Source organism: uncultured Tenacibaculum sp. (assembly GCF_947498805.1).
GTDB lineage: Bacteria > Bacteroidota > Bacteroidia > Flavobacteriales > Flavobacteriaceae > Polaribacter.
The window spans coordinates 230686-288356 of record NZ_CANMLT010000002.1 but is presented as its reverse complement, the minus strand read 5'-3'; the positions used below and the strand labels follow the sequence as shown (position 1 = coordinate 288356).

The 57671-nt window shown below is 30.8% G+C and carries 56 protein-coding genes (2 of these 56 only partly in view); 37 read left to right on the top strand and 19 right to left on the bottom strand.

The window, feature by feature from the left end; genetic code table 11:
* The 3 genes in view from prmC to Q0873_RS04335 are tightly spaced (at most 15 nt apart) and all read right to left on the bottom strand, a layout consistent with a single transcriptional unit that may run on beyond the window.
* A protein-coding gene (prmC, locus tag Q0873_RS04345) for a peptide chain release factor N(5)-glutamine methyltransferase (protein WP_299104604.1) crosses the window boundary here: on the bottom strand, positions 1–128 show its start. Its footprint begins 790 nt before the window's first position; 128 of the gene's 918 nt are visible here — the first part of the coding sequence; it begins with the start codon at positions 126–128; its stop codon lies off the left edge, out of view.
* Entirely contained in the window at positions 125–604 is a 480-nt protein-coding gene (locus Q0873_RS04340) for a hypothetical protein (protein WP_299104603.1), read from the bottom strand. Before Q0873_RS04340 ends, prmC begins: the two co-directional genes overlap by 4 nt.
* A 15-nt stretch (positions 605–619) precedes the next feature.
* Positions 620–1111 carry a GNAT family N-acetyltransferase gene (locus Q0873_RS04335; protein WP_299104602.1) on the bottom strand — a complete coding sequence of 164 codons (492 nt, stop codon included), beginning with the start codon at positions 1109–1111 and terminating at the stop codon, positions 620–622.
* Between the two features lie 50 nt (positions 1112–1161).
* Here Q0873_RS04335 and Q0873_RS04330 point away from each other — a divergent pair, with 50 nt between their 5' ends.
* From Q0873_RS04330 to Q0873_RS04295, 8 genes are all read left to right on the top strand, one after another.
* A complete protein-coding gene (locus tag Q0873_RS04330) occupies positions 1162–1623 on the top strand; it encodes an LEA type 2 family protein (protein ID WP_299104601.1) in 462 nt (153 codons plus the stop codon).
* A gap of 3 nt (positions 1624–1626) precedes the next feature.
* A complete protein-coding gene (gene ribD / locus Q0873_RS04325) occupies positions 1627–2661 on the top strand; it encodes a bifunctional diaminohydroxyphosphoribosylaminopyrimidine deaminase/5-amino-6-(5-phosphoribosylamino)uracil reductase RibD (protein ID WP_299104600.1) in 1035 nt (344 codons plus the stop codon).
* On the top strand, positions 2654–3265 hold the full coding sequence (locus Q0873_RS04320; protein ID WP_299104599.1) for an HAD family phosphatase: 612 nt from the start codon (positions 2654–2656) through the stop codon (positions 3263–3265). The genes ribD and Q0873_RS04320 overlap by 8 nt, the downstream gene beginning before the upstream one ends.
* Positions 3262–4125 (top strand): EamA/RhaT family transporter, encoded by an 864-nt coding sequence (locus tag Q0873_RS04315; RefSeq protein ID WP_299104598.1) that lies wholly within the window; start codon positions 3262–3264, stop codon positions 4123–4125. The genes Q0873_RS04320 and Q0873_RS04315 overlap by 4 nt, the downstream gene beginning before the upstream one ends.
* The gene (locus Q0873_RS04310) at positions 4125–4736 is read left to right on the top strand and encodes a YigZ family protein (RefSeq protein ID WP_299104597.1); all 612 of its coding nucleotides are present in this window, start codon (positions 4125–4127) and stop codon (positions 4734–4736) included. Before Q0873_RS04315 ends, Q0873_RS04310 begins: the two co-directional genes overlap by 1 nt.
* 122 nt (positions 4737–4858) lie before the next feature.
* Positions 4859–6397: a sensor histidine kinase gene (locus Q0873_RS04305; RefSeq protein WP_299104596.1), complete on the top strand. Its 1539-nt coding sequence runs from the start codon at positions 4859–4861 to the stop codon at positions 6395–6397.
* A gap of 196 nt (positions 6398–6593) precedes the next feature.
* A complete protein-coding gene (rpsA, locus tag Q0873_RS04300; RefSeq protein ID WP_299104595.1) occupies positions 6594–8363 on the top strand; it encodes a 30S ribosomal protein S1 in 1770 nt (589 codons plus the stop codon).
* Between the two features lie 276 nt (positions 8364–8639).
* Positions 8640–10043, top strand: a complete 1404-nt coding sequence (locus Q0873_RS04295) for a M43 family zinc metalloprotease (protein WP_299104594.1) — start codon at positions 8640–8642, stop codon at positions 10041–10043.
* 63 nt (positions 10044–10106) lie between these two features.
* On the opposite strand, the gene Q0873_RS04290 is transcribed toward Q0873_RS04295, so the two are convergent.
* Both Q0873_RS04290 and Q0873_RS04285 read right to left on the bottom strand, forming a co-directional pair.
* Positions 10107–10637: a CPBP family intramembrane glutamic endopeptidase gene (locus Q0873_RS04290; RefSeq protein ID WP_299104593.1), complete on the bottom strand. Its 531-nt coding sequence runs from the start codon at positions 10635–10637 to the stop codon at positions 10107–10109.
* A 196-nt stretch (positions 10638–10833) separates the two neighbouring features.
* On the bottom strand, positions 10834–11355 hold the full coding sequence (locus tag Q0873_RS04285; protein ID WP_299104592.1) for a hypothetical protein: 522 nt from the start codon (positions 11353–11355) through the stop codon (positions 10834–10836).
* 87 nt (positions 11356–11442) lie between these two features.
* Here Q0873_RS04285 and glmM point away from each other — a divergent pair, with 87 nt between their 5' ends.
* From glmM to Q0873_RS04265, 4 genes are all read left to right on the top strand, one after another.
* Positions 11443–12834 (top strand): phosphoglucosamine mutase, encoded by a 1392-nt coding sequence (gene glmM / locus Q0873_RS04280; RefSeq protein WP_299104591.1) that lies wholly within the window; start codon positions 11443–11445, stop codon positions 12832–12834.
* A 128-nt stretch (positions 12835–12962) separates the two neighbouring features.
* Complete coding sequence (locus Q0873_RS04275; RefSeq protein ID WP_299104590.1) at positions 12963–14429, top strand: aminotransferase class V-fold PLP-dependent enzyme; 1467 nt, start codon at positions 12963–12965, stop codon at positions 14427–14429.
* A 2-nt stretch (positions 14430–14431) separates the two neighbouring features.
* Complete coding sequence (locus tag Q0873_RS04270) at positions 14432–15475, top strand: M14 family zinc carboxypeptidase (protein WP_299104589.1); 1044 nt, start codon at positions 14432–14434, stop codon at positions 15473–15475.
* Between the two features lie 87 nt (positions 15476–15562).
* Positions 15563–16042, top strand: coding sequence for a winged helix-turn-helix transcriptional regulator (locus Q0873_RS04265; RefSeq protein ID WP_299104588.1), 480 nt, complete (start codon positions 15563–15565; stop codon positions 16040–16042).
* Between the two features lie 49 nt (positions 16043–16091).
* Here Q0873_RS04265 and Q0873_RS04260 read toward each other — a convergent pair whose 3' ends face one another.
* The 3 genes from Q0873_RS04260 to Q0873_RS04250 all read right to left on the bottom strand — a co-directional run bounded on the left by Q0873_RS04260 (position 16092) and on the right by Q0873_RS04250 (position 18373).
* Entirely contained in the window at positions 16092–16796 is a 705-nt protein-coding gene (locus Q0873_RS04260) for a pseudouridine synthase (protein WP_299104587.1), read from the bottom strand.
* 89 nt (positions 16797–16885) lie between these two features.
* Positions 16886–17281, bottom strand: a complete 396-nt coding sequence (locus Q0873_RS04255; RefSeq protein WP_299104586.1) for a DUF6438 domain-containing protein — start codon at positions 17279–17281, stop codon at positions 16886–16888.
* 87 nt (positions 17282–17368) lie between these two features.
* Complete coding sequence (locus Q0873_RS04250; RefSeq protein ID WP_299104585.1) at positions 17369–18373, bottom strand: putative zinc-binding metallopeptidase; 1005 nt, start codon at positions 18371–18373, stop codon at positions 17369–17371.
* A 110-nt stretch (positions 18374–18483) separates the two neighbouring features.
* Here Q0873_RS04250 and Q0873_RS04245 point away from each other — a divergent pair, with 110 nt between their 5' ends.
* The 3 genes from Q0873_RS04245 to Q0873_RS04235 are packed head-to-tail and all read left to right on the top strand — an operon-like array spanning position 18484 to position 22535.
* The gene (locus Q0873_RS04245; protein WP_299104584.1) at positions 18484–18993 is read left to right on the top strand and encodes a sigma-70 family RNA polymerase sigma factor; all 510 of its coding nucleotides are present in this window, start codon (positions 18484–18486) and stop codon (positions 18991–18993) included.
* 47 nt (positions 18994–19040) lie between these two features.
* Positions 19041–19958 carry a FecR family protein gene (locus tag Q0873_RS04240; protein WP_299104583.1) on the top strand — a complete coding sequence of 306 codons (918 nt, stop codon included), beginning with the start codon at positions 19041–19043 and terminating at the stop codon, positions 19956–19958.
* Between the two features lie 3 nt (positions 19959–19961).
* A complete protein-coding gene (locus tag Q0873_RS04235) occupies positions 19962–22535 on the top strand; it encodes a TonB-dependent receptor (RefSeq protein ID WP_299104582.1) in 2574 nt (857 codons plus the stop codon).
* A gap of 54 nt (positions 22536–22589) precedes the next feature.
* Here the strand turns inward: Q0873_RS04235 and Q0873_RS04230 are convergent, their stop codons facing one another.
* Positions 22590–23915: a peptidoglycan DD-metalloendopeptidase family protein gene (locus tag Q0873_RS04230; RefSeq protein ID WP_299104581.1), complete on the bottom strand. Its 1326-nt coding sequence runs from the start codon at positions 23913–23915 to the stop codon at positions 22590–22592.
* Entirely contained in the window at positions 23908–24291 is a 384-nt protein-coding gene (locus Q0873_RS04225) for a BlaI/MecI/CopY family transcriptional regulator (RefSeq protein WP_299104580.1), read from the bottom strand. The genes Q0873_RS04230 and Q0873_RS04225 overlap by 8 nt, the downstream gene beginning before the upstream one ends.
* 190 nt (positions 24292–24481) lie before the next feature.
* On the opposite strand from Q0873_RS04225, the gene Q0873_RS04220 reads away from it, so the two are divergent.
* From Q0873_RS04220 to Q0873_RS04170, 11 genes are all read left to right on the top strand, one after another.
* Entirely contained in the window at positions 24482–24634 is a 153-nt protein-coding gene (locus Q0873_RS04220) for a hypothetical protein (RefSeq protein WP_299104579.1), read from the top strand.
* Between the two features lie 190 nt (positions 24635–24824).
* Complete coding sequence (locus Q0873_RS04215; RefSeq protein ID WP_299104578.1) at positions 24825–25922, top strand: type 1 glutamine amidotransferase domain-containing protein; 1098 nt, start codon at positions 24825–24827, stop codon at positions 25920–25922.
* 30 nt (positions 25923–25952) lie between these two features.
* Positions 25953–27014, top strand: coding sequence for an AraC family transcriptional regulator (locus Q0873_RS04210; protein WP_299104577.1), 1062 nt, complete (start codon positions 25953–25955; stop codon positions 27012–27014).
* A 205-nt stretch (positions 27015–27219) separates the two neighbouring features.
* Complete coding sequence (locus Q0873_RS04205) at positions 27220–27723, top strand: sigma-70 family RNA polymerase sigma factor (RefSeq protein ID WP_299104576.1); 504 nt, start codon at positions 27220–27222, stop codon at positions 27721–27723.
* Position 27724: 1 nt separating this feature from the next.
* On the top strand, positions 27725–27982 hold the full coding sequence (locus Q0873_RS04200; protein WP_299104575.1) for a hypothetical protein: 258 nt from the start codon (positions 27725–27727) through the stop codon (positions 27980–27982).
* A 63-nt stretch (positions 27983–28045) separates the two neighbouring features.
* On the top strand, positions 28046–28639 hold the full coding sequence (locus tag Q0873_RS04195) for a sigma-70 family RNA polymerase sigma factor (RefSeq protein ID WP_299104574.1): 594 nt from the start codon (positions 28046–28048) through the stop codon (positions 28637–28639).
* Positions 28636–29067 (top strand): hypothetical protein, encoded by a 432-nt coding sequence (locus Q0873_RS04190; RefSeq protein WP_299104573.1) that lies wholly within the window; start codon positions 28636–28638, stop codon positions 29065–29067. The genes Q0873_RS04195 and Q0873_RS04190 overlap by 4 nt, the downstream gene beginning before the upstream one ends.
* Before the next feature lie 64 nt (positions 29068–29131).
* A complete protein-coding gene (locus tag Q0873_RS04185; RefSeq protein ID WP_299104572.1) occupies positions 29132–29509 on the top strand; it encodes a hypothetical protein in 378 nt (125 codons plus the stop codon).
* A gap of 105 nt (positions 29510–29614) precedes the next feature.
* Complete coding sequence (locus tag Q0873_RS04180) at positions 29615–31378, top strand: serine hydrolase (RefSeq protein ID WP_299104571.1); 1764 nt, start codon at positions 29615–29617, stop codon at positions 31376–31378.
* A gap of 236 nt (positions 31379–31614) precedes the next feature.
* Positions 31615–33063 carry a serine hydrolase gene (locus tag Q0873_RS04175; RefSeq protein ID WP_299104570.1) on the top strand — a complete coding sequence of 483 codons (1449 nt, stop codon included), beginning with the start codon at positions 31615–31617 and terminating at the stop codon, positions 33061–33063.
* A 119-nt stretch (positions 33064–33182) separates the two neighbouring features.
* Complete coding sequence (locus Q0873_RS04170) at positions 33183–34184, top strand: metal-dependent hydrolase (protein WP_299104569.1); 1002 nt, start codon at positions 33183–33185, stop codon at positions 34182–34184.
* Between the two features lie 74 nt (positions 34185–34258).
* Here the strand turns inward: Q0873_RS04170 and Q0873_RS04165 are convergent, their stop codons facing one another.
* From Q0873_RS04165 to Q0873_RS04150, 4 genes are all read right to left on the bottom strand, one after another.
* Positions 34259–36478 (bottom strand): nitric-oxide reductase large subunit, encoded by a 2220-nt coding sequence (locus Q0873_RS04165; RefSeq protein ID WP_299104568.1) that lies wholly within the window; start codon positions 36476–36478, stop codon positions 34259–34261.
* 2 nt (positions 36479–36480) lie between these two features.
* Entirely contained in the window at positions 36481–37203 is a 723-nt protein-coding gene (gene ric, locus Q0873_RS04160) for an iron-sulfur cluster repair di-iron protein (RefSeq protein ID WP_299104567.1), read from the bottom strand.
* Positions 37190–37642, bottom strand: coding sequence for a hypothetical protein (locus Q0873_RS04155; protein ID WP_299104566.1), 453 nt, complete (start codon positions 37640–37642; stop codon positions 37190–37192). Before Q0873_RS04155 ends, ric begins: the two co-directional genes overlap by 14 nt.
* A gap of 102 nt (positions 37643–37744) precedes the next feature.
* Positions 37745–38185, bottom strand: coding sequence for an Rrf2 family transcriptional regulator (locus Q0873_RS04150; protein ID WP_299104565.1), 441 nt, complete (start codon positions 38183–38185; stop codon positions 37745–37747).
* 116 nt (positions 38186–38301) lie between these two features.
* Here Q0873_RS04150 and Q0873_RS04145 point away from each other — a divergent pair, with 116 nt between their 5' ends.
* Positions 38302–39429 carry a methionine aminotransferase gene (locus tag Q0873_RS04145; RefSeq protein ID WP_299104564.1) on the top strand — a complete coding sequence of 376 codons (1128 nt, stop codon included), beginning with the start codon at positions 38302–38304 and terminating at the stop codon, positions 39427–39429.
* 416 nt (positions 39430–39845) lie between these two features.
* On the opposite strand, the gene Q0873_RS04140 is transcribed toward Q0873_RS04145, so the two are convergent.
* Genes Q0873_RS04140 through Q0873_RS04120 form a run of 5 tightly spaced genes read right to left on the bottom strand, consistent with a single transcriptional unit; the run spans position 39846 to position 44183 of the window.
* Positions 39846–40757, bottom strand: a complete 912-nt coding sequence (locus tag Q0873_RS04140) for a metallophosphatase (RefSeq protein ID WP_299104563.1) — start codon at positions 40755–40757, stop codon at positions 39846–39848.
* Positions 40757–41503 carry a 5'-nucleotidase gene (locus tag Q0873_RS04135; protein ID WP_299104562.1) on the bottom strand — a complete coding sequence of 249 codons (747 nt, stop codon included), beginning with the start codon at positions 41501–41503 and terminating at the stop codon, positions 40757–40759. The genes Q0873_RS04140 and Q0873_RS04135 overlap by 1 nt, the downstream gene beginning before the upstream one ends.
* A gap of 21 nt (positions 41504–41524) precedes the next feature.
* Positions 41525–43204, bottom strand: a complete 1680-nt coding sequence (locus Q0873_RS04130; RefSeq protein ID WP_299104560.1) for an alkaline phosphatase PhoX — start codon at positions 43202–43204, stop codon at positions 41525–41527.
* A 2-nt stretch (positions 43205–43206) separates the two neighbouring features.
* Complete coding sequence (locus Q0873_RS04125) at positions 43207–43704, bottom strand: hypothetical protein (RefSeq protein WP_299104559.1); 498 nt, start codon at positions 43702–43704, stop codon at positions 43207–43209.
* Positions 43704–44183, bottom strand: coding sequence for a hypothetical protein (locus Q0873_RS04120; RefSeq protein WP_299104557.1), 480 nt, complete (start codon positions 44181–44183; stop codon positions 43704–43706). Before Q0873_RS04120 ends, Q0873_RS04125 begins: the two co-directional genes overlap by 1 nt.
* Positions 44184–44546: 363 nt before the next feature.
* On the opposite strand from Q0873_RS04120, the gene Q0873_RS04115 reads away from it, so the two are divergent.
* From Q0873_RS04115 to Q0873_RS04070, 10 genes are all read left to right on the top strand, one after another.
* The gene (locus Q0873_RS04115; protein WP_299104556.1) at positions 44547–44969 is read left to right on the top strand and encodes an ABA4-like family protein; all 423 of its coding nucleotides are present in this window, start codon (positions 44547–44549) and stop codon (positions 44967–44969) included.
* Positions 44966–45766, top strand: a complete 801-nt coding sequence (locus Q0873_RS04110) for a hypothetical protein (RefSeq protein WP_299104555.1) — start codon at positions 44966–44968, stop codon at positions 45764–45766. Before Q0873_RS04115 ends, Q0873_RS04110 begins: the two co-directional genes overlap by 4 nt.
* A 3-nt stretch (positions 45767–45769) precedes the next feature.
* Entirely contained in the window at positions 45770–46864 is a 1095-nt protein-coding gene (locus tag Q0873_RS04105; protein WP_299104554.1) for a histidine kinase, read from the top strand.
* Positions 46845–47600: a LytTR family DNA-binding domain-containing protein gene (locus tag Q0873_RS04100; protein ID WP_299104553.1), complete on the top strand. Its 756-nt coding sequence runs from the start codon at positions 46845–46847 to the stop codon at positions 47598–47600. The genes Q0873_RS04105 and Q0873_RS04100 overlap by 20 nt, the downstream gene beginning before the upstream one ends.
* Before the next feature lie 112 nt (positions 47601–47712).
* Positions 47713–48999 (top strand): amidohydrolase, encoded by a 1287-nt coding sequence (locus Q0873_RS04095; RefSeq protein WP_299104552.1) that lies wholly within the window; start codon positions 47713–47715, stop codon positions 48997–48999.
* A 47-nt stretch (positions 49000–49046) separates the two neighbouring features.
* The gene (locus tag Q0873_RS04090) at positions 49047–50642 is read left to right on the top strand and encodes a hypothetical protein (RefSeq protein WP_299104551.1); all 1596 of its coding nucleotides are present in this window, start codon (positions 49047–49049) and stop codon (positions 50640–50642) included.
* A gap of 204 nt (positions 50643–50846) precedes the next feature.
* On the top strand, positions 50847–51218 hold the full coding sequence (locus Q0873_RS04085) for a MerC domain-containing protein (protein WP_299104550.1): 372 nt from the start codon (positions 50847–50849) through the stop codon (positions 51216–51218).
* A 118-nt stretch (positions 51219–51336) separates the two neighbouring features.
* Positions 51337–53544: a TonB-dependent receptor gene (locus tag Q0873_RS04080; RefSeq protein ID WP_299104549.1), complete on the top strand. Its 2208-nt coding sequence runs from the start codon at positions 51337–51339 to the stop codon at positions 53542–53544.
* A 403-nt stretch (positions 53545–53947) separates the two neighbouring features.
* A complete protein-coding gene (locus Q0873_RS04075) occupies positions 53948–55675 on the top strand; it encodes a thiamine pyrophosphate-dependent enzyme (protein ID WP_299104548.1) in 1728 nt (575 codons plus the stop codon).
* 19 nt (positions 55676–55694) lie between these two features.
* Positions 55695–57671 carry the 5' portion of a hypothetical protein gene (locus Q0873_RS04070; RefSeq protein ID WP_299104547.1) on the top strand. The gene runs 123 nt beyond the window's last position, so only the first 1977 of its 2100 coding nucleotides appear in the window; it begins with the start codon at positions 55695–55697; its stop codon lies beyond the right edge, outside the window.

Here is a 57671-nt window from a genome sequence, read left to right as displayed (position 1 = left end):
ACCAAATCGATTCTTTGCAGTCCTAAATATTCTTCTATTAAAAACAAGAAGAAGGTGTCTATTTCTGTTTGTGGAAAAACAGCAGAAAGTTGTTCTGTAAAGTAGGTTTTGTATTGTTTTAAATTCATTTTAGACGACTATAATAACCAATAGTTCTTACAAATGTGGAATCATTTTTCCAGCTTACAAACTTATCAATTTGTTCAATTCTTGAAGAATCTTCTGGAAATATTTTTAACCCCTCATCCGTTTTAGTAACCCATTTTTGATATTGTTTTAAAATAATATTCAATTTTTCTAAACTAAAATCTAAATTTCTAATTGAGTCAATGTTTTCTGTTTTAGAAAATATTGTATCAATATTATACTCAAAGCCTTTAGCTAAAACTTTATCACCTTCATCAAAGTTGAAGTGATAATTAGGGGTGAATTTCTTGTTTGTAAATTGTAAGCTATAATAACCACATCCATCTATAACAGTGTCCATGCCATCTTCTAGTAAAATGTATTTATTAAGAGAGTATTGACTGTCAAACGGATTATAAGTAGGTCTTTCTTTACAACTTATAATTATAAAAAAGAATAATAGGTATATTTTTTTCATAGCGATTTATACTTCTTAAAGCTCTTTTAACATCCATACATTACAAGAATAATGTCCGGTATTTCCCATTGGTTTGTCGAGGTTTACAAAGCCGTTTTTCTTATACAAAGCTCTAGCTGCTTCCATATAAGGCATGGTTTCTAGGTAACATTGATCAAATCCATCTTTCTTTGCTTTTTCTAAACAAAAATCAATTAATTTACTTCCCAATCCCTTTCCTCTAATGGCAGGAGAGAAGTACATTTTTTGAAATTCACATACGTTCCCTTCGTAATTATCCAATTGAGAATATCCAGCTCCTCCTACAATTGTACCTTCATGTTCAATAACAAAATAACCAGCCTTTTCTTTTTGGTAGGTTTCAAACATTTCATCAGTTGCTTTGTCTTCATAGGCAGTTCCTACTTTAGGGACTCCCAATTCAACTAAAACTTCACGAATAAGCTTGGCAAGCTGTAAATTATCTTTTTGTTCTATTTCTCTGATTATAAAGTCGGATGTTGTCATAGGAATGTGCTACTTTTGCAGGAGCAAATTACCAAAAAACGAGAATTTAAATGAAGAAGTTATTGTATTTTTTTATGGCGGTGTTTTTATGGAATTGTTCTGTAAAACAAAAGCCTGATTTTATAAAGGTAGATGACGTAAAGTTATTGTCTATTGTTTCTGATACTATTAAGCTATCTGCCAATGCTTTTTTTAAAAACCCGAATGATATTGGAGGGAAAATTTCAACAGATTCTATAAAGGTAATTGTAAATGGTTCAGAATTGGCAAGGGTTTCTTCAGAAGAGTTTAAAGTACCGGCCAGAAAAGAGTTTGCTATTCCGTTACAAGTGGTAATTCCTACGAAAGAAGTTTTTTCAAATAACAAAAATGGAATCTTAGGTGGTTTGCTAAACTCTTTGATAAATCAAAGTATAAAAGTTCAATTTAAAGGAGATTTGCGCTACAAAGTATTTGGGTTTTCTCATGTGTATCCTGTAGATAAAACAGAAGATATTAAAATTAAATTCTAGTTTTTGAAGCACGAAAAATACATACAACGTTGTTTAGAGCTTGCTAAGAAAGGAATTGGAACGACAAGACCTAATCCTTCTGTTGGTGCGGTAATAGTTCATAATGATATCATTATTGGAGAAGGATATACAAGTCCATATGGCGGTCCGCATGCGGAAGTAAACGCCATACGTTCTGTAAAAAATAAAGAGTTGCTTAAAGAAGCCACTATTTATGTAACCTTAGAACCTTGTGCTCATTTTGGAAAAACACCTCCTTGTGCTAATTTAATAGTAGAAAAAGGAATTCCAAATGTGGTTATTGGATGTATAGATACCAATAGTTTAGTAGCAGGAAAAGGAGTTGAAATACTTGAAAAAGCTAGCTGTAATGTTACTATTGGAGTATTAGAAACAGCATGTTTTGAGCATCATAAGCGATTTTTTACTGTTCAAAATAAGAAGCGTCCATATATTATACTAAAATGGGCAGAAACTAAAGATGGTTTTGTTGCTCCTTTAGAAAAAGATGAGCAAAAACCGGTATGGATATCTAATGAATATTCGCAGCAATTAGTGCATAAATGGAGAGCAGAAGAACAGGCAATTTTAGTTGGGACAAACACAGTTATCGCAGATAATCCGTCTTTAACTGTAAGAAGTTGGTCTGGTCTTAATCCTATACGAGTAGTACTTGATAAAAGTTTAAGAATATCGAATACGGCTACTGTTTTAGATGGGAAAGTGAAAACTATTGTTCTAACAGAGAAGAGCAAGGAAAACACAGAAGGTATTTATCACGAGCAAATTGATTTTGAAAAGGAAATTGCACAACAGATTAGTAATGTGCTTCAAAAGCATAAAATTCAATCCGTTATTATTGAAGGAGGAACACGAACGCTCCAAAGTTTTATCAATGCAAACTTGTGGGATGAAGCTCGCGTGTTTGTAGGAAATAATGAATTTAAAAATGGAGTTAAAGCCCCATTATTAAATATAGGAGCTACTTCCGAAGAAAAAATAGATAAGGATATTTTAAAAATATATAGGAATGATTAAGAATATCATTTTTGATTATGGTGATGTATTCATCAATTTAGATAAGCAAGCAACATATAAAGAACTAGCAAAATTAGGAGTGACAGAAGTTACGGATGAAATGATGCAGCAGTATTATCAATATGAAATGGGATTAATCTCTACTGAAGAGTTTGTTGGTTTCTTTCATGATAAGTTTCAAATTTCAAAAGAGAATTTAATTGATGCTTGGAATGCAATTTTGTTAGACTTTCCTTTGAGAAGATTAGCTTTTATCAAAGAATTAGCGGCAAGTAAGAAGTACAGACTTTTCTTATTGAGCAATACGAATGAATTGCATATTTCATGGATTCAAAATGATTGGGGAATGGAGTTATATAATGAGTTTAAAGATTGTTTCGAGCAATTTTATTTATCTCATGAAATAAAAATGCGTAAACCTAATGCAGATATATTTGAATTTGTTTTAAATGAAAATAACTTAGAAGCTTCTGAAACTATTTTTATTGATGATACAGCTGAAAATACAACAACAGCTAGTGAATTAGGTATTCATGTATGGAATAATGATCCAGAAAAGGAAGATGTAGTTGATTTATTAAGTAGAAAAGAGTTTTTAGGGTGATTTATTTAGTTTTAAGTGTACTAGTTTCTAGTTTACTTTTTGTGATCTTTAAATTGTTTGATGTATTTAAAATAAATACACTTCAAGCAATTGTGGTTAATTACGCCATTGCTTTATCATTTGGTTTTTTCAATTCAGATATTTCACTTTCAATTAGTGAAGTGCCTAGTCAACCGTGGTTTTTTGGAGCATTTTGTTTAGGTATCCTGTTTATTTCTGTTTTTAATGTCATGGGTTTAACCGCTCAAAAGAATGGATTGTCAGTAGCTTCTGTAGCAGGAAAAATGTCGGTAGTTATTCCAATTATTGTTGGTGTTATAGCCTATAATGAAGGTATTGGTATCATTAAATTATTAGGGATTTTATTAGCACTTGTGGCAGTATATTTATCATCTGCAAAGAGTGATACAAATCCAGTAAAGTTTAAAAACTTACTGCTACCATTGTTATTGTTTGTAGGTTCTGGTTGTATAGATGCAGGATTGAAATATGTAGAAACTACTTATGTGTCTGATGGTGCAGTGCCTATGTTTTTAGCCACTATTTTTGGTTGTGCATTTTTCTTAGGATGTTTAATTGTCTTAGTGCAATTTTTAAATAAAAAGATTCAGTTTCATTGGAAGAATGTATTAGGAGGGATTGCTCTAGGAATTCCAAATTATTACTCAATGGAACTTTTAATTAAAGCCTTACAAACTGAGGGAATGGAAAGTTCAACACTTTTTACTATCAATAACGTTTCTATAGTTGTTTTAACTACAGTTTTTGCCTTGGCTTTTTTTAAGGAAAGACTTATCAAAAAGAATTGGGTAGGTATAGGATTAGCCATAATTAGTATTTTATTAGTAGCTTCGGCATAATGAGTGAGATTAAAGACACATACAAGACAATAACCAAACCTTCAGAAGAAACACTGTTTAAAGATCGAAATAGTAAGTTTTTTGGATATGCTTTTCCTGTAAATTCTGAAGAAGATATAAAAGAGAGATTAGAAGAATTACGAAAGTTACACCATACAGCTAGACACCATTGTTATGCATGGCAATTGGGTACGGAAGAAATTAGATTTAGAGCCAATGATGATGGGGAGCCAAGTAATTCGGCAGGACAACCAATTTATGGACAAATACAAGCATTTGATGTAACCAATGTGTTAATTGTGTCTGTACGTTATTTTGGAGGAACCAAGCTCGGAGTAGGAGGGCTGATCAATGCGTATCGTAGTTCTGCGCAATTAGCTTTGGAAGCGTCTGATATTATTGAAAAAACAATTGATGTTCATTATAAACTAAAGTTTGGTTATGATATGATGAACAAAGTACAACGTATCATAAAAGAGCGAAGTATTACGATTCTAAATCAGAAATTAGAATTGGACTGTGAGTATACTATTTCTGTTCGTAAAAAAGAAGCAGCTCCAATTTTTGATGTTTTTAACAATTTGTATAAGGTTGAAATCAAATCTATTTAGTTACTTTGTGGCCTGAACCTACTTAGATTTATTAAAATAATTATTACCTACAAATTTTCACTTTTAAAAGTATTTTGGTGTTAAGGGTTTTAAAATATTATATAGCCACATTTTTTGTTTTATTGATTGGAGCGTTTTTGTTGTTTCTCTTATTGAATGATTATAATAAGTTAGAAGAACAAAAGGTAAATAGACAATTAAATAAAGCACATACCAATGCAATAACTAGAGCTAGGGCAGGTATAGAAGTATACGCTTCAATGGTTTCTTCATTTAAAAGCTTTACAAAAAATACCAAAGAGTTTCCTACTGAAATACAACTGCAAGGTTATTTAAACGATTTTCTTGGAGGAATAAAGTTTAACGACTCTTTATTAATCAATTATATAGATACTACTCATGTATTTAGATATGTGGTGACTCCTAAAGGAATTGATCCATCAAACCTTAAAGGGATTTCAGTTAAGAATATTAGAAATAAAGAAAGAATCAAAGAATTGAATGATTTGATGACCTCTAAGGAAATTAAATTATTTACTCCCATTAATTTAAGAGAAGGGTGGGCTGGTTTTCCTTTTAACTTTTCTGCAAGAAATAATAAAAATGAAATTTTAGGATATGTAACGCCTATAATTAATGTAAAATATTTACTAGATTATTTTTACGAGAATCATAACGAAGACCTCTATGTGCACAAATTTTTAGTGAACGGAGTAACGGACTTAACAAGAGAGGCTTATTACGACGGTTCTCCTATTTTTAATGAGGTAAAAGATAAAGAATATTATAAAAACTTTGAAGTTGCTGAAGAAGCCTTTATTTATTCAACTATCGATTTATTTGGCCTTCAAATAAAAATAGGAAGCGCCTATAAACAACCTCCAATTACGAATCATACGATATCTAGAGTTTCATATATATGGTATGGAATATTATGTATTCTAATTTTTTTAGCACTATACCAATATTTAAAAAATGAATCCTTAAATAGACAATTGCAAGAAGCAAATGCAGTAGTGGTTTCTAAGAATAATGAGTTAGAGCATAATTTGTTTAAAATTAAAGCACTGATTAAAGAAATTCATCATCGAATTAGAAATAACATGCAAATGATTTCAGGGGTTTTGGCCATGCAGAAACGGGAATATGAGGATGAAAACATTATTAATGCTTTATCTGATAGTCAAAGTAGGATACAATCAATGTCTTTAGTTCATGAAAAACTATATGGAAATGAATCTTTAGAAGATGTTAGAATTGGAGAGTATATTATTCAATTAATTGGGTTTGTTGAAGAAACAATTAAAGAGAAGGAACTTGTAGTGCAAAAAGAAATTAGTATTCCAAGCAATTTAATTTTTGATGCAGAAACAACCTTTAATTTAGGGTTGATTGTAAATGAGTTGATAACAAACTCATATAAATATGCTTTTACTAAAACAAAAGAAAACCGATTAACATTAGAGATATTGAAGGATGAGGAAGGATATAAATTGATATATACTGATAGTGGAGCTGGGCTTCCAGATGGATTTGATATTAAAACTTCACGCTCTTTAGGAATGCAGTTAGTTTATATTTTAACAGATCAATTAAAAGGAATTTTAGAATACAAAAAATCTCCTCAAAGTACCTTTGTCATTTACTTTACTAAAAAATAGTCTTACAATTGTTTGTTTTTCCGTTTTTCAATGTTGTTTTTTAGGTTAACTCATTAATAATCCGTACATTTGCACGCCTTTTTACGAGAACGGATTTAGAAAGGTTTCAAATTATATTTATATTAAGTTTAATTTCTCTTGGCGTTAGTATCGTTAAAAATCTGACTAACAAAAAGATACAAAATTATTTTCAGACATGTCTGAAGAAACAAAAAACACAGCAGAAGCTGTAAATCCAGCAGAATTTTTAGCAACATTTAATTGGCACAAATACGAAGAAGGTATTGATGAAGTTGATGAGGCTAAATTAAAAGAATTCGAAAAAGCTTTAGAAGGAACTGTAGGTTTCGTAAACGAGCGTGATGTTATCGAAGGTTTAGTAACAAGAATTACTGATAGAGATGCGATTATCGATATCAACTCTAAGTCAGAAGGAGTTATTTCTTTAAACGAATTCCGTTACAACCCTAACTTAGCTGTTGGAGATACTGTAGAGGTATTAGTTGACAAGAGAGAAGATAGCACTGGTCAATTAGTATTATCTCACAAAAAAGCACGTGTAATCAAAGCTTGGGATCGTGTTAACAACGCTCACGAAACTGGAGAAATCGTTAACGGTTTTGTTAAGTGTAGAACTCGTGGAGGTATGATCGTTGATGTATTTGGTATTGAAGCATTCTTACCAGGTTCTCAAATTGATGTGAAGCCTATCCGTGATTACGATCAATATGTTGAGAAGACTATGGAATTCAAGGTTGTTAAGATTAACCACGAATTTAAGAACGTAGTTGTATCTCACAAAGCATTAATCGAAGCTGATTTAGAAGATCAAAAACGTGAAATCATCGGTCAATTAGAAAAAGGACAAGTATTAGAAGGAGTTGTTAAAAATGTAACTTCTTATGGTGTATTTGTTGACTTAGGAGGTGTTGACGGATTAATTCACATTACTGATTTATCTTGGTCTCGTATCAACCACCCGAACGAAGTTGTTGAATTAGATCAAAAATTAAATGTTGTAATCTTAGACTTTGATGATAACAAGTCAAGAATCCAATTAGGATTAAAGCAATTATCTGCTCACCCATGGGAAGCGTTAAGTTCAGACTTAAAAGTTGGAGATAACGTAAAAGGTAAAGTAGTTGTTTTAGCTGATTACGGTGCATTTGTAGAAGTTGCTGAAGGTGTTGAAGGATTAATCCACGTATCTGAAATGTCTTGGTCTACTCACTTACGTTCTGCTCAAGATTTCGTAAAAGTAGGAGACGAAGTAGAAGCTCAAATCTTAACATTAGACCGCGAAGAGCGTAAGATGTCTTTAGGTATGAAGCAATTACACCCAGATCCATGGACTGATATTACTACTAAATACCCAGTAGGTTCTAAGCACGAAGGTACTGTACGTAACTACACTAACTTTGGTGTATTCGTAGAGTTAGAAGAAGGTATCGACGGATTAGTTTATATTTCTGATTTATCTTGGACTAAGAAAATTAAGCACCCATCAGATTTTGTAACTGTAGGTGATAAGTTAGAAGTTCAAGTATTAGAATTAGATGTTGAAAACCGTAAGTTAAATTTAGGTCACAAGCAAACTCAAGATAATCCTTGGGATGCTCATGAAGCTACTTATGCTATCGGATCAACTCACGAAGGTACTATTAAAGAAAAGAACGATAAAGGAGCAACTGTTGCTTTTGCTGATGGAGTAGAAGCTTTCGCACCAACTCGTTTCTTAGAAAAAGAAGACGGTGGTAAATTAGCTAAAGGAGATACTGTACAATTCGTTGTAACAGAGTTTAGCAAAGAATACCGTAGAATCGTTGTTTCTCATACTTCTATCTTCAAAGAAGAAGAAAAGAGAAATGTACAAGCTGCTGCTAAGAAAGCTCAAGAAGTAGAAAAAACTACTTTAGGAGATATCGGTGGATTAGCTGAATTAAAAAGAAAAATGGAAGGAAAATAATTTTCCAAACATTATAAATTTTAAACCGCTGCAATTATGTAGCGGTTTTTTTTATGTCGTTTTTTTCGATGAACGTTTTTTAAACATAGTTGAAAATTAGTATATTTAAACGTTGCAACGATTTGAAATTCAATTGATAATACGATGTGTTTGTCGAAAAACAACATCGATGTAAATTAATTTTAATGTAATTTTTGTTTAGAAGTCCCCCAGGCGTTCCACAGAAATTAGATTGAGAATTATGTGTCTATAGCTTAATTTTTAACTTAATCTAAAATGAAAGAAACAACAACGCTCATAGCCTTGTTTTTTTCCCTTATCACACATGTTACAATTTCACAAACAAACTTAAATAATCTTATTACTAGTCAAAAAATTGGCTTAAGTGAAGTTGAGAGTTATCTTGAGGAACATAAAATAGTTCCTTTACAATGCATTAGGAATTCGCACAATGATGTAAAATTAGAAGCCTACAATGCAAGAGACTCTTCCTTTAGGGCTAATGAAAATATTGTAATAAATATCTATTTTCATATTCTTGAAGAGAAGTATAAAACTGAATATAAAATTAATGAAGAACATATTTTAGATGCCGTAGCATTACTTAATGAAACATTCAACCAACATCGAATATATTTTAAGCTAAAAGGGTTTGATTATCTTTTTAATAAAGACTTTTTAAAGGTTTATCTAGGAGGTACAAATACTTTTCAGCATTTAATAACGCACTCGAAAGAGAAAAGTGTATTTGATACTAACAGTTTAAATGTATTTGTAGTTAAAGATATAGCATTGCACCCTAGAGATGAAAAAAGTTTGTCTGGTGCAGCTACTAGAGTAGGAATAACAACTATAATGGATGATGATTATTTGTTAACTTCTAGTTTAGTTCATGAAATAGGTCATAACTTTTCATTGCAGCACACACATCATAATTGGGATTCTGCTATATGTGAAACGGTTATAAGAAATGATGGAGTAGATGATACTTTAGCATCGGTTCCTTTTGATAAGGATGAAGTAGCTTCTGATTGTAGCACATATATTGGAAAAAACAAGAATAATAAATGTGGAGCTGGCGTGACAAAAGTTCCGGCTAATAATTTCATGAGTTCAAATACATTACCTTGTAGGTCTTTAGAAAATGCCTACTTCTCAGAAGGGCAAGTTCAACGGATGCGAAATATGTTGGGTAGTAGTGCTGTATTGAGAAATACATTGAATACTATTGAAAGTTTATATTATCCTTACAAAGGAAATTATGAAGTGGATTATTTAGGTGCTTCAGTAATGAATAAATCGAATAATGTTTCTTTTCAAAAAGGATTCGACTACGAATTCGTCCCTTGTGTTAATACACAATTAAATAGAGAAAGATTTTATTCAAAATATGAAACCCCTGATGGTCATCCATTTTATACAGCAGTTAAAATTATACAGATATCTACTTCAAAAACAGTAAACTGTAACATACCTAATCAAAGTGAATACACTAAGGGTGTAATTGCACGATTTGGACGTAGTTTTTCAGGTGAATTTGAACGGAAAGAACTCAATTCAAATGATATAAATAATGATGGAGTTATCAATCATTTATCAAATGGTTTAAATATTATAAAACTAGAAAACTCAAAAGGGAAAATAACAAGGAAAAAAGTATATAAAGATTTAGATATATAACCAAGTTATTATTAAAAAACTACCTAAAAAAAACCGCTATACACGTATAGCGGTTTTTATATTTTATTCAACAGGAATATATGCGTAATAATCAATTAATAATATTGTGAAATTATGAATAAAATGAATAATCATAGGTATCCATAAAGAGTTGTATTTCCATCTTAAATAACCAAGGAGTATTCCGAAAGGGAAGATCCAAATAATAGATAATACCGATAAATGAACTAAAGCGAACAAAAAAGAGGTAGTTACAATAGTTACTTTTATACTAGTACTCTTACTTAGCGCATTAAATAAAGCTCCTCTAAAAGCTAGTTCTTCAAAAATTGGAGGTAATACAGCCATGAATATAAAAGACCACAAAAAAGGGTTTTCTATATAGGTGTACTCTTCATAATAATTAATAGTAAACAACGTATCTGTTGCTATTAATTGGTTGACATAATCTACAAAATAATGAACCAGGAATGCATTTATAAAAGAGAATAAAATAAATAACACAATCCAGTGATCAAGCTTTGGAACACTATATAGTTTGACTATTTCTTTATAATCAAAAAAAGAAAAAGCTAGTACTAATAACGCAAACATACTTTCCATTATAATTTCAACCCACAAATTGTTGGGGTATGAATCAAAAACATAGAATGAAACACCTAGGTAAACGATTATAGAGACATAAAAAGCAATGATGTAATCTAATGTCTGTGATGACTTTTTAGAATGCATAATTTCTTTACCACAAACAGCACAGAAGTTTACCTTAGATGAATAGTTTTTCTTACAATTATTGCACTGTATCACCTGTTGTTGTTTTTCTTAATTCATTTGCAGAATACAAGCCTTTTCCTAAATAAGAAATAATGATAATCTTCCAAATGAAACCTTTTACAAGACTCAACGGTTCAATGATAGCAGATACAGCTATTAAAGTTATATAAAGTAATAAACCAACTAGTAAGGCTATGAAAGGCTTTTTCTCAGACCAAAATGCAAGTGCTAAATAGATAAAAGCGACAAAAAAGTTCATTGCTAGTTCAATTGTACTACCACTAGATGAATACATCACAAAGCCAAATACAATTACCAGACTGCTTAATACAAATAAGGTGTTTCTAGCAGATTTTATTTTTTGGCCGGCATCAATATTTTTGTTTTTCTGCATTGCCCTTTTAGCAAAGAATTGGGCTCTTTCTTTATCAGTTCCGTTTTCTGGATGCCCACAATTGGGACAATAAACAACATCTTTTTCAATTTCAATCTTACAAAAAGAACAAACCAATTGTTCTTGGGTTAAAGTATTTTCCATATCATTTTTAATTTTTAGGCAAATATAAGTTTTTGTTATTCTTAATTTGTAAGAAGTTTTATCTTTGTAAAAACTGAAAAAATTAATATGACATTAATCAAATCTATATCCGGAATTAGGGGAACAATTGGGGGTAGTATTGGAGATAATTTAACTCCGATTGATGCAGTAAAATTTGCTGCTGCCTATGGTACTTTTATAAAGAATAAAAACTCAGAAAAAGAAAAAATAAAGATAATCATTGGTAGAGATGCTCGTATTTCTGGTAAAATGATTAGTAGCCTAGTTTCTAATACTTTAATAGGGCTAGGTATTGATGTGCTAGATTTAGGGTTGTCTACAACACCAACGGTTGAAGTTGCTGTACCAATTGAAAAAGCTGATGGAGGAATAATTTTAACAGCTTCTCATAACCCAAAACAATGGAATGCTTTAAAACTTTTGAATGAAAAAGGTGAGTTTATAGATGGAGAAGATGGTGCGGAAGTTTTAGAATTAGCTGAAAGTGATGCTTTAAATTTTGCAGAAGTAGATGATTTAGGTTCTTATAAAAAGAAGAAAAATTATATAAAGAAACATATTAAAGAAGTATTAAAGCTTGATTTAGTAGATAAAAAAGCCATTAAGAAAGCTAAGTTTAAAGTAGTGGTAGATGGGGTTAATTCTACAGGAGGTATTGCTATACCAATGCTTTTAAAAGAACTAGGAGTAAAATGTGTAGAGCTGTATTGTGAGCCTAATGGTCATTTTCCTCATAATCCAGAACCATTAAAAGAGCATCTAACGGATATTTCTGAATTGGTGGTTAAAAAGAAAGCTGATTTAGGTATTGTAGTTGATCCAGATGTAGACAGATTAGCCTTAATCTCAGAAGATGGTTCTATGTTTGGAGAAGAATATACTTTAGTAGCTTGTGCAGATTATGTTTTAGGTAAGTTAGGAGGAGGAAATACTGTTTCTAATTTATCATCTTCAAGAGCTTTAAGAGATGTTACAGAAAAACACGGAGGAACCTATACTGCAAGTGCAGTAGGAGAGGTGAATGTGGTAAAGATGATGAAGGCTACAGATACTGTTATTGGAGGAGAAGGGAACGGTGGTATTATTTACCCAGATTCTCATTACGGAAGAGATTCTTTAGTAGGTGTTGCGTTATTTTTATCGCACTTAGCACACAAAAAAATGTCTTGTAAAGAATTACGTGATAGTTATCCTAGTTACTTTATGAGTAAAAATAAAATTCAATTAACACCAAAAATTGATGTAGATAAGATTTTAGCTACCATGGCTAAAAAATATAAGGATGAAGAGGTAAATACGATTGATGGTGTAAAAATTGATTTTGCTGATGAATGGGTGCATTTAAGAAAATCAAATACAGAACCAATTATTAGAATTTATACCGAAGCTACTTCACAAGACAAAGCAGATGATTTGGCTCAGAGGTTTATAAAAGAAATAGAAGAAATTATTAAATAAAAGAAATCCCGCAAGTTTGCGGGATTTTTTATAACCATACAAATTTACTAGGATTGTTAAATATCCAACAAAGTATTTTTCAATTCAATTATTTTACTGAAATTCGTATTTCAAACAACTATTAGCAGATGAATTTAGAGCAATATTTTCAGCAGTTTAGAAACAATATTATAGGTATAGATCAATCATTCCAATCTCCATATGGAGAGCAGAAAATTATTTATGCTGATTGGACAGCAAGTGGAAGATTATATCGCCCAATAGAGGAGAAGTTAATAAATGAATTTGGTCCCTTTGTGGCCAACACACATACAGAAACATCAACTACTGGTGCTTCTATGACATTGGCGTATCATGAAGCAAGAAATATTATCAAACAACATGTAAATGCATCAAAAGATGATGTACTTATAACAGAAGGTTCTGGTATGACTGGTGTTGTAAATAAATTCCAACGAATTTTAGGACTTAAAGTAACAGAAAGCTTAAAAGATCATACGAATGTTCCAGAAGAACTAAAGCCTATAGTTTTTGTATCTCATATGGAACATCACTCAAATCAAACTTCTTGGTTAGAAACTATTGCTGATGTTGCAGTTGTACCATGTAACGATGCAGGTTTAGTTTGTTTACATAAGTTTGAAGAAACAATTGAAAAGTACAAGGATAGACCTATAAAGATTGCTTCAATCATTGCCGGATCGAATGTAACAGGTATTAAAACAGATTATCATAAAGTAGCTGCTTTAATTCATAAATATGGAGGATTGTGTTTTGTTGATTTTGCTTGCTCTGCACCTTATGTAGATATTGATATGCATCCAGAAAATGAAGATGAGTATTTGGATGCTATTTTCTTTTCTCCACATAAATTTTTAGGAGGACCAGCAACTTCTGGAGTATTGATATTTAATAAGAAACTTTATAAGAATATGGTTCCAGATAATCCAGGTGGAGGAACTGTTAGTTATACAAACCCTTGGGGAGATCATGATTATTTTGACGATGTAGAAACAAGAGAAGATGGAGGTACTCCGGCTTTTTTACAAACTATTAAAATAGCGCTATGCATTCAGTTAAAGGATCAAATGGGAACGGATAACATTAAGAAAAGAGAAGATGAGATCAATCCTGTATTATTTGAAACTTTAGAAAGCTTAGAAGGAGTTCATATTTTAGCTCCTCAACATAAAAATAGATTAAGTATTTTCTCTTTTTATTTTGAGAGGTATCATTTCAATTTAGTAGTAAAATTATTAAACGACCGTTTTGGAATTCAAACCAGAGGTGGATGTTCTTGTGCTGGAACCTATGGACATTTTCTTTTAAATGTTGATAAAAAAACATCAAAAGCAATTGAAAGTCAGATTTTAGAAGGTTGTAATACAGAAAAACCTGGATGGGTGCGTTTATCCATACATCCAACAATCACATCTGATGAAGTAGCCTATATCTGTGCTTCTCTAAAAGAATTACATGCAAATATAGAAGAGTGGTCAAAAGATTATAGATATGATATGATTAAGAATGATTATACTCATGTTTCTGCAACACCTGTAGAAAAAAGTCTTGTAGCAAACTGGTTTGCACTATAACTATGGAGCTAACGTTAAAATCTTTAGAAGAAAGTTATCTATCTATTAAAGAGAATGAGCTTTCCGGTAGATGGATAACCATTGAGAATGTTTCTCCTTTAATTGAAAAGCATAAAGCAGTATTTCAAACTGAACAAATTGGTAAATCTGAGCAAAACAGACCTATATATAAGTTTAGTTTAGGTACCGGTGCTAAGAGAATCTTAATTTGGAGTCAAATGCATGGTAATGAAAGCACTGGTACAAAAGCAGTATTTGATTTATTAAACTATTTGATAAAATTTAAAGAATCAGAGGTTGTAAAATCGATATTAGCACATTGTACAATACAAATTATTCCATTGTTAAATCCAGATGGAGCAGAGGTATATACACGTGTTAATGCAGATAATATTGATCTAAATAGAGATGCTGTCGATTTAAAGGCAGTTGAGAGTAAACTACTTCGAAAAGTTCTAGATGATTTTAATCCACATTTTTGCTTTAATCTTCATGACCAACGAACCATATTTGGAGTAGAAGGAACAAAAAATCCAGCTAGTATTTCATTTTTAGCTCCTTCTGAAGAAGAAACGAGAAAGTTAACAACGGGTAGAATTCAAACAATGAATGTAATTGTAGCAATGAATAGTTTGTTACAAGAAATTATTCCAAATCATATTGGAAGATATACTGATGAATTTTATCCTACTGCAACTGGAGATAATTTTCAAAAATTAGGACACAATACAATCTTAATAGAAGCTGGACATTATAAAGAAGATTACGATAGGGAAGAGGTAAGAAAATTTAATTTCTATGCCCTTATACAAGGTTTATTTCATATTTCAATTGAAAAAAAGTTTGATAAATATGAAGAGTATTTTGCTATACCAAACAATATCAAGAACTTCTATGACGTAATTCATAGGAATGAAAATAAAGAAAAAGAAATAGCATTTATGTATGAGGAAAAAGTAGAAAATGGTACCTTTGCACTGATTTTAAAAGAGGTTGAAAAAGGGGATTTATCTAATTTTAATTCCCATAAAGAATTTAATAAATAGGATTAATTATTGAATTTTTAACAACAAAGTTCTTTTTATCTTACAAAAAAATCATACATTAGCAATAATACTTGAAGAAAACAAAAAATGAAAAAGTTTGTATTAGATGAGATTGATCATCAAATTTTAGACATTCTGATTGAAAACGCACGCACACCATTTACCGATATAGCAAAGAAGTTATTGGTATCTGCTGGGACAATTCATGTTCGTGTTAAGAAAATGGAAGATGAAGGAATAATTCAAGGGTCTACTTTGACTCTTAATTATGAAAAAATGGGATATTCTTTCATTGCTCATGTTGGAGTTTTTTTAGAGAAAACCTCTATGACGCAACATGTTCTTGATAACTTGCGTTTGATTCCAAATGTAACTGTAGCATATGTAACAGCCGGAAAGTATAATATTTTCTGTAAAGTAAGAGCGAAAAACACTGCTCATGCTAAAGAAATTATTTATGCAATAGATGAAATTCATGGAGTAAGTAGAACTGAAACTATGATTTCATTAGAAGAAAGTATCAACGACAAAAAGCGTATGATGCACGCAATTTTTAAGGAGATATAAGTTTTCAAACGATTATAAATAAAAAGGGAAGTCAATTTGACTTCCCTTTTTATTTTATAGATATATCCCATTTAAAAGCTTCTTTTATTTTTATCCAATGATTTGGAAATGGAGTTTTTAAAATGACTTGTTTATTGGTATATGGGTGTGTAAATTCTAGTGAATAAGCGTGTAAGAATAGGTTATTACAATCGAACTTTTCTTTAAACATATGATTATGATTGTTATCACCATATTTAGGATCCCCAATAAGAGGAAAGCTAATTTTATTCATATGAATTCTTAACTGGTGCAACCTTCCTGTCTTTGGAGTTAGTTTAACAATGCTGTAGCGAGCTGTATTGTATGGAGTAACAGGTATGTTTATCTCTATAGATTCCTTAGTTTCCAAATGTGTCTCAGCATCTTTATATACATTACTATCTCTTCCTTTTACTGGTGTGTTTATTAAAAGTTCTTGAGGACTATATCCTCTCACAAGACCATAATATATTTTTTCAATTTTACTATTGTAAAACAGTTGTTGAAACTCAGCAACAAATTCTGGAGCTTTAGAAAGTAAAATTATACCAGAAGTTTTTCGATCTAGTCTATGTAAAGGATAAAGTTTGTGTCCTATTTGACTATATAATAATTGAATTAAAGAAGCTTCTTCAGAAACATTTTTAGAATAATCTGAATGATGTACTAACATATTATTGGGTTTTGATACACCAATAATAAAATCATCCTCATAAATTATTTCTAAATTCATATATATTTATAATTAGAAACAAAAATAGCTTGTTTGCATAAAAAAAGCCTTGCGATAACAAGGCTTTTTCATTAAAACTTAAAATAAAATTATGGGTTTACTTTTTCAAGGAAATCAAGCAATTCTTTTAATTTGTTTCTATCTTGAAGAACCATCTCTTTCCCTTTATACTTTAATATAGTATTAGGAATATCTCTTTTAAGTTTGTCCTTCACAGAAAAGTTTAATTTATTTAATTCTCCTTTTAAAAATTTTAATTCGTTAGCGCTAAGTTTTAGCTCTTTTTTACCTATTACATTTACATTTTCAAACCCTTCGTAATAGATGGTTCCATTTTCATGAACATACATATCAAAAACAGGACATTTACCTAAACATCTAGTCTTACCATAATAAAGTAGAATGTTACTTTTAGCTTCTTTATGAGTGCTACAACTAGATAATACTAATGCAAGAATGAAAATGATAGATTTATATTTCATCATAATTTACTTTCTTTAAAAGAGCATTACTAAGGAATATTGAAGGGATGAGAGTGGGGTATATTCTTCTTAGTAATGCTTATAAATATTTTAGTGTCTTCTACATTTAGTTTTAAAAGGGTTTCCAAATGTATTTGCTTGTTTCCATTTACCTGGTTCTGGTAATTTAAATGCTACACTGTTCCCTTTACCTCTTAACTTAAGGTTCTTTCTAATATGATCTCTAAATTCAATTAATTCAGATCTGTTATACATTAATAGTATCTTCTTTTCGGCAATAGTATTTCCGCTAGGTTTCTCTTTTCTAGTAACAAATGTAGCAAATACTTCTGCTATATCTTCTCCAGGGTTTGTAGATGCATATTGAGTTACATATCTATCCTTATACTTATCATAAAAACTTTGCTGAGCGTTTTGGTCTGCTTGGGCTGCTTTATATTCAGACCAAATGTCTTTCCAATACTTATTATGCAACTCATTAATATATGAGTTCTCCTGAGCACAACCTTCTCCAGGGAAGTAATTAGTACAGTTTTCTTGGGTAATAGAAGAATCAACTTGAGATTTTTCTAAAGTCAAAATATGTCCAAACTCATGAATAATAGTGTAGACTAATTCACCTCCTGCATTAAAACCACCATCGAAAGCAGAGTCAATAGCTATTCCCATTATCCAACTAGATAAATCAGATTTAATCTCAGCTACAAAACCAGCACTTCCGGCTTTTTGTCCGCTATAAATTACGAACTGTCCCATTTTATCTCTTTGGTTTTTAGGAACAACTTTTTTAACTAAATCCCAAATTTGATTATGCTTGGCAACATCTTTTTGATATTCTAAATCTACACCAGTAACTTTGTAGTCTTTAATTTTTTCAATATTATCACCATTTACTTTGTATAAAGTAATTTCTCCATTTTGTCCAACTTCCTGACCAGTACTTCCTGTGTTTCCTGAAGAAGTACCACCTCCGCCAGAGTTTGTATTACCTGTAGAAGATGCTGGAACTATAACTTGATCTTTACTACAAGCATTAAAAGCCACAATAGATATAGCTAAGAAAACTATAGCTAATATATTTTTATAATTTTTCATAAGGGTTCTCTTGTTTTTAATGTTTAATTTTTTACCGCGGCTTATATGCTTAAAAACAACTACATAAAAAAATACCCTACTTTTTTATTTTTTTGGTATGTTTGCTCCATATGGAAAAAACCGATAATGTATGTAACCCAAAAGTTTTTGAAGATGTGTTCAAAAAGAACGCAGAATCATTGAGAAACTTTATGTACTACAAATGTGGAAATATGGATCAAGCAGAAGATTTTGTTCAAGAATCTTTTGTTAAATTGTGGGATAATTGCAGCAAAGTAATCGAAGAAAAAGCAAAGTCTTTTTTGTTTACTGTTGCAAATAATTTGTTTTTAAATAATGTAGCCCATAAAAAAGTGGTTTTAAAACATCAGAAAATAATTAAACCTAGTATTACAAACGAATCCCCCGAGTTTATTTTAGAAGAGAAGGAATTTTTGGTAAAATTGGAAAAGGCTATCCAAGATTTACCAGAAAAACAAAGAGAAGTTTTCTTGTTAAACAGGATAGACAAGAAGAAATACAAAGAGATTGCTGAACTGTTGGGGATATCAACCAAAGCAGTAGAGAAAAGAATGTCTCAAGCTTTAAAGACGCTTCGAGAAAAAATTGGGAAAATATAGGTAGGGTAAAATTAAAATAGGCTGTTTAAGTCATAAAAAGGATAAAGATGAAACATAACTACGATGATACTTTTTTAGCACGTTGGGTTAATAATGAGTTAACTCAAGACGAATTATCGGAGTTCAAGAAGTCTGAAGATTATAATATTTATAAAAGAATAATAGAAACATCTTCTGAGCTATCTGTTCAAAGCTTTGATGAACAAGAATTGTTTAATAAGGTAAAAACGAAATTATCTAATAAGAAAGAAACTAAAGTAATCAGTTTAAAATCGAGATGGATTTATACTGTAGCTGCCTCTATAGCAATATTATTAGGTGGTTTTTACTTCTTTAGTTCATTAGATAAAAGTTATACAACTGGTTTTGGTGAACAATTAGCTATTTTACTTCCTGATAATTCAGAATTGATGTTAAATTCTAAGTCAACCGTTTCGTTTAATAAAAATAATTGGAGCACTAATAGAAATATTAATTTAAAAGGTGAAGGCTTTTTTAAAGTAGAAAAGGGACAAACTTTTACGGTAAACACGGCACAAGGTAATGTTAAAGTGTTAGGAACTCAGTTCAATGTAATTAATCATGATACCTATTTTGAGGTAACTTGTTACGAAGGAAAAGTAAGTGTTTCTACTTCTAAAGATGATATTATTTTAACCAAAGGAATGGGATATAGGATGATGAACTCGTCAAAATCTGAACAGTGGAATTTTGATTTTTCATCTTCAAAATCATGGATTACTGGAGAAAGTTCTTTTGAAAGCACCCCTTTAAGTGAGGTTATTAAATCTCTTGAAAATCAATACAATATAAAAATAAAAAACACAGAATCTGTTGATCTAAATCAGCGTTTTACTGGAAGCTTTACACATAGTAATTTGGATGTTGCGCTAAAAACAGTTTTTGTTCCTATGAAAATAGATATTACATTTACAGATGAAAAAACAATTTCATTGGTAAAGTAATAGATGCATAAAAGACTATTCGGAATACTTTTTCTTTTCTTTTGTAGTTCGTTATTGTTTTCGCAACAAAAGAATATTAGAAACGCGCCTTTAAAAGAGGTGCTTTTGTTGTTAGAAAAAAAACACCAAGTAAAATTTTCTTTTTCAGATAAAATAGTATCAAATAAAAAGGTTTCATTAAAAATTAATGAAACTGATTCTATTGGTTTTGTAATAAAAAAACTAGAAAGAAAAGCTTATATAAGTTTTTCTAAGATAACAGAGCGTTATTATACTATTACAGCTTTAGAAAAGGTGAATATCTGTGGATTTGTAAAAGATATTCTAAACGGTGAAATTTTAGAGGGTGCGACCATAGTTAATGAGAAAAAAAATAAGGCTTCTATAACAGATGAAAATGGATATTTCGAATTAAATAATGTCTTGTTAAGTGACAAGATTGTTATTTCATATGTAGGTTATACTCCAAGAATAATTTCCGTATTAAAACTTCAAGATGCTGGTAGATGTTTAGATGTTAAAATTCGAACCAATAGTTCTTTGTTATCTGAAGTTTTGGTTGAAAATTATCTAACCAGTGGAATTAATAAGAAAAAGGATGGAGCGCTAGTTATTCAACCTCAAAAATTAGGAATTTTACCAGGTCTTGTGGAACCAGACGTATTACAAAGCTTACAATTAATTCCTGGTATACAAAGCCCTAATGAAACAGTATCAGGACTTCATATTAGAGGAGGAACGCCAGATCATAATTTGATTCTTTTTGATGGAATTAAGATTTATAATTCGGCACATTTTTTTGGAATGATTTCAGCATTCAATCCTTATATAACAGAGAGCGTAAAAGTTTATAAAGGAGCTTCTGGAGCTCAATATGGTAATCATACCTCTGGTGTAATTGATATTGAAACAGGGACAGAAATTGCTGATAAAGTCTCAGGAGGAATTGGAACAAACTTAACGCATGCTGATGCGTATTTCAAGATTCCGTTAAGTAAAGACTTAGGAGTAAACTTTTCTATTAGACGTTCTTATACCGATCTTATAAATACACCAACTATTGATAAAATTTCTAAGAAAGTATTTCAGAATACAATTATTGAATCTAATAAAGAGAACCCATCTAGTTTGGTAGATAATGAAGATACTTTTTATTTTATAGATCATAATATAAAATTTAATTATAAAGCTTCTGAGAAAGACTTTTTATCGATTAATCAATTACATACTAAGAATAAATTAGACTACTTATTTAATTACGATAGAGGTAATTTTGTAACAAGAGATATTTTAGATATTAAAAACTATGGAGTAAATCTTAATTGGGAGAGAACGTGGTCTAGTAAAGTATCTCAAAAGACAAACATTATTTATTCTAATTATGATTTAGATTATACCTACAATGGAGAAGTTAAAGTTGGTAGATCATATACAGAATCTTCTGTTAAGAGAAATTCCATAAAAAGTATTGGATTTAATACAAGTTTAAAGACTCAGTTAAGTGAAAAGAGTAGCTTGCATTTAGGATATAATTATGTTAACAATGAAGTTGGGTATGTATTAGGAAGAACCTATTCTAATTTACCTCAGTTTGATTACTTTATAGATCAAAATGGGCATGATAATATCCATGCGTTTTTTCTAGAGTATATCTTCCGAAATGATATGTTTTCTTTGAATTTAGGAAATAGAATTACACATTTTTCTAAAACGAATACAACGTTTTATTCACCAAGATTGTATTGGGAAGCGATTGTATCAGATGAACTTTCTATAAAATCATCTTTTGAGCATAAACGACAGAATATTAGTCAATTATTGGAGTTTACTACGTCAGATTTTGGTTTAGAAAATCAGGTGTGGTTACTTTCAAATGAAAATTTTCCAATCTTAAAGAGTAATCAATTTACACTTGGTTTTACCTATAGAGAAAATAGATGGACTTTCGATTTCGAATATTATAATAAAACAATTAATGGTTTAACCTCTTTTGTTAGTGGATTTAATAGCGTTCAAGAAGAATTTTCAAGTGGTAGGAGTGACATTAGCGGATTTGATTTGTTAATTAAAAAGAGTTGGAGAAATTATAGCTCTTGGTTAAGCTATGGGTATCAAAACAATGAGTTTGTTTTTGAAAGTATTAATAATGGGAATGGTTTTCCAGGAAATTTTGACTCTACGCACAACATAAATTGGACACATAATTTAAAGCTAGGTAAATTCGATTTTTCTTTAGGCTGGAATTATAAAACCGGAATTCCGTTTACCGATGCAGTAGGAATTAATAATAATCTTCAGATTAACTTTGATTCAAAAAATGCACAACGTTTAGATAATTACGAGCGAATTGATTTCTCTTCAACCTATAGTTTTTATTTTAGTGATAATAAAAAGTGGAAAGGAAAGGTGGGAATATCTTTACTAAATATATTGGACCGAAGAAATACATTGAGTAGAGATCATTCGGTTTTATTTAATTTTGATAGCTCTACAAATACTCTTTTCCCATCGATAAATACAGTAGATAATATATCTCAAGGATTTACTCCAAACTTTGTTTTTAGGGTAGATTTCTAAATTTAAGTCAAAAAAAACCACCTCATTCGAGATGGTTCTAATTAAGTTATTTTTTTAATCTTCAATAAGATCTAAAGGATCTAAATGTTTATCATTTAAACGTACTTCAAAATGTAAATGTGGACCAGTAGATAAGCCTGTATTTCCTACATAACCAATAACTTCTCCTTTAGTTACAGTTTGTTTTTCTTTTATCTTAAAACTGTCTAAATGTGCATACCATGTTTGGTATCCATCAGCATGATTAATTACAATTAAATTTCCCCAAGCTTTTTGGTTAGATGCTTTCATAATTACTCCATCTGCAGAAGCAATAATAGGGGTTCCTGTAGGAGCCTTTATATCTACACCCTGATGTATCTTTTTACTAGTTTTCTTTGAAAATCTACCTTTCTGACCATATACACTACTAATATCATTTCTACTTTTATTCTTTACAGGAAATAAAAAAGGAGGGTGTGTACTATGTAAAGTGCCATAACTGAGATTCTGTACTAAGTCTTTGGCTTTTATAGGTTTTGTAAAGGCAAAACATAGTGCAATTGCACATACAATTAGTAAAGAATAACTGAGCTTGTACATTCTTTTTGTTGGATTTTTAGTGATCATATCTATTCGCTTTTTGATTACAGATTGGTTGAAATAATTGTATAAATTATTTGAGGGTTGGAAAGTGATATTTTCCAATAACGCATATAAGTATGCCGATTTTTTAACTTTTTTGTTTAAAACCCATGTATCTGCTTGGTATTCATGGATAGATTTTAGAGATTTTCTATAGGAATAAACTAAAGGATTAAACCAAAAAAACAGCATATATACTTCAGAAAAGAAGACATCTAAACTATGTTTTAATTGTGCATGTGCTTTTTCGTGCTCAATAATAAGTGTATAGTCTTTAGTATGTTGTTCTTTTGAAATGAATATCCAATTAAAAAATGAAAAGGTGTTAGGTTCATTGATGTAAACAAAGCAAAAACCATCTTCAATTTTAGATATTGATTGGTCCTTCACATCAAAAATTAATTTTATGGATAAAACCATTCTTATAAATAGTATAGTTACTACAACTAAATAAGCATAAAAGCATAGCTCGATAAAATTGAAGGATTCACTATCTACTTTATCTAATGTATGAGTTATAATTTCCTTTCCATCAGCAACAAAATGGTTAAACTCAGGTATAAGAATGACCGATGATGAGATCTTAGGAGCTAAGGCATAAGAAAAAGGAGCTATTATGGCTAATATTGGTATGATGAGTAAAATATATCTATTTAACCTATAAAAGGTAGTACGGCTATATAGTATCCAATACAGAAGGTATAAAATAGAAAACACAATACTACTTTGTATTAAATATGTTGAAAAGCTACTCATCTTGATCCTTTAAATTTTCAATTTTTTCTTCAATAATATGCTTGATTTCCTCTAATTCAGATAAGTTAAAATCTTCATTTTCTGTGAAAAACAAGGCAAACTTACTCTTAGAGCCACTAAAAAAATTACCAATAACATTTTTAAAGTGTTTTTTAAAATATTTCTCTTTGGAAATAGCAGGGTAGTATTCTCTAACTTTTCCAAATGTATTAAAGCTTAAAAAACCTTTTTTAACCAAAACACGTACCACGGTAGAGATTGTAGTATACGCTGGTTTTGGTTCTGGAAACTGTTCAACAATATCCTTTAAGAAAGCTTTTTCAAGTTTCCAAACGTATTGCATTATTTGCTCTTCTGCTTTTGTGAGTTCATTCATACTGCAAATATAGTAGTATTTTTTATTTATAACTATATTTATAGTAATAAAACTATTTTTATAGTTATATGCTATTTTTCTATAGGGTAACGTCAGCTAATTTTATGGTAATTCCTTACTTTTATTACGGTTTTTTAAACCATACTTTACTAATAAGCAATTAAATTTGAGCAACTTTAAAATTTTTATTATGCTAAAAAATGTTTCAAATTTAGGAACTGTGTTAAACAAGACTGAGCAAAAGTCTGTAAGTGGTGGTTGGATTTATGTGATGTGCCATACATGTACACCATTACCTCCAGGTTATGTATGTATGAATCAAGTTTTTTGTGGAGATATATAGATAGTTCCAAATAACAAAATATAAAAAGCGGTGTATGCCGCTTTTTTTTATTTAAAAACTTAAATAAAAAGAAGATGAGATATTTTTCTGCATTTTAAAATGATAAAAAACTCTGACGAAATTATCATTTCGACATAGTAAATGGTTTTTAATTAAGTATTTGGCTGAAAATTTAAAAATCATATTTCACATGTTTAAAAAGTACAGAATTCTTAAATGGATAGGAATCTTTATCGCATTTTTACTAATAATTACTACTTCATTTATCTTTTGGTTGCGTAATGTATTACCATCGAGAGATGCCAATTTGGAACAAACACAAACCAAGGACCTTGTTTATTTGTCTGAGAATATTATTCCAAAACGAGGAAAAATACTAGCAGTAGTAACAAGTACTGATACCATGGGAAATAGTGGAAAAAGTACAGGGTATGAATTAACCGAATTAGCTCGTGCCTATTATGTTTTTGAAGCAAATGGTTTTGAAGTTGATGTTGCTAGCCCAAAAGGAGGGGAAGCCCCAGTAGTTATAGACGATGAAGATATGGGAGCATATGATTTTGCCTTTTTAAATGATCCTATTGCTCAAAACAAAACAAGTCATACAATCCCAATAGATGACGTAAATCCGGATGACTATAGTGCTATTTACTTTGTAGGAGGAAAAGGAACCATGTTTGATTTTCCTAATAATAAAGTTTTGCAAGGAATTGTTAAAGACTATTACCAATCGAATAAAGTCATTGGAGCTGTATGTCATGGTCCGTCTGCGTTAGTTAATGTTATGTTAGACAACGGACGACCACTTCTAGAAAATAAAAAGGTAAGTAGTTTTACAAATGAGGAAGAGCTTTTATTAATTTCTGATGCTAAATCTATTTTCCCTTTTCTACTTCAAGATAAACTTATTGAACAAGGAGCGAGTTTTAATGAAGGAGTGATGTATTTGGATAAGATTAGCCATGATAATAATTTGATTACGGGCCAAAATCCTTGGTCTACATGGAGTTTAGCTGAAAAAATGATACTACAATTGGGGTATACATTAAAGCCTCGTCAAATCACAGGAGAAGAGAATGCGGTAAAAGTATTGATTGCTTATCATAAAGAAGGAAAGCAAAAATCTAAAGAAACGATAGAAAGGTTAATCTTAAAAGAAAACCAAACAATTGATAGAGTGTTACTTGCCAAACACGGTATTATTGCAGCAATGAAAGTAAATATAGGAGATTTTGTAAACCTTTTAAGTTTAGTGTCAGTTGCTAAAAATTGTGAAGCTAAAAAGTGAAAATATGCCTACATTTGAGAAAACAGTTATATGAGTTTTTTAGACATACTTCTCATTATTATTAGTAGCGCAGGGCTTATACATGGAATTACATTTGCTATTCACTTTGTGTTTTTCAAAAAGAAGAAGACAATTACCAATTATTTGTTAGCATTGATTCTTGTGTTTATGGCTTTTAGAATAGGTAAATCTGTAATGTTGAATTTTGGAAATAATTTAGAGCCAGTTTTCATCTTTACAGGTTTGGCTTTTTTGTTATTAATAGGTCCATTTTTGAGGTGGTATGTTGTTGGAATGACACGTGTTAATTTTAAGTTACCTCGCTTATATTTTTTAGAATTACTTCCCTTTGCCTTTATTTTCTTTGCAAGTTTTTTTGCTCCAAAAAACGGATTTGACACTAATGACAAACAAGTTATAATTGTATTTGGAAGTGCTTTAATTTTTATTTATCTACATTTTGCCTTCTATATTTTTTTAGCATACAGAGTTTTAAAGAACAAGCAGAAGGAAATGATTACAGAAACACTGACAAAATCTCATAAAGCCATATTTGCATGGCTTAACTTAGTTTTGATTGGCTTTGCGGTAATTTGGGTATCATATTTTTTTAATATAGTTGAAGACGCTGTTCCTTATATTATTGGACCAATTATCTATTCTTTTGTAGTATACTATTTAAGTTTCAAGGCATTTCAGTTTAAAATTACAGATATTGATGGAAATGTGTTTAAACCTAATAATGATAAAGTTTTGTTTGATCGAATATCAAACTTAATTGCCAATGATAAATTGTACCTAGAAACCACTTTGTCGCTTGCTAGTTTAAGTAAATTGATCGAAAAGAGCACGCAAAAAACTTCAGAAGTAATTAATCAATATGCTAAACAAAATTTTAACGACTTTATCAATTTTTATAGAATCCAAGAGGCTAAGAGTCTTTTAGAAAACGAAAAAAATAAAAACTTTACCATAGCATCTATTGCATTTGATGCAGGGTTTAGTAGTTTGTCTTCTTTTAATTATGCTTTTAAAAAATTTGAGGGTATGACACCATCATCCTATAGAAAGAGCTTAAAGACTTCTGTTTAGTATCGTTATAACTTTTTCCTAACAAATTTGTTCAATAGTAATGATAATATTGTTTGTCTCTATTTATCTGTTTATCAGCTGTTTACTGTTTGTTTTGAGTTGAAAAACACAATAAAATTATCGAATAAATAGAATTTAGTTTACTTTAATTGTCATATTTCAAAACTTTCTGTCACTAAGGTTAATAGAAAGAAGTAAAAACAATATGCAAAATCAACCAAATCAAACTTTTGAAGAGCTCATAGAAGTAAATAAGGGTAGAATATATCGAATTTGTAGAATTTATGCTGTAAATCCAATAGAACCCGAAGATTTGTTTCAGGAAGTAGTTTATCAAATATGGAAATCCTACGCAAGTTTTGAAGGGAAGTCAGCTATTAATACATGGATTTATAAAATAGCCTTGAATGTTTGTATCCGTTTCAAAGAGAAACTTAATAAGCGAAACGATAAAACCATTCGATTGAATGCTATTCATGTTATACCTAAAGAAACTACCAATACTGATGATGATGAAAAGTACAATGCCTTACGAAATTGTATTTCCACATTGAAACCCATAGATAAATCAATTGTAGTCTTATCATTAGAAGAACTTCCGTATAAAGAAATAGCTAAAGTAACCGGATTATCAGAGAATCATATTGCGGTAAAAATGAGACGAATACGAAAGGTATTATTGAATTGTATCACGAAAAAAAATAAATAAAATGGAAAATAGAGAAGAACAAAAGACATGGGAAGACATTAAGAATATTTGGAATAATTCTTCTGAAAGCAAAGAGATTAATATTCAAATGTCTGAATTACTTATTGAGTTAAAAGAAAAGACTAGCCAATTTGAAAAAGACGCTATAAAAAAAGATATAGAGTTGATTAAAGGAACAATGAGTCAATTTGAAAAGAACCTTATGAGATCTGGACTCAAGTTTGTCAGAAGAATTTTACAAAAATTTAAAGGAAACTAAATTATTTAAAAATAAAGTTGCAACCTTTTTAAGTCAACTCGGTCTAATCTTTTTGGTTAGAGTATGAAAAAAGAATATTCAACAAATAAAAATTTAGTAAAACTAGTCCTAAAAGGAGATAATGATGCTTTTAAGCAGATTATTCTTAATACACAAGGATTGGTAATACAAATTGTGTATAAAATGATTGATAATTCTTTAGATCGAGAAGATTTAATTCAAGAAATATACCTCAAAGTATATCATAAACTATCCAGTTTTAAATTTAATAGCAAGCTATCTACTTGGATTGGAACGATTGCTTACAATACCTGTTTAAATTTTTTAGAGAAAAAGAAGCTTCCAACAATTAAGGTATTTGATAAAGAGGGGAATGAGTCTTGGAACATGGTAGATAGTTTAATACATACTTCACAAAACCAAACAGACGACTATATTTTTAAGAAAGAGAGACAAATGGTATTAGAGATAGAAATAGAGAAGTTACCTCCAGTATATAAAACATTAATAACACTTTTTCATAAGCAAGAATTAAGTTATGAGGAGATTTCGAAAATAACCAGTTTACCAAGAGGTACTTTAAAAAGTTATTTGTTTAGAGCAAGAAAAATGTTACGAACCAACCTTTTGCACACATATAAAAAAGAAGAATTATGAATACAGAACATGTAAATGACACGCAAATTCAACAATATTTGTTTGATAGGAGCAATTGTGATGTAGAAGTATTAGCACATATAGACACCTGTGAACATTGTATGAGTATTGTAGATGAATATCAAGATATATCTCAAACTGTCAAAGAATTACCTGAACCCGTTTTAGAATTTAATTTGGCTACAAGTATTTTGGAAAATTTACCAGAAACAAAATCTAATAAGAGATATGTTTTGAATAAGAATGCATTTATACTTTTAAGTTTTGGGGTATTGGCAATCCTATTGCATGTTGTTAAGGTTGATTTGATTCATTGGAGTGAAATTGAAAACTTACCTGTTTATTTTACATTGAGCATAGCACTGTTCATTGGAGTATTATCAACACTAGAAATAATAAGCACATTTAAAGGAAAAATGACAGTATAATTTTGTTGGTTGCTTGCAACCTTAAGAGTAGAAAGCTGTCTATTATATTTATAGAATTAGTATTATGAAAGCATTATTTATTACCAAAGAAACCTATATAGATCCAGATGTATATAAAATCATCGTCATTATTTTTCTGATTGTTATTTTCTTGTCCTTTTTTACCACTATGTTAAAGAATATTTTAGATCATAAGATTAAAAAGAAAATGCTCGATATGGAGATTTCAGAAGATGTTATCACTTCTTTTTTGGAAAACAAATCTCAAGAGACCAAACATACCAGTGTAAAATGGTTTTTGGTTTTACTATCAGTTGGTATAGGACTATTTATAACCCAACTCTTTTTGCCATTAGGAATGCACTCTATAGGAATTATGGCAATTAGTATATCCTTAGCTTTTTTAGTGCATGCAGTATATTTAAATCGTATGGGGGAATAGTTCAAACTAAAATTATCTAAAACATTTAATAATAAAATTTTAAACTTCATTAACATGAGGTAATAGAATTGTATGCCCTTGTTTTAATGAACAAAATCAAAAATTATGAGAAAAATTATAAACTTATTGGTAAGTTTTATACTAATTACTACCACATTAATTACGACAAATGCTCAAACTAAGGAAAAGGATTTATCCATTAAAGAAAGAGTAGATAACTATTTAAGTGAAGGCGAGAGGAATGGATTTTCTGGAGCAGTTTTAATAGCTCAAAAGGGCACAATAATTCTTAACAAAGGTTATGGATTGGCCAGTAGAGAAAAATCTATAGCTAATACTCCAAATACTGTTTTTTCCACAGGTTCCGTTACCAAGCAATTTACTGCAACGGCCATTTTAAAATTGGTTGAATTAAATCAACTAAAGCTTACAGACTCTCTTGAATTATTCTTTGATAATCTTCCTGAAGATAAAAGGAAGATTACGATTCATCAATTATTAACTCATTCGGCTGGTTTTATTGATGTAATAAGTAATGGAGATTTTCATCATATACCTACAAAAGAGTTTTTCAAAACTTTATTTCATACAAAGTTGCGCTATACACCAGGAGTAAAATACAAATATTCAAATGCTGGTTATAGCATATTAGCTCGTATTATTGAATTGGTTTCAAAACAATCGTATGAAAGCTTCTTAAACACCTATTTATTTACACCTGCTGGTATGTTACAAACAGGATATTTACTTCCTAAGTGGAAAGAGAACACGTTGGCAAATGGTTATTATAAAGGAATAAAAAATTTAGGAACTATGGTAGCGCGTTTTGAAAGAGATCAAGGAGTTTCTTGGGTGTTAAAAGGAAATGGAGGTATACAGTCTACTCAAGAAGATATGTATAAATGGTATTTAGCACTAGAATCTAACACCATACTTTCTAAAAAGTCTATGAATCTTTTAACCAAGCCGTATATATCGGAACAGGAGGGGAGTAATAAAAGTTTTTACGCTTACGGATGGGCAATATTTAACTCCGATAGAAATACTAAAATCATTACTCATAATGGTTCTAATGGAATCTTCTTTCATGAATTTATGTGGTTACCCAAAGAAGATACTGTGATTATATTTTCAACGAATGCTTATGTAAGGGAAGTAGAAGTGTTGTGGAGATTAGAGAAAATGATATTTAACCAAAATTATACACCAAAACCCATTCAAAAAAGTAGTAATGTCTTTGTATTAAATTTTATTGAAAATAATAGTTTCAAAAAGGTCAAAGAATTAAAAAGTAATTTAAAACAAACTTATGGAGATAGGTTTAATGATTCGAATGTTTTAAATCAAATTGGGTATTTGGCATTAGAGAAAAAAGAGTTATCAGATTGGGCAGTTCCTCTATTTTTAATGAATACTGAATTGTTCCCAAAGAATGCCAATATCTGGGATTCATTAGGAGATGGATATAAAGCAATAGATGATAAAGTAAATGCCATAAAAGCCTATAAAAAAGCATTAGCTCTAGATCCAACTATTGAAGCCTCTAAAAAATCTTTAAAAGCATTTGGTGTTAAAGTAAAAGATAACACAGCCTCTTTTATTAAACTTTCTCCCGAGACTATTCAAAGTTATATAGGAACCTATCAATTGACTTCTGGACATTTTATTAAAATTTTTGAAAAAAACGAAGAGCTATATATTGAATTCCCGGGGAGAACGCCAATGACATTAATTCCAAAGACAATGGTTAAATTTGGTATTGGTAGTAGAAGCACTACATTATCGTTTAATAAAAATAATAGTTCAAAAATAGTTGGTTTTACTATCAATGAAAGTGGGGAACAAATGATTGCTAAAAAAATGGGATAATTAAATAATATGGTTTAGTCTTTAAAAGTGATTTATTTATCTACTTCTAATCTCTGTGCATCTATTTTGTACTAAATGGATTATCGTTTTATTGATTTTTGTGTAATTCTATAAGAATAGTTGGCTGTTTTATAGTGTTTGTAGACAAATTTAAAATTTTATTTCTACAAATGTAAAACATTCTCTACATTTGTAGAGTAATACAAAATGGATTACAATAACTAATAATTAAAACGATGAAAAGATTAATCAAAAAACAAACACTACTATGTCTATTACTATTTGGTTTAATAGTAAACGGATATTCCCAATCACAAAAAAAAGAAATAGAAGATGCAATGCAAAAATTTGTTGCGTTGGATCAATTTTCTGGGACAGTTTTATTAGCAAAAGAAGGAAAGATACTATATGCTAAGGCCTTTGGAGAGGCTAATAAAGAATTTAATAATAAAAACAATCTCGATACAAAGTTTGATATATGTTCAATGGGAAAAATGTTTACTGGAGTAGCAATTATGCAACTGGAAGAGCAGGGGAAATTAAACGTAAATGATCCAGTTAGTAAGTACCTTAAGGAATTTCCTTTTGGAGATAAAATTACCATTCATCATTTATTATCTCATACTTCAGGTACTGGTAATTATTTTAGACATCCAGATTACAGATTAAAGAACAATACATTAAGAGAAGTTGATGAGATGCTACCCTTAGTTTATGACCAAAAGTTGGTATTTAAAGAGCCAGGAGAGCGATTCTCTTACTCAAACTCAGGGATTGTTATTTTAGGAGCTATTATTGAAGAAATTACTGGTGAAAAATATGCTGATTACATTACTAATAATATTTTAAGTCCATTGGGTATGCACAATACCGGAATTAAATACTTAGATGATGTTGTAGAAAATCGTGCTACGGGTTACATAAAATCTATTGCGGGGAAGTTTAATAAAAACACTTTTATTATTCCAACTGCGAATCCTTCTGGAGGAATATTATCAACTGTAAACGACTTATTAAAATTTGACCAAGCTTTATATACAGATAAATTGATAAATGATTCTTCAAAGGAAAAGATGTTTACAGCGATAAAATCTAGGTATGGATATACATTTCAAGTAGATAACAGGTATGATAATAAGATTGTTGGACATGGAGGTGGAGCACCTGGATTTACTTCAAATTTTTCAAGATATTTAAAAGATAAATATGTAATTATCGTATTATCAAATTACGATCGTATAGCACGAGAGGTTGCGCAAACTATAGAAGCAATTATTTATAAAAGAGAATATAGATTTCCAAGAAAAAAATTACCAAATTATGTATACGATAACCAACAGAAGTTAGCATCGTTTAAAACAATAAAAGATATAGCTTCATTTCTTGAAAAGAAAGATTACAAACCAAGGTTCGGAGGAGTTTTAAACTATGCTGGATATGAAACAATGGAAGAAGGAAACATAGATTATGCAATCACTATATTTAAGTTGAATGTATATTTTTTTCCTAATATTCCACAAGTATACAATAGTTTAGCTGAAGCCTATGAAACCAATAAACAATATGACTTGGCTCTAGAGAATTATAAAAAAGCTGTAGATGTAGCTGAAAACAAGAAGCATCCTTTATTAAACTCATTGAAAAAATCTCTAAAAGAATTTCAAGAGAAAAACTTACTTAAATAAAGAAAAGAATCTATAAATAATTCAAGTGAAGTCCATTTTTTAATGGGCTTTTCTTATTCTAGATAAAGGAAAGTAATAATGACTTAATTTAAGTTATTTTTGTGTCTAAATCAGATTCATTGGATTCATTAACACAAATAGTCTTAGGTGCTTCTGTAGGAGAAGCTGTTTTAGGAAAAAAAGCAGGAAACAAAGCCTTGTTATATGGAGCTATTGCTGGTACAATTCCAGATTTGGATGTATTATTTGGTAAATTAACAGATACAGTTACAGCAATAGAATGGCATCGTGGTATTAGTCATTCTCTTGTGTTTTGTATTTTCATGTCTCCACTATTAGGATGGTTGGTTAATAAGATTGAACGGAAACTCAATCTGGGTTGGAAACTATGGAGTATACTGTTCTTTTGGAGTTTGGTAACGCATCCTTTATTAGATGCTTTTACTTCTTGGGGAACTCAATTTTTATGGCCTTTCCAAACTCGTATAGCATTCAATTCAATCTTTGTAATAGATCCACTTTATACAGTACCTTTTTTAGTCTGTACGTTGTTGGTATTACGTTATAAAAAAGAATCTAAAACTAGAAGAAGACTTAATAATACAGGATTAGTCATTTCTACTAGTTATTTATTCATCACTTTAATTATAAAATCTATAGCAACGTTTAAATTTGAGCAGGAATTACAAAAACAAGGTATAGCGTATACAGAAATAAGCACACGTCCGTCAGCTTTAAATACCATACTATGGAATGCCAATATTGATACTCCTGATTATTACTTGATGGGAGAGTATTCCTTTTTTGATTCTAAACCCATTCATTTTAATAAATTCCCAAAGGAAAGAGCAGTATCTAAAGAATTGAATGCTTATTCAAAAGTACAACGTTTAATTGCGATTAGTGAAGGTTGGTATATTATAGAAAAGAAAGATGAAGACTGGTATTTTAATGACCTTAGATTCGGACTAATTCCTAGAAAAGATGGAAGCTCTTTTTTTGTGTTTTCATATCTTTTAAAAGATCAAGATGGGAAATTAGAAGTAAGTGAAGTTCCTAAAACAGATCGAGATGCAAAGTTTTTAATGCAAAGATTATGGAAAAGGTTGAAAGGAAACTAGTAGCCTAATTTTCTAATACTATTTAAAACAAAAGATGTTTACATTTTAGTAAACACCTTTTGCTATAGTTTTAGTTATTTCTTAGATCTCATTAAAGGTATTGTTTCCTTTATAACAAACCAACAGAAATAACCTATACCTACTGAGAATACGATATCTCCTACAATACGCATCCATTTTATAGTTTGCACAGTTGGTGTATATAATAATTCAGCATCTCGAGCATAAGAATATCCCTTGGTAATAGAGGTATATGCCTGAATAATACCTAAGGGTAACAAGCTTAAAACAACCATTAATATAAGTCCGATATTGAGTAACCAAAATGCATTTTTAATAAGTTTTTCGTTCCAAGTTCTTTTAGAATATAATCTTAAACATGTAATAATGAATCCCATTCCAAGCATACCATATACGCCAAATAAAGCGGTATGTGCATGTACTGACGTAGTATTAAGTCCTTGAATATAATACAAAGCAATAGGAGGATTTATTAAGAATCCAAATACTCCAGCTCCAATCATATTCCAAAAAGCTACAGCCATAAAAAAGAAGATAGGCCATTTATAACGCTTGATCCAGTCATTTTCTTTTAATAGGTTCCAATTCTCTCTTATTTCAAAGCCCATTAAGGTAAGAGGAACCACTTCTAAAGCACTAAAAGTAGCACCTAAAGCTATTGCCTGAACAGGAGTCCCAGAATAATACAAATGATGCAAAGTACCAATAATTCCACCTGCAAGAAATATTGTAGCCGAAGCTATAGAGGTTTTTCCGGCAGTTTTAACAGAAACTATTTTCATTCTTGAAAACAAATAGGCGATGGTAACGGTTGCAAATACTTCAAAAAATCCTTCTACCCATAAATGTACTAACCACCATCTCCAATAATTGATTACTGGTAAACTGCTATTTTCACCATACATTAATCCAGAGAAAAAGAACATTCCAATTGCAATTACGGCAATTAACAAAATGGTTAGTAAATGTTTCGAATCATCTTTTTTCTTGATTCCATATAAAATATGTCTTCCAACCATAAACATCCATAGGATAAGACCAATAGCCAAGAATATTTGCCAAAATCTACCTAAATCCATGTATTCATATCCTTGATGACCAAAGAAGAAGTTAGTTGATAGTTCTAAGAACTGATGAACTCCAAGCCATTCTCCTAACATAGAACCTAATACGATAATTAAAGCAGCTACGAATAAGAAATTGATTCCGAAGATTTGATACTTCATTTCTTTACCACTTATCATTGGAGCCAAGAATAATCCCGTAGCTAACCATGTTACCGCAATCCAGAAGACAGCCAATTGTGTGTGCCATGTTCTTGTAATAGAATAGGGTAGGTATTGGGATAATTCGAAACCAAAAAATGCTTGTCCTTCAACGGTATAGTGTACCGTTATAATACCCAATACAACTTGTAAAGCAATTAATAAAGAAACCACAAAAAAGTACTTTAAAACGGCTTTTTGAGATTTAAATAACGGCATTTTTAATAAAGGATCGGTACTCGGACTTGTAATTGCTTCTCCTTTTTCATGATTTCTGATGTAATAATACGTAAGAATACCAATAAATAAGAGTAAAAGAATAATTGAAAACCCAGACCAAATTTGTGAATCTGGAGTAATGGTATTATTAATTAAAGGTTCATGTGGCCAATTAGAAGTATAGGTATAATCTTGATTAGGTCTTTCGGTACTGGCGGCCCATGAAGTCCAAAACAAAAAAGCACTCAATTGAGATAGCTTAGTTGGATCGGTTAAAGCTCCTTTTTGAATGGCATATTTTTCATGTCCATTAGCAAAAATATTGCTATAATATGTACTGTTATTTTGTATGGCTTCTAATCTATCTTTTGAAATTGTAATGGTTTTATTAGAAGGATTAAAAGTGTTGGTTCTTATTTCTTTGACTAACCTAGCTTTTAAAGCTCCTTGTTTTTCAACATCCAATAGTTTAAATGAGGTATTAAAATCTTTTTGTGCCCAAAAATCTAGTAGATATTCTGCTTCTCTATGTATCCAGTCTGCAGACCAGTCTGGGGCAACATAACTTCCGTGTCCCCAAATAGATCCAACTTCCATACCTCCAATAGATTCCCATACATTTTGTCCTATTTGTATGTCTGATTTACTAAATACTATGTCATTAGTTCCTTTGATTACTACTTTATCAGGAATGGGAGGTTGTGTTTGATATATTTCTGTTCCTACCCAAATAAGAGCAATAAAAGATGATACGACTACTAGGATAAATATTGTCCAAATTTTTTTCATTATTACTTGTTTAGTTTGTTTTCTAACGTGATTGCTTTTTTAAATAAAATGTTGTTTTCTATGTGAATATGCTTGTGTAAATCATCTTCAAACTCTTTTAGAAGTATAAAGGCTATTTTATAAGTATTACAAGCGTCTTTTGGAGCTTCATAATTATTGGTCAATTCAGAAATTCTTCGAAAACGTTCTCCTTCATTATCATGTTCAGAATGCATCATGTTAATTGGATTTTCAATAGAACCAAAAGGAGGAGTTTCAAGCTTTTCTTTGTTTCTAAATGCCTTGGCTATTTTTTTAATATGAGGAAAGAGAATAAGTTCTTCTTTCTTCATATGCATTGCCAAATCTCCTACCGCTTCTTTAAAAAGTTCAATAACTTCAAAGAGTTCGGGGTGATTTTTTCCATGGACCTTGCATAATTTTTCTAAGTAAGCAATAATTTCAGGCCCTCTTTGTTCGACATATAAATGGTGATTCTGATAAATGTAATCGCTTAAAAAGTCTAAGTCCCAATTTTGATAGTTTTGAGAAGCAATGGTATTAATTTCTATGAAAGAGATTTCTTGAATTAGCTTTGCAACAGAAACATTCTTTTTAGTTGCCACTTCGTTAAGTGTTCGCTCTCCATTACAGCAAAAATCAATGCCGTATTTTTTGAAAACAGTTGCTGTATCATAATTCTCTGCAACTATTTCTGAGATTAAAGTGTTGTTATTTATGTTCATATCTATTTAAAATTTGAATTCCGATAAGTATTAATGCTGTGATTTTAATTACTTCCAATATCACATACCATAAGTGATCATAGCTTTTGGTAATTGGAAAACCTTGTTGTATTGATAGTATCCTTTTATCTAAGGCAGGTAATAAATAGCAACTCTGGAATAAGAGTATGCTATAGGGAAGTAGCATTCTTTTTAATAGGTTAATCTTAATATTGTTTTTAGTTAATACTAGTGTTATAAGAATACCAATTGCTAGGGTTAGCTCTACTTTGTTTAAAGCGTTAAAGACTAAGCTACCAATAGATAAGCCAATTTTTAGAGTAACACCTTCAGCTTGAAATTTTAGCCAAGCTTCCATAAAGCTAATGGCTCCTATAAAGCCTATCCAGATAAATATGGTAAAGACTAGTATGATGTAAGTTTTTCTCGATGTAATCATTTGTAAAAGGGATGTTTTTGTCTTTTATTATAACGGATGTTTTTGTCTTTTATGTTTGTGAAATTAAAGAGGAACTAATTCCTCTTATTTAAAATGGGTTATTTATCTTTTTAATTGAAGTATTTTGTCTTCACCAGTTTCGGATTTTAATAAATCATACACGGTTGTGGTTTCTAACATAGACTTAAGGCTGCTTCTAATGTCAATAAATTTATCATGAATAGGACAGGGGTTTTTAGCATTGCACTCTTTTAATCCGAGTCCGCAGCCAGTATATATTTTGTCTCCGTCTATGATTTCAACAATCTGGCTAAGTTTTATAGTTTTGGTTTTCTCCTCATAAATTAAGAATCCACCATATGGTCCTTTGATGGAGTCTATGATATTATTCTTAGTTAGTTTTTGTAATATTTTTCCTGTAAATGCTTCAGGTGAATTCGTAGCACTTGCAATTTCCTTGACACTGGTTTTATTTCCCAGTGAAGTTTGCTTAGCTACATAGATTACAGCCCGCATTCCATATTCACATGATTTTGAAAACATATTCAAATTTTTTACAAAGGTATAGTAATCTTATAAAAGATAAAAATATCTTTTATAAGATTTTTTATAATTTTATTCATCAATGTACTATTTTCGTGTAAACCCATTTTAATCTAATGTCAAAATTACCTAATACTACTGCAAGTATATTTTCTGTGATGTCGCAATTAGCCAATGAGCACAATGCGATTAATTTATCTCAAGGCTTTCCGAATTTTCCAGTTGACAAGCGTTTACTTGAAATTTCTGAACGATTATTAACAGAAAACATTCACCAGTATACACCTATGACTGGTTTACCTTCTTTATTAGAAAAAATAGCTTTACTTACAAAGAAAAATTATGATAGAATCATAAATACTAACAATGAGTTATTAGTCACTTCTGGAGCGACTCAAGGAATTTATACGGCTATCAATGCGCTAGTAAACATGGGAGATGAAGTAATTATTTTAGATCCTAGTTATGATAGTTATGAACCGTCAGTTCTGGTAGCAGGAGGGAAGCCAATTCGAATTTCTTTAAATGATGATTATTCTCCTAATTTTAATAGGGTAGAAGATGCTATTACTGCTAAAACTAAATTAATAATTATTAATAATCCGCATAATCCAACGGGTAAAGTATGGGATGAACAAGATTTTGAAGCTTTAGAAACTCTTTTAGAAAAACATACGCATGTATTGTTATTAAGTGATGAAGTATATGAGTACATTTCATTTAAACACGCGCATATTTCTATAAATACACGCCCTAAGCTCCTGAATAGAGCTATTATAGCTTCATCTTTTGGAAAATCGTTGCATGTAACAGGTTGGAAAGTAGGTTATTTAATAGCACCTGAGCCTTTGATGAAAGAGATCAAAAAAATTCATCAGTTTTTGGTATTTAGTGTGAATAGTACAGCACAACATATAATTGCTGAATATCTTGATATTGTAGATTTTAATGAGATTTCAACAATGTATGCTAAAAAGAGATCATTATTTCAAGAAGCTATCAAGAAGAGTCGATTTGAGATATTACCTTCAGAAGGAACCTACTTTCAAGTAGTTAATTATTCAGAAATAAGTGATAAAAATGATGTGGAGTTTGCTAAGGAATTGATTAAAAACCATGGAGTCGCAGCAATTCCTATATCTGTTTTTTATAAAGACGCAATAGATAAAAAAATGCTACGATTTTGTTTTGCGAAGACAGATGATACACTTTTAAATGCGGCTCATAAACTTGTGAAGATTTAGAGTGATATTTAAGAAAATACTATTGCATGAAACATTTATGTTAAAGACAATGTAAAGAAGGTAACTTATTGATAACAAGTAATTAGTCGTTTTAAGAAGTTAAAATGCGAACTGTTTAATGTGTTTTAAAATTTCTTTGACAAAATAAATGATGCTAATCGTTTGACTCAAAGTGTTTTATCGTTTTGGTTTGCGATTTTTGCAGAATATTTTGTTTGCTCATTTCCAATATTTTATGTAATTTTAGAGCAATTAGTTTTAGTCCTGGGGGGCTGAGCGAATTAATCCTAGTGCAGGTTCTTGTAACCTGTGCTTCTTTTTTATACAGGTTTCGTTTTTCCAATAATTTTAATAACAGTAGCATTTGCAATTTTTGCAATAAGTTAAGGTCATTGTCAATTTTTTAAATTGTATGCTTAAACTAAAATGGTAGTACCAGAAGAAGATTTATTGTTTAAATTATCAAAATAAAAATCTACTCTACCAATGTTAACTCCGTAAGCTCCTACTTGATTAACTAGCATATTTTTTCCTTCAATATTTTTTACAATAGTGGGTTTTGGTAAAAAAGTATGTGTATGTCCTCCTATAATTAGGTCAATGTTTTTTGTTGCTTTCGCTAAATTTAAATCAGAAATTTTATCAGGATTGTTCTTATAATAATATCCTAAATGAGATAAACATATAATTAAATCGCACTTTTGTGTATCTTTTAACTCGGTAGTAATATCTTGAGTAATTTCTATAGGGTCTAGGTATGCAGTTTCTTTATACATCTTTTTACTTACCAAGCCTTCAAGTTCTACTCCTAAGCCAAAAATTCCAATTTTAACACCATCTTTAACTATAATTTTATATGGTTTAACGTGGGTATCAAGTACTGTATTTTTGAAATCGTAGTTTGCAGAAACAAAATCAAATTTGGCATTAGGTAGTTGTTTGTATAGGCCATCAATAGAGTTGTCAAAATCATGATTTCCAATAGTGGCTACATCATATTTTAGCATGCTCATTAATTTAAACTCCAATGCTCCTCCAAAAAAATTGAAATAGGGGGTACCTTGGAAAATATCACCGGCATCAAGCAATAATGTATTTGGATTTTCTCTTCTAATTTGGTCTATTAAAGAAGCACGTCTAGCTACACCACCTTTATTAGCGTATCTATTGTGGTTTTCATCAAAAGGTTCAATATGACTATGTGTATCATTGGTGTGTAATATGGTAATATGACGTCGGTTATTTCCAATGAATGAAGGTAATGTTAGTCCTGCTGCCACTAACACAGAGGCGCCACCAATTTGCTTTATAAAATTTCTTCTTTTCATTACTTAATAATTACACGGTTATCAACGCTTGCTTGTAGAGTATCTGTTTTTTTTAAATGATCAATTAGTGCATCTCTAATTTTATAGTCTAACTTAACCAATTCTTTAGGGTTTTTGAAAAACAACATATTATCTCCTCCAGTCTGTAAATAGTCGGAAGTAAGTACGTTGTAAGATTTGTTTTTATCAAAATCTTCACCATTAATTTTTAAGGTATACTGTTTACCAGTAATTTGTAACTCTACATTCTTAGAAAGAGGATGTGCTCTTTTATGGTCAATAAAAAATTGAACTAGTTCGTTTATTTTTTCACCTGTAAGTGTTACAACTACAAATTCATTTTCAAAGGGCATCAATTTAAATGCTCGTTCTACTGTAACTTTTCCTCGTGGAATAGTAGCTCGTATGCCTCCATGATTAAAAAGTACAAAATCAATAGAGTTACCTGTTTTCTCTTTATAGAGAGGATTGGTTAAGTCAAAGCATATATCTGCCATTAAATTCCCTAAAGAACTTTGTCCTGGTACTTCATTTTTAAGAAAATCTTTTGGAGCATATGTCAATATTTCTTGCATTTCTACTTCTAGTTTTTCTTTATAAGGAGTAATAACACTATCTATTTTATTAGATGAAGCCAAGGTACTATCTATAGTGATTGTTTTGGCTGTTATTTTTTCAAGTTGATTTGGTGCTTTTTTACAAGAAACTACTGCCAGCAATAAGCAAAGTACGTATGAAAATTTCATCTAATTTTTTTAAGTATTTGGTTATAACGATGCTAATTTACTCATATTATTTAGTTTTTCAATTAAATCTCCTTGTACAGCTACAACGGCAGATTTTGGAATTCCATCGGTATCAAAGGGCCAAGAGCTGGTAGGATTTTTTAGGTCACTGGTTTGTTCTCCTGGGTGTTGAACACTAAGGAATAAAGTTTTTCCATCTGGAGAAAACCAAGGGCCAGTAAGCTCAGCATCTGTAGGTGCAGAAGCTACTCGAATTACTTTTCCAGCATCCTTTCCATATCTTGGTATCACGAACAAACTATTGTTTTTAAAAGGTATATAAGGTTTGTTAGGATTGTTCATAGAACTTCCAGACATATCTGACGTCATCCAAAGGTTTCCAGATAAATCAAAAGCTAAATTATCTGGGCAAGAAAATCCGTTCTCTTCACCACCTGCTAAATAAGTAGAAGCTTTAAAAGTTAAAGCGTCAAATTGACCGTTCTCTTCTTCAATTTTTAAAATAGATCCATGATAATCTTTTTTGGGTTTATTATTGGTTAAGGTTACCAAAATATTACCCGTAATAGGATCAATTTCAATGTCTTCAGGACGATTCAATTCAGTAGCACCAAGTAATTTAGATGCTTCTCTAGCTCTTATAAGTACTTCTGTTTGATTTATAAAGTGTTTCTGTAAAATAGGTTGTGTTTTCCAGTCTAGGCTTAACCATTTTCCATTAATTGTATCCGCTACATATAAGGTACCTTCTTTTAATGATTGTGGTTTAGAAGAAATAAATTTGTACAAATGTTCACTATTTCTATCATCTCCTGTATAAGCAACAACACGTTTGTCTTCTAATTCATATAAAGTACAGCATTCATGAGCAAACCTTCCTAAAGCAATATGTTTTTGGGCGCTTCCATCTTTTGGATCTATTTCTACTACCCAACCATAATGTTCTGGAGGATAATTGTAAAAATGCTCCCAATGATAATTACTAGGTTTGTGTATAGGTTCGTTATTTTTATTATAAACCGTTTCTCCGAATTGATTGTCATAATTCTCTTCGCAGGTTAAAAAGGTTTTCCAAGGTGTAATACCTCCAGAACAATTACTATTAGTTCCTATAGCAATGTTCTTACCTTTAATTGGAGTATCCCAATTGAGTCGGATTGGAGTTTGGGCAGTAATCCGTCTATTATAAGGATCATTCTTTACAATTTCCCATCTACCATTTACCTCTCTAATTCGTACAATAGTTCCTCCAACATTATACATTTCTTTATCTACTTGCTCAATAGTTCTATGTTCTAAAGGATTTTTATAGGTTCGATAATCAAAATCAGAAACAAATAACGGATTTACATATTCATGATTTACCCATAACAAACCGTCTTTAGGATTGCTATCATCTAAAGGAATAAAGCAGGTAAAATCATTATTAAAACCAAAAGTATCTGTATCACTAATTTGATCTCCCCATTTTAAAATTACATGATAGTCTAAGCCTTCTGTAAGAATTAAATCATCTTTGTTTGAAGGAATCAAATTCTTTAACGTAACTTTTCTTAATCGTTCTAAAGCTTTTTTTGAAATGTTATCTGAAATAAGTGGAGTAGTAGTACTTCCACAGCTTGTTAAAAAAGGAGGAATAGTTAAAATTCCTACGCTTGCTTTTCCTAAAAAGGAAATGAATTTTCTTCTGTTATATTCCATATTTAGTTTAAGGAATGTTTCTCTAAACAAGTCAGATTCGAATACACGTTTTTAAAACTATTTTCGAATCGATCATATATTTTCCCGTTAATCTTTACTGAATGAAAGGGAAAGTTAGCCAATCTAAGTTGAAGCTCTTTTATTTTATTGTTAAGAAAATATGAAAGTATCGCATCTCTACGATTGTCACCATTCCAAATTAATTCAGAATGTCTTCGTTGTCTACCTATTTTCTTGTAAAACCGATTTAAACCGTTTATTTTATAAAAAAATTGCCCTTCCAATGCATCCAAAAATATTGGATTATCATTGGAAAGGACAACACTAATCTCCCTGATGCTATGTTCAAGCATCAACGCTTTTAAGCTTTCTACTGTTTTATCATCTAGGCTCAATGAATTCCCAAGTGACGTATAAAAGTAGTTTTGATGTTTAAAAGCGTCATTAACACGGGTTTCTAAACAATCGGTTGGACATAGAAGATAAAGTACTGAATACATTAAGCCACAATGTCTGGATTTGTATACGGAAATGATGAATGGTGTACATCGATTTTTAATTGGTTATCAACAAGTTTGTATCCAAAAGTGTATTCAACTTTAGCTTCGTTTCCTTCTAAGTCTGTAAAAAAGTAATTACCCATGGCAATAGCTCTATCTTCTTCTAGAATAAAGCCTGTATTTTCAAAGCGTACTTTTGTCCATGGTTGTATAGCAAAACCTTTGTCTTCTTCGCAAGTTCTATTTTCTCCTGCTATAAAGTAAGAAAGAGCTTCTGCTTTTGTAGGTCTAAATTGCTCTAGTTCACATTTAGTTGGTTTAAACAAAACCGTACTCTGCCCGAAATTATAACGCTCGTCAAGAAAACTATTGGTATAGGCTTCACATTCAACTAAATTCTCTTTTAGTGAACCTATTTTAACTACCCCGTTGCCCCAATTTTCTTGAGCTTCTAATACTTGTGCTTTTGTAATCATCATTTTGTGGTTATATATTATTAAGTCGGTTTATGCGATGCTAGAGCAATTTTAACATTTAAATCTAATTAATATCAAATCACGCTAATGCAACCTAGTTGCAAATATATAAGTTTATTTCATTATTGCAACATAGTTGCGTTTAATAAAATGTTAATTATAGCATAGTCCCATTTATTCTAATAAAAAGCTTCACCTTTTAAGACCATTTATAACCACAACTTGTTAAAAAAATGTGCATTACCAATTAAAATTACAATTCAAAAACCTTAAACGACGATTCAAAGGAATGTAATTTAAAATACTCTAAAAGCAGCACATATTTGAATCTGAATTCAAATAATAACAATCTTAAATACTAATAAAATGAGTCCTAAAGAAATGTTTTCAATAGCAGGTATGTTGGTAATGCCTATGTGGATTTTAATGATGTTTTTGCCTAAATGGAAGGGTACCCAAGTATTAATTAAATTCAAAATTATTCCAATACTACTCTCTCTTGTTTATACGATATATATATACCAAGCCCTACAAATAGGGGGCATGGTGGACTTTGGAAGTTTAGCGTCCGTAAAGGAATTATTCACAGAGGACAATGCTGTTTTAGCGGGGTGGGTGCACTATTTAGCTTTTGACCTTCTGATAGGTATGTGGATGCTAGAGGAAAATTCCAAACTCAATATTCATCAATTTTTATTAATCCCTTGCTTGTTTGCAACCTTCATGTTTGGCCCTCTTGGATATTTACTTTTTACAATTCTTAAAACTATAAAAAAAGGAAAGATATGAACTATTTAAGACAACTATTGCGTACCGTCAAAAGTGAAAGTCCAATACTTTATGGAATTGTAAAGGTTCATGTCATTTTTACCATTATATCAATAATAGGGTTAATTATGGACGAAAGAACTCTATTGGGAGTTAATGTTTGGATAAAACCCTTAAAATTTTCAATTTCTGGAGTTATTTATATTCTAACTGTTGGTTTTCTGATAACCTTATACCCATATTCAAAAAAGAAAAAAAATATTATAAATGCTATTGTTTCTTGGACAATGCTTATAGAAATAGGAATTATACTTTGTCAAGGAGCAAGAGGTGTACAATCCCATTATAATACATCCACTCCTTTAGATGGTATATTATATGCATCTATGGGAATTTTAGTGGCTATTAATGTGTTGATCATGTTGCTTTTTGTTATTGATACTATTCGATTAAAACTAAAGGTTAAAAAATCAATGCAATTGGCCATTTTATTAGGATGGGTTATATTAGTAATAGGAAGCTGGATTGGTGGACAAATGATTAAACAATTGTCTCATAACGTTGGTGTAGTAGATGGTGGGGCTGGACTACCTTTGGTAAACTGGAGTACAATTGGTGGTGACTTGAGAATAGGACATTTCTTTGGGTTGCATGGCTTACAAATAATTCCGTTATTCGCATTATGGGTATCACATAAGTGGAAAATAAGTAATAGAAATCAAGTTATTTCGGTAGTGATTTTCGGCTTAGTATATGCTTCATGGATTGGTTTTATCTTTTATCAAGCGAAACAAGGTATCCCGCTAATACGCTTATAATTTATGGCATTATTTAATAAAAAGAAACGCATACAATATTTGGGCTTTAATGATATCTGGTTTACTATAATAGGTATCCTTTTTATAAGTATCATAACCAATTACTTATTCAATAACCCTTTTGAAAGAGCAAGTTTAGACTTAGTTTTTATAGGTTGGTTTGCAGCGTTCTTTTCAACCGTATGTGATTGGCTAATTATAAGGGGAATTCTAATCTTTTTAAGGAAAAAATATCCCGATTTTAAAGATGATTTAAAGCGTATAGTTTTTCTTTTCTTTGCTATTCTTACTGTGATATTTTTTGTCGATTATGTTGTAGGGCCTTTATTGGCAAAGTTGTTTACATTTTTTGGATATCCTTCCTCTCATAGGGTAATTTTTAAAATTCTTTTACCAGTTATCTTAATTGTTATTATGATTATGGCTATTTATGAAGCTATTTACTATTATGGGAGATTGAAAAAATCAATTAGAGAAGAAGAGCAGGCAAAACAGGTAATGGTATTGGCGCAGTTGGATACACTTCGAAATCAGGCGCAGCCCCATTTTTTATTCAATAGCTTAAATACCTTACGCGATATTATTGACCAAGATACTAAAGAAGACGCCAAAGGTTTTGTAGACAATTTATCAGATGTTTATAGGTTTATTCTAGAATCAGGAAATACCAATTTAATTTCTATAGAAAAAGAACTAAAGTTTGTCAATGCATATGTTTATATTCAATCGGAAAGGTTTGGAGAAAACTTAAAAATAAATTGGAAGCTACCAGAAGAGAAGAAGGCCTTCTTGATTGTACCAATGAGTTTACAACTTTTAATTGAGAATGCCATAAAGCACAATGTTGTTTCTAGGACGAAACCCTTAGTTATAAATATTGAAATAAAAGATGATTATTTGGTTGTAAGCAATAAGATTCAACCTAAATCAACAAAAACCCCATCAACTAAAATTGGATTAAAGAATATTGAGAAACGATATAAATTGATATCGAATAAATTGCCAGTTATTAATGAGAATGAAGATGAGTTTATTGTTTCTTTACCTTTATTAAAATTATTAGATCAAAACAAAAACTATGAAAATATTAATCATTGAAGATGAACCAAGGGCAGCAAATCAGCTACAAAGACTTCTTAATAAAACCGATTATGAATTCCAAATACTAGAAGTCATTGATACTATTGAAGATGCTGTATATTGGTTCAAAACTAATGAAACTCCAGATTTGATATTTATGGATATTCAATTGGCAGATGGGTTAAGCTTTGAAATTTTTCAGAAAACTGAAGTTTCAGCACCAATAATATTTACCACAGCTTTTGATCAGTATGCCATACAAGCCTTTAAAGTAAATAGTGTTGATTATTTGCTCAAACCAATTCAACAGAGTGAATTAGACACTGCGCTTAATAAATTTACAAAATCCACAAAATCAACCACCATTGAACCGTTAATCTTAAAAGAGCTGTTAACGAGCATGCAAGCTCCTCAAAAACGTTCTGGTATATTGGTAAAAGAAGGAAGTGGATTTGTTCAAATTAGAATTTCTGAATTACTGTATATCTACTCTCAAGATAGTATAACATTTGGAATTACACTTCAGAATAAGCGATATATCATAGATGAAACGATTGATCAATTATTCAATTCATTAGACGATACAAAGTTTTATAAAATTAATAGGGGGCAAATAATTTCAAAAGTTTCTATTCAAAGAATTGATCCTTATTTTAATCACAGAGTTGTTTTATCCATTGCAAATTCAAGGGATCAAGAGTTTATTGTAAGTAGGCAAAAAACGAGTGATTTTAAAGATTGGATGAATCGCTAAGTTATTTGTTACATTTCAAGTACTAAAAACTACGTTTCAACAAAAACCACTATTCTAAACTTTAGAATAAGGTAATATTTGTGATATAATTTAAACCAAAAAAAATTATATTATGAAGTTAAAGTTTACAATATTAAGTCTTTTGTTTATTGCTAGTGTAATAAAAGCACAAACAAGTAACGATAAAAATACTTACCAAGAAATAGTAGCACAAACAGATGAAATTTTTGATCGTTTAGTAGAAGTTAGACGAGATCTGCATGTGCATCCTGAAATATCTAAACAAGAAAAGAAAACTTCTCAGAAAATTGCTAACTATCTTAAAAATATAGGCTTAGAGGTAAAAACGAATATTGGAGGATATGGAGTAGTTGGAATCTTAAAAGGAGGGAAGCAGGGTAAAAAAATAGCATGGAGAGCAGATATGGATGCTATCAAAACAACAGAACCAGATGTGGTAAGTTTTCCTTCGAAAAACAAAGGTGTAAGACATATTTGTGGGCATGACGTACATACAACAATAGCTCTAGGACTAGCCACTATTTTAGCACGTCAAAAGCATAACTTAAAAGGAACTGTGTACTTTATTTTTCAACCTGCTGAAGAAACATTTACTGGGGCAAAAGATATGATCAAAAATGGTCTTTTTGAAATAATCCAGCCCGATGAGATTTATGGTCTGCATATTGGTCCTGAAAAATCAGGGGTAATTAGTTATAAGGCGAACGAATTGTTTGCATATCAAAAAACACTTAAGGCAACATTTAAACCAACCAGGAACGAAAAGGAATTAGCTTCTTTTATGAATACCCTATTAAAAGGTTTTGATCGCAATCCTATTAAAGGAACACCATGGGAAACTATTCATAATATTTCTGATCCTGAAAAAGGAATCGCCAATAAAGAAACTATATATAAAGATTACTTTTTTAGAAGCGGAGCAAAATTTTATAAAGCGCAAAATACGTTAGTATATACAGCTAGTTTTTTCGAGACAGATAGAGAGAATATGCTTAGTATTCCCTTAAAAATAAAACAACAAATTGTTCAATCTAAATTTAAAGATTTATTAATTTCAGTTGCATATTTACCAGATAATTCAGGTACTCCAATAAATAATCCTAAGCTAACTGAAATTGCTAAACAAACTATTGAAGGTTTTTATAACAAGGAAATGCTTCAACCGTTATACGGACAGGTACCATACTTTGGAGAAGACTTTATTTATTATCAGCAAAAAGTACCTGGAGTTTTCTTCTTTTTAGGTGGCTCGAATAAAGAAAAAGGAATAAAATCCATGCCTCATACTCCTAATTTTGCTGTAGATGAGAATACTATAAAATATGGAGTACAATCGTTTTCTATGTTCATTTTAAAACGAGTAAATAATACAATTTAAATATTACACAGTTATCATTTATATCATCATACTTAACAAAACACATCATGAAAAAAATACTTCTTATACTACAGCTATTCTTAGTTTTTCAACTATCAGCACAAGAAACAGTAAGTAAAAAACAGTGGCAACAAGACATTCGATTTTTACAGAAAACGATTAATGAAAAATATCCGTTCCTATTTAAAAAAATAACATCAGAAGAATTTAATACTGCGGCAGATAAATTATATATGGAAGTTCCAAATTTGGAACAACATGAAGTTATCGTTGGACTTTCTCGATTAGTATCATTATTTAAATATGGACATACATATGTCCCTTTTCATCAAAAACCATTTGAATTTTCACAGTTTCCTTTTCGTCTATACCAATTTAAAGATGAAATTTACATACAAGGAACACATAAAATGTATCCAAAAGCTGTTGGAGCAAAAGTAATTGCAGTAGAAGGAAAGCCTATCTTAGAAGTTCTTAAATTGATTGAACCAACGGTAGAAGCAGAAAACTCTCAATATTTTAAAGCTTATGGAATTAATAATATTCGCTATCCTGAAATATTGCACGCTCAGGGAATTACAAGAGTATTGCAAGAATCTGTTAAGTTAACTTTAGAAAAAGCAGGAACCCAATTTGAACAAGAATTTACCCTATTACCTAATAAGAAAGGGCTGCCAACCACTTACGGCTTCGTACAACAAAAAGATAATTGGTTGAGCGCTAGAAAGCAAAACAATACTCCTTTATATCTAAAGAATTTGGATAAAATATACTATTACGAATATCTTCCAAAAGAGAAAACAGTATATGTAAGACATAGTAGAGTAAGAGATGATAAATCAGAAACCATAGCAGCATTTTACAAACGTGTTTTTGAATTTATTGAGACGAATGATGTAGAAAAACTAATACTTGATGTTCGTTTAAATGGTGGAGGAAACAATTATTTGGTAAAGCCTATTATTACAGGGATTATTGAAACAAAAAAAATCAATCAAGAAGGAAAGTTATTTGTAATTACTGGAAGAAATACATTCTCTGCTTGTCAAAATCTTGTAAATCGTTTAGACAATTATACCAATGCTATTTTCGTTGGAGAACCTACAAGTGAAAATGTAAATTTTTATGGCGACGCTACACCGGTTTCTTTACCAAATAGTAAACTAAAGATAAGATTATCTTTTGCTTGGTGGCAGGACAAGGCTCCTTGGGAAAATGATCAATGGTTGGCTCCTCAATTATCGGTAGAGATGAGTTTTGATGAATATAAAAACAATGAAGATCCGGTGCTTAAAGCCATATTTAACTATGATCCTAAAGGATTTATTTTAAGACCTATGGAACATATTAGAAGCTTATTTATGAAAGGGGATATGGCAGGGATACAGCGAGATGTTCTTAAGATGAGAAAGGATCCAAGATATCAATTCTTTGATTTTGAAGGAAAGTTTTTAAATGCGGTAAAATTATTAATGAATCAAGGACAAATACAACCAGCAGTTGGAATATTAACATTTCTAACACAAATGTACCCGAATTCAGCTAAAGGCTGGGAATATCTTGCAGATTGTTATCATAAATTAGGAGCTAAAGATAAAGCCCAGGAATTTTACAATAAAGCAAAAAACTTAAAGACAGAATAGTATAATCCAGTCTTTTAATTAATTGTAGTAACACATATAGAACGTTGATTCTATATGTGTTTTCTTTCTTAATAGTATAGTTAGTTGTCAAAGAGAAAAAATGATTGAATGATTTTTTAGAAGCTACATTTAATACTAGGAATATATAATATATTTGTATTATTGCAACTTAGTTGCAGTGATAAATTTTAAATATATATTGAAATGAAAATAAGAAACAATACCATAGATATCATAGCATTAACGAGCTCTATTGTTTGCGCAATCCACTGTGCGGCCATTCCTATAATAGTATCATTCTCTTCGCTGAGTAGCTTACACTTTTTGGAAAATCCTTATATAGAATGGACCTTTATTGCTATCGGAGTAATATTTGTTTTTATGTCTCTATGGCCGAGTTATCAGAAAAATCATCATAAAATAAAGCCATTAATTTTTGCTCTAATTGGTTTTACATTTATTGGAATAGGAAGGTTCGAGTTTACTGTGCTATGGGAGGTTGGTAATACAGTATTAGGAGCTTCATTAATTTCAATGGCGCATTATTTTAACTGGAGAATATCTAAGCAGCATTGATACTATTTATTAACAATTTTAACAATACCTTAAATAAGAAAAAAGAAAAGCAGTGATACATTCGCTTTCAATTACAAAATAATCATTCACAATAACCAAATTCATAAAATAAAATACGATGAAAAAGCTAATAATGTTTTGTAGTTTTTTAATATCACAACAATTCATAGCACAGACCCTTAAAGGGAAAATAACCACTCAGGATGATATTCCTGTTATAGAAGCACATATTTTAAATACCAATGATAAGCATCATACACATAGTAATCAAAGAGGAGCCTTTGTATTACATCACGTAACTGTTGGAGATACTTTAGTAGTAACTCATATCAATTATAAAAAAACAAAAATTGTTGTAAAAAACTTTGAGCCAATCAATATAATTTTAGAAGAAAACATGGTTTCTTTAGATGAGATAACCATTGGCAAAAAATTGAATGCTTTAAATGTAATTACAGCAGTTGATATTCAAACTAGCCCAGTAAATTCTTCGCAAGAAATTTTACAAAAAGTTCCAGGATTATTTATTGGTCAACATGCAGGAGGAGGAAAAGCAGAACAAATTTTCTTACGAGGTTTTGATATAGATCATGGAACTGACATTACAATATCAGCCGATGGAATGCCAGTTAATATGGTTTCTCATGCCCATGGACAAGGATATGCAGATTTACATTTTGTAATTCCAGAAACCGTAGATAAGATAGATTTTGGTAAAGGAGCATATTATGCCGATAAAGGAAACTTTAATACAGCAGGATATGTTAATTTCAAGACAAAAAACAGGTTAAAATCTAATCTTGTTAAGCTAGAAGTGGGACAATTTGATACGAAACGTTTGTTAGGAATGTTCAACTTAATAAATAATAATAAACAAAGTGCTTATATAGCTTCAGAATATATTCTTACAGATGGGTATTTTGAGAGTCCACAGAGCTTTAATAGGCTAAATATTTTTGGAAAATATACAGCCAATGTATCTGATTCTGATAAAGTAGGAGTGACGCTATCTCATTTTACGAGTAAATGGGATGCCTCAGGTCAAATACCACAACGAGCTGTAAACAATGGATCAATAACACGTTTTGGTGCCATAGATGATACAGAAGGTGGGAAAACAAGTCGCTCTAACTTCTTGTTAACCTATGATAAAATCCTTTCTGAAAACTCATCTATTAAAAACAAAGTATATTATAATAAGTACCATTTTGAATTGTTCTCTAATTTTACCTTCTTTTTAGGCGATCCTGTTAATGGAGATCAAATTAAGCAAAAAGAATCGCGTAATATCTTTGGGTTTAATAGTGAATACACACAAGATTTAGTAGATATAGACGCCAATTTTACTGCTGGAATAAGCTTAAGAAACGATCAAAGCTCTAATAATGAGTTATCTCATACTTTAAATAGAAGGCAAACGTTAAACCAAATTCAATTTGGTGATATTAATGAAACCAATTTTGGTGCTTACGCAAGTGCTAATTTTAACTTTGGAAAGTTTACGATAAATCCAGCAATCCGACTTGATTATTTCAATTTTGAATACAATAATAATTTACAAACTAATTATCAAACTCAGTCGCAAACAGCGAGTATTGTAAGTCCAAAATTAAATATGTTTTATAACTATAATGAAGATTTACAGTTTTATATAAAAACAGGTAAAGGATTTCATTCAAATGATACTAGAGTAGTGGTAGCTCAAAATGGTAAGGAAATACTACCTGCTTCGTATGGATTTGATGCTGGTTTTATGTGGAAACCAATGCCTAAGTTATTAATCAATACAGCATATTGGTATTTGTTTTTAGAACAAGAGTTTGTCTATGTAGGAGATGCAGGTATTGTAGAACCAAGTGGAAAAACCAAACGTCAAGGAATAGATTTTAGCTTAAGATATGAACCAATACACCAATTGTATTTTAACTTAGATGCTAATTATGCACATGCGAGAGCATCAGAAGAAGCATCTGGACAAGATTATATCCCGTTAGCTCCAGACTTTACGTTATCTAGCGGAATAACATATAAAAGCGAGTTAGGTTTTTATGGAGGTATGCAATTAAGACATATCGGAGACAGACCAGCAAATGAAGACAATTCTATTATTGCTGAAGGTTACACAGTAACAGATCTTAATCTAGGATATTCGTTGAAGAACGTAACTTTTGGATTACAGATTCAAAACCTTTTTGATATTGACTGGAATGAAACACAATTTGCTACAGAATCTCGTTTACCAGGAGAAGCAAATAGTACTGAAGAAATTCACTTTACACCTGGTACACCATTTTTCTTAAAGGGTAGTGTAACAGTTAATTTTTAAAATAAAACTAATATACAAGACTCAGTATTATTGGTGATTAAAATATTGGCACAGAGTTATATATGATTTCTATGTGCTTTTTTTATACTTAAAAAAGTCGTACATTATAAGGGATTTAGAAGATCACATCTCTAAATCTTTTTTCTTAATACCCTAAATATCCAAGCACTACAAGTATTGTAGTGCTTTTTTTAGATTCTCTTTAATATTGATGTAAGCGTCTCAAAAAAAAGCTAGGTATATCAATCAATACTCTCATGCTCAAATTCCTTACATTCAGCACCTTTTATTAAAGAACATCCTTTTAATTTTTCAATTTTATAAAGCCATTCGATATCTAACAACTTGAATATTGTAAAGATCGAATTGGTACCACTATACTAACCAATTAAATATATTAACAATGAAAAAGGATACGTTCACAGTAGCGGATTACTTATTAACTCGTTTACAGCAATTAGATGTTACAGAGTTATTCCAAATTCCAGGAGATTACGTTAAAAATTTTACCCAAGCTTTAGAAAAATTCGATGGTATTGAAACTATTGGTACTTCCAATGAATTAGATGCTTCTTATGCGGCAGATGCTTATGGACGAACAAGAGGTTTAGCGGCCGTTTCTTTACAATATGGTGTAAGCACATTCAGTGCATTAAATGCTGTAGCTGGGGCATATGTAGAATCTAGTCCGATGGTAGTTATAAGTGCTACTCCGGGATCTAATGATCGCCAAATTGGCGATATGTATAATGTACTATACCATCATTCAACAGGTAATTTAAAAGCAGATCAAGAAATATACAATCATGTTACCGTTGCTTCAGAAACGTTGAGTACTTCTGTTGGAGCAGCAAAAAAAATAGACAAACTTATAGTCGCTGCTATCACACATAAAAAACCTGTATATATAGCTGCATATAGTGAAGTTTGGGGAGAACCTTGTAAAAGACCTTCTAAAAAGAAATTGGAACCAAAAGTTAAAAAAAGTAAACCTGATGCACTTCTAAATGCGGTAGATCAGGCATGGACACAAATAACAGCTGCTAAACAGCCAATGATATTTGCGGGTGTAGAAGTTTTAAGACATGGATTATCGGATTTACTTCAAAAAATAATAGATGCTAGTGGATTTGTATACACAACCACATCACTTGGTAAAACAGTATTAGATGAAAAAGGAGACCAGTTTATAGGAACCTATTCTGATGCAGCTTCTATAGAAAACGTAACAAACTATGTAAAAGAATCTGATTGTTTCTTATGCTTAGGAACATTAATAACTGATGATTACTTATGGTTTGTAGAAAATAAGTTTTCAGATATGGTATTGGTTACTACTACAGAAATTAGAGCTGGATATTATAATTATGAGCAAGTTACTATGAAAGATTTTATGGAAGCTTTGCTAGAACGTTTTGAAAATGATACCACCTATCCATTAAAGAATAAAGCACCAGAGCAACCAACATACCCAGAACCTTGGAGTTCTTCATCTGACCCTAAATACAATGACAAACCAGAAGTCATTACCTACAATCGCTTTTTTCAACATGCAGTAAAGCATATAGAAAGCAACAATTTATGGGACCAAATAAATCTAACCTTTGGAGTGAGTTCAGCAATGTATGTAGCTACCAATATTTATGGAATGAAACAAAATAGTTTTATAAGTTCTGCTGCTTGGCAATGTATTGGTTATGAAACTGGTGCAGCATTAGGAGCTCAATTGGGAAGTAAAAAACAATCATGGACAATAGCAGGAGACGGAGGATTTATGATGATTTGTCAATCACTTTCAACCTTAGCAAAATACGATGTAAATAGTGTCATTTTCGTAATGAGTAATCAGGTTTACGCTATTGAACAAGTCTTTGTTGACGTAGATGCTTTTTGTCCAAATGGGAAATTTGATGAATTTGATTATTTACCTAAATGGGACTATATGGCTCTTGCACAGGCTTATGGAGCGAATGGATATCAAGCAAGCACCATCAAAGAACTAAATCAAGTATTAGAAACTATTACTTCTACGAAAACGAACAAACCTACTTTAGTTGAGATTGTTATTCCTGAAAAAGATTTGGCAGGACAAATGAAAAACTTAACTCCACAAAAAATGAACTGTAACTAACCAATTAAATATAAAGACAATGAAAACCAAAACCTATTCTATTTTCGGAGCAGGAGCGGCCGGTTTATATACCGCATGGAGATTACTTCAAGGAAAGCCAGCAAATTCAAAAGACACTTCTAAAAACTTACAAAAAGGAGATGTCTTAGAATTATACGACTGGGGAAAATATGAATTTTCAAATAAAGAAAAAGGAACTAGAGCCGCTGGAGCTAGAGTTTGTACGTGGCACTATAAAGACGATCCGGATGCCTCTTATTTAGAGTTAGGAGGAATGCGTTATTCTGCCTGGGATTATAAGAAAACTAAGAACAATCCTAATCCAAATGATGCTAATAATCCTGGGCATCGATTGGTAACTAAAACCATTAGTGAAATTGGATTGGAGAAGTACTCCGTTCCTTTTAATGAAGCGAGTGATCCACTTTTATCATTAAGAGCAAAGAGTATGTATACCTCAGATATTGATGCAAAGAATCCAGCTCCTTATAATGTAAATAATTATGGAGCATATTCACCACCAGATGATGGTTTTACTAAAATAGAAAGCGTTGGTATTGATGTTTCGCAAGATGCTTTACCACCCACAAGAAAAGAATGGTGTGACTTTTATGAAAACGGAAAGATAACCAAAGATTTAGGTGATGATTCTATCTTTAAAAAAGGACAAAAACTAAAGGATATTGGTTATTGGAATTTAGCTTATGATGTATTAGGACAAGAAGGTTTTAGCTATTTAGCAGATGGTAATGGGTATTCTTCTAATGTAGTAAACAGTAATTCTGCACAATCATTTGAAGTAAATAATGAATTTACTCCTGGAACACTTTATAAAACCTTAACAATTGGATATTCTGGTATTTTCTCTACTTTATTTCAAGAAGTGGTAAAGCTCGCAAAAGAAAAAGGAATTGACTTCCAGTACTACCCGAATACCAGACTTCGCTCTATTTTAGAAAATAAAAATACAATACACTTTACCACAGCTAGTAGAAAAGAACCTACCAAAGAGTTGGATGCAAAAACTTGTGATGCTGCATTCTTGGCTATGGGAAGATATGCTATTGATTTAGTTGCGCAAGCTACACGATATATGAACAAAAAAGCGGGTGATTTTGATGTGTTGAATGAAGACAAAGTACAGTTGTATTTAGAATCTGTATTAATGCAACCTTCTTATAAAATAGGAATGTTCTTTGAATCACCTTGGTGGAGAGACGATATACCATCACCACCGAAGTATCCTGCGAAGTTAAATAGCTATTTTTTAACACAAGAAGGAGTTAAAAAACTTAAAAAAGATAAGTTTCCTGCTAAATACCTTAAGGCCATTGAAAAAGCAGCTTCTGAAGCAGCTAAAGCAAAACAAAAGGCAGAGCAAAACAATAAAGCCTATGATAATTCTGTAACTTCACTTATAGAAGTAACTTACGACACACAAGCTTCCTTTTTAGATGCTACAGAAACTATAATTGAAGCAAGTCTTACTTATGATGAGAAACAACAAATTATAGAAGTAGCACATTTAGATACTATTGGACCGAGTGCAACCGATATGCCGATTAGACAAGTAGTATATTTTGGTGACAATGCACGTGATAAAAAGGGTAAAAAAATCTACGGAATTCTTGCCAGCTATGATGATATCCGCTATACAACCTTCTGGAAAGCCTTAGAAATAGGACCAAATAGAGAACGTAAAGTAGCCGAATCTCAAGATACACAACCCTTAGAAGGTCCTAAAAAAGCACCAGCCATTATGGTGAAAATGTTACGTCAGCAATTAGCAAACTTACACTTTGGTTCAGAAGCCAATTATACGGCTGTTCCTGAACCTTTAGAAACTAAGTATATGGATTGGTCTTTACCACCATTTAATGCTGGATATCATGCATATTTCTCTCATTACAATATTGGAGATGTACAGCAAAAAATACGCAAGCCATCTTCTTTGGTAAAAGGTAAAGATAGCAACCTATTTATTATTGGATCTACC

Bases quoted from the DNA above. Each gene is read 5' to 3' on its own strand.
- Q0873_RS04340 (WP_299104603.1), bottom strand. From the start codon at position 604: ATGAAAAAAATATACCTATTATTCTTTTTTATAATTATAAGTTGTAAA.
- Q0873_RS04335 (WP_299104602.1), bottom strand. From the start codon at position 1,111: ATGACAACATCCGACTTTATAATCAGAGAAATAGAACAAAAAGATAAT.
- Q0873_RS04330 (WP_299104601.1), top strand. From the start codon at position 1,162: ATGAAGAAGTTATTGTATTTTTTTATGGCGGTGTTTTTATGGAATTGT.
- Q0873_RS04320 (WP_299104599.1), top strand. From the start codon at position 2,654: ATGATTAAGAATATCATTTTTGATTATGGTGATGTATTCATCAATTTA.
- Q0873_RS04310 (WP_299104597.1), top strand. From the start codon at position 4,125: ATGAGTGAGATTAAAGACACATACAAGACAATAACCAAACCTTCAGAA.
- rpsA (WP_299104595.1), top strand. From the start codon at position 6,594: ATGTCTGAAGAAACAAAAAACACAGCAGAAGCTGTAAATCCAGCAGAA.
- Q0873_RS04295 (WP_299104594.1), top strand. From the start codon at position 8,640: ATGAAAGAAACAACAACGCTCATAGCCTTGTTTTTTTCCCTTATCACA.
- Q0873_RS04290 (WP_299104593.1), bottom strand. From the start codon at position 10,637: ATGTTTGCGTTATTAGTACTAGCTTTTTCTTTTTTTGATTATAAAGAA.
- Q0873_RS04285 (WP_299104592.1), bottom strand. From the start codon at position 11,355: ATGGAAAATACTTTAACCCAAGAACAATTGGTTTGTTCTTTTTGTAAG.
- glmM (WP_299104591.1), top strand. From the start codon at position 11,443: ATGACATTAATCAAATCTATATCCGGAATTAGGGGAACAATTGGGGGT.
- Q0873_RS04275 (WP_299104590.1), top strand. From the start codon at position 12,963: ATGAATTTAGAGCAATATTTTCAGCAGTTTAGAAACAATATTATAGGT.
- Q0873_RS04270 (WP_299104589.1), top strand. From the start codon at position 14,432: ATGGAGCTAACGTTAAAATCTTTAGAAGAAAGTTATCTATCTATTAAA.
- Q0873_RS04265 (WP_299104588.1), top strand. From the start codon at position 15,563: ATGAAAAAGTTTGTATTAGATGAGATTGATCATCAAATTTTAGACATT.
- Q0873_RS04260 (WP_299104587.1), bottom strand. From the start codon at position 16,796: ATGAATTTAGAAATAATTTATGAGGATGATTTTATTATTGGTGTATCA.
- Q0873_RS04255 (WP_299104586.1), bottom strand. From the start codon at position 17,281: ATGATGAAATATAAATCTATCATTTTCATTCTTGCATTAGTATTATCT.
- Q0873_RS04250 (WP_299104585.1), bottom strand. From the start codon at position 18,373: ATGAAAAATTATAAAAATATATTAGCTATAGTTTTCTTAGCTATATCT.
- Q0873_RS04245 (WP_299104584.1), top strand. From the start codon at position 18,484: ATGGAAAAAACCGATAATGTATGTAACCCAAAAGTTTTTGAAGATGTG.
- Q0873_RS04240 (WP_299104583.1), top strand. From the start codon at position 19,041: ATGAAACATAACTACGATGATACTTTTTTAGCACGTTGGGTTAATAAT.
- Q0873_RS04235 (WP_299104582.1), top strand. From the start codon at position 19,962: ATGCATAAAAGACTATTCGGAATACTTTTTCTTTTCTTTTGTAGTTCG.
- Q0873_RS04230 (WP_299104581.1), bottom strand. From the start codon at position 23,915: ATGAGTAGCTTTTCAACATATTTAATACAAAGTAGTATTGTGTTTTCT.
- Q0873_RS04225 (WP_299104580.1), bottom strand. From the start codon at position 24,291: ATGAATGAACTCACAAAAGCAGAAGAGCAAATAATGCAATACGTTTGG.
- Q0873_RS04220 (WP_299104579.1), top strand. From the start codon at position 24,482: ATGCTAAAAAATGTTTCAAATTTAGGAACTGTGTTAAACAAGACTGAG.
- Q0873_RS04215 (WP_299104578.1), top strand. From the start codon at position 24,825: ATGTTTAAAAAGTACAGAATTCTTAAATGGATAGGAATCTTTATCGCA.
- Q0873_RS04210 (WP_299104577.1), top strand. From the start codon at position 25,953: ATGAGTTTTTTAGACATACTTCTCATTATTATTAGTAGCGCAGGGCTT.
- Q0873_RS04205 (WP_299104576.1), top strand. From the start codon at position 27,220: ATGCAAAATCAACCAAATCAAACTTTTGAAGAGCTCATAGAAGTAAAT.
- Q0873_RS04200 (WP_299104575.1), top strand. From the start codon at position 27,725: ATGGAAAATAGAGAAGAACAAAAGACATGGGAAGACATTAAGAATATT.
- Q0873_RS04195 (WP_299104574.1), top strand. From the start codon at position 28,046: ATGAAAAAAGAATATTCAACAAATAAAAATTTAGTAAAACTAGTCCTA.
- Q0873_RS04190 (WP_299104573.1), top strand. From the start codon at position 28,636: ATGAATACAGAACATGTAAATGACACGCAAATTCAACAATATTTGTTT.
- Q0873_RS04185 (WP_299104572.1), top strand. From the start codon at position 29,132: ATGAAAGCATTATTTATTACCAAAGAAACCTATATAGATCCAGATGTA.
- Q0873_RS04180 (WP_299104571.1), top strand. From the start codon at position 29,615: ATGAGAAAAATTATAAACTTATTGGTAAGTTTTATACTAATTACTACC.
- Q0873_RS04175 (WP_299104570.1), top strand. From the start codon at position 31,615: ATGAAAAGATTAATCAAAAAACAAACACTACTATGTCTATTACTATTT.
- Q0873_RS04165 (WP_299104568.1), bottom strand. From the start codon at position 36,478: ATGAAAAAAATTTGGACAATATTTATCCTAGTAGTCGTATCATCTTTT.
- ric (WP_299104567.1), bottom strand. From the start codon at position 37,203: ATGAACATAAATAACAACACTTTAATCTCAGAAATAGTTGCAGAGAAT.
- Q0873_RS04155 (WP_299104566.1), bottom strand. From the start codon at position 37,642: ATGATTACATCGAGAAAAACTTACATCATACTAGTCTTTACCATATTT.
- Q0873_RS04150 (WP_299104565.1), bottom strand. From the start codon at position 38,185: ATGTTTTCAAAATCATGTGAATATGGAATGCGGGCTGTAATCTATGTA.
- Q0873_RS04145 (WP_299104564.1), top strand. From the start codon at position 38,302: ATGTCAAAATTACCTAATACTACTGCAAGTATATTTTCTGTGATGTCG.
- Q0873_RS04140 (WP_299104563.1), bottom strand. From the start codon at position 40,757: ATGAAAAGAAGAAATTTTATAAAGCAAATTGGTGGCGCCTCTGTGTTA.
- Q0873_RS04135 (WP_299104562.1), bottom strand. From the start codon at position 41,503: ATGAAATTTTCATACGTACTTTGCTTATTGCTGGCAGTAGTTTCTTGT.
- Q0873_RS04130 (WP_299104560.1), bottom strand. From the start codon at position 43,204: ATGGAATATAACAGAAGAAAATTCATTTCCTTTTTAGGAAAAGCAAGC.
- Q0873_RS04125 (WP_299104559.1), bottom strand. From the start codon at position 43,704: ATGTATTCAGTACTTTATCTTCTATGTCCAACCGATTGTTTAGAAACC.
- Q0873_RS04120 (WP_299104557.1), bottom strand. From the start codon at position 44,183: ATGATGATTACAAAAGCACAAGTATTAGAAGCTCAAGAAAATTGGGGC.
- Q0873_RS04115 (WP_299104556.1), top strand. From the start codon at position 44,547: ATGAGTCCTAAAGAAATGTTTTCAATAGCAGGTATGTTGGTAATGCCT.
- Q0873_RS04110 (WP_299104555.1), top strand. From the start codon at position 44,966: ATGAACTATTTAAGACAACTATTGCGTACCGTCAAAAGTGAAAGTCCA.
- Q0873_RS04105 (WP_299104554.1), top strand. From the start codon at position 45,770: ATGGCATTATTTAATAAAAAGAAACGCATACAATATTTGGGCTTTAAT.
- Q0873_RS04100 (WP_299104553.1), top strand. From the start codon at position 46,845: ATGAAAATATTAATCATTGAAGATGAACCAAGGGCAGCAAATCAGCTA.
- Q0873_RS04095 (WP_299104552.1), top strand. From the start codon at position 47,713: ATGAAGTTAAAGTTTACAATATTAAGTCTTTTGTTTATTGCTAGTGTA.
- Q0873_RS04090 (WP_299104551.1), top strand. From the start codon at position 49,047: ATGAAAAAAATACTTCTTATACTACAGCTATTCTTAGTTTTTCAACTA.
- Q0873_RS04085 (WP_299104550.1), top strand. From the start codon at position 50,847: ATGAAAATAAGAAACAATACCATAGATATCATAGCATTAACGAGCTCT.
- Q0873_RS04080 (WP_299104549.1), top strand. From the start codon at position 51,337: ATGAAAAAGCTAATAATGTTTTGTAGTTTTTTAATATCACAACAATTC.
- Q0873_RS04075 (WP_299104548.1), top strand. From the start codon at position 53,948: ATGAAAAAGGATACGTTCACAGTAGCGGATTACTTATTAACTCGTTTA.